Annotated in this window: 48 protein-coding genes (2 of these 48 only partly in view); 15 read left to right on the plus strand and 33 right to left on the minus strand. The window is 49.5% G+C overall.

The window, feature by feature from the left end; genetic code table 11:
* The 3 genes from MYF79_RS15400 to MYF79_RS15410 form a co-directional block, all read right to left on the minus strand.
* Nucleotides 1-1,091: the beginning of a hypothetical protein gene (locus MYF79_RS15400; RefSeq protein WP_247814857.1), read on the minus strand. The gene continues 6,859 nt to the left of window position 1, outside the view; 1,091 of the gene's 7,950 nt are visible here — the first part of the coding sequence; the start codon lies at nucleotides 1,089-1,091; the stop codon falls past the left edge of the window.
* A gap of 48 nt (nucleotides 1,092-1,139) precedes the next feature.
* Nucleotides 1,140-1,967, minus strand: a complete 828-nt coding sequence (locus MYF79_RS15405) for a molecular chaperone (protein WP_247814858.1) — start codon at nucleotides 1,965-1,967, stop codon at nucleotides 1,140-1,142.
* A gap of 87 nt (nucleotides 1,968-2,054) precedes the next feature.
* Entirely contained in the window at nucleotides 2,055-2,567 is a 513-nt protein-coding gene (locus MYF79_RS15410; RefSeq protein WP_247814859.1) for a DUF4402 domain-containing protein, read from the minus strand.
* A 635-nt stretch (nucleotides 2,568-3,202) separates the two neighbouring features.
* Between MYF79_RS15410 and MYF79_RS32415 the strand changes: the two genes are divergently transcribed.
* Complete coding sequence (locus tag MYF79_RS32415; protein ID WP_262922395.1) at nucleotides 3,203-3,328, plus strand: hypothetical protein; 126 nt, start codon at nucleotides 3,203-3,205, stop codon at nucleotides 3,326-3,328.
* 123 nt (nucleotides 3,329-3,451) lie between these two features.
* Here the strand turns inward: MYF79_RS32415 and MYF79_RS15415 are convergent, their stop codons facing one another.
* The 10 genes from MYF79_RS15415 to MYF79_RS32470 form a co-directional block, all read right to left on the minus strand.
* A complete protein-coding gene (locus MYF79_RS15415) occupies nucleotides 3,452-6,100 on the minus strand; it encodes a hypothetical protein (RefSeq protein WP_247814860.1) in 2,649 nt (882 codons plus the stop codon).
* 6 nt (nucleotides 6,101-6,106) lie between these two features.
* A complete protein-coding gene (locus tag MYF79_RS15420; protein WP_247814861.1) occupies nucleotides 6,107-6,622 on the minus strand; it encodes a DUF4402 domain-containing protein in 516 nt (171 codons plus the stop codon).
* Nucleotides 6,623-6,629: 7 nt separating this feature from the next.
* On the minus strand, nucleotides 6,630-14,585 hold the full coding sequence (locus MYF79_RS15425) for a T9SS type A sorting domain-containing protein (RefSeq protein ID WP_247814862.1): 7,956 nt from the start codon (nucleotides 14,583-14,585) through the stop codon (nucleotides 6,630-6,632).
* Between the two features lie 57 nt (nucleotides 14,586-14,642).
* Nucleotides 14,643-15,470 (minus strand): molecular chaperone, encoded by an 828-nt coding sequence (locus tag MYF79_RS15430; protein ID WP_247814863.1) that lies wholly within the window; start codon nucleotides 15,468-15,470, stop codon nucleotides 14,643-14,645.
* 86 nt (nucleotides 15,471-15,556) lie between these two features.
* A complete protein-coding gene (locus tag MYF79_RS15435) occupies nucleotides 15,557-16,072 on the minus strand; it encodes a DUF4402 domain-containing protein (RefSeq protein WP_247814864.1) in 516 nt (171 codons plus the stop codon).
* A gap of 528 nt (nucleotides 16,073-16,600) precedes the next feature.
* Nucleotides 16,601-17,083 (minus strand): dual specificity protein phosphatase family protein, encoded by a 483-nt coding sequence (locus MYF79_RS15440; RefSeq protein WP_247814865.1) that lies wholly within the window; start codon nucleotides 17,081-17,083, stop codon nucleotides 16,601-16,603.
* A 1,100-nt stretch (nucleotides 17,084-18,183) separates the two neighbouring features.
* Complete coding sequence (locus MYF79_RS15445; RefSeq protein WP_247814866.1) at nucleotides 18,184-19,053, minus strand: IS3 family transposase; 870 nt, start codon at nucleotides 19,051-19,053, stop codon at nucleotides 18,184-18,186.
* The gene (locus MYF79_RS15450; protein WP_247814867.1) at nucleotides 19,050-19,445 is read right to left on the minus strand and encodes a transposase; all 396 of its coding nucleotides are present in this window, start codon (nucleotides 19,443-19,445) and stop codon (nucleotides 19,050-19,052) included. Before MYF79_RS15450 ends, MYF79_RS15445 begins: the two co-directional genes overlap by 4 nt.
* A 469-nt stretch (nucleotides 19,446-19,914) precedes the next feature.
* On the minus strand, nucleotides 19,915-21,027 hold the full coding sequence (locus tag MYF79_RS15455) for a nucleotidyltransferase family protein (protein WP_247814868.1): 1,113 nt from the start codon (nucleotides 21,025-21,027) through the stop codon (nucleotides 19,915-19,917).
* Nucleotides 21,028-21,030: 3 nt separating this feature from the next.
* Entirely contained in the window at nucleotides 21,031-21,342 is a 312-nt protein-coding gene (locus MYF79_RS32470; protein WP_317233115.1) for a PqqD family peptide modification chaperone, read from the minus strand.
* Between the two features lie 61 nt (nucleotides 21,343-21,403).
* Here MYF79_RS32470 and MYF79_RS15465 point away from each other — a divergent pair, with 61 nt between their 5' ends.
* The 5 genes from MYF79_RS15465 (at nucleotide 21,404) to MYF79_RS32425 (ending at nucleotide 24,946) form a co-directional block, all read left to right on the plus strand.
* Nucleotides 21,404-22,300 (plus strand): hypothetical protein, encoded by an 897-nt coding sequence (locus MYF79_RS15465; protein WP_247814869.1) that lies wholly within the window; start codon nucleotides 21,404-21,406, stop codon nucleotides 22,298-22,300.
* Complete coding sequence (locus MYF79_RS15470) at nucleotides 22,300-22,710, plus strand: lasso peptide biosynthesis B2 protein (RefSeq protein ID WP_247814870.1); 411 nt, start codon at nucleotides 22,300-22,302, stop codon at nucleotides 22,708-22,710. Before MYF79_RS15465 ends, MYF79_RS15470 begins: the two co-directional genes overlap by 1 nt.
* Before the next feature lie 4 nt (nucleotides 22,711-22,714).
* The gene (locus MYF79_RS15475) at nucleotides 22,715-24,553 is read left to right on the plus strand and encodes an asparagine synthase-related protein (RefSeq protein ID WP_247814871.1); all 1,839 of its coding nucleotides are present in this window, start codon (nucleotides 22,715-22,717) and stop codon (nucleotides 24,551-24,553) included.
* 38 nt (nucleotides 24,554-24,591) lie between these two features.
* Nucleotides 24,592-24,720, plus strand: a complete 129-nt coding sequence (locus tag MYF79_RS32420; RefSeq protein WP_262922396.1) for a hypothetical protein — start codon at nucleotides 24,592-24,594, stop codon at nucleotides 24,718-24,720.
* Nucleotides 24,721-24,814: 94 nt separating this feature from the next.
* The gene (locus MYF79_RS32425; protein ID WP_262509988.1) at nucleotides 24,815-24,946 is read left to right on the plus strand and encodes a hypothetical protein; all 132 of its coding nucleotides are present in this window, start codon (nucleotides 24,815-24,817) and stop codon (nucleotides 24,944-24,946) included.
* 1 nt (nucleotide 24,947) lies between these two features.
* On the opposite strand, the gene MYF79_RS15480 is transcribed toward MYF79_RS32425, so the two are convergent.
* The 6 genes from MYF79_RS15480 to MYF79_RS15505 all read right to left on the minus strand — a co-directional run bounded on the left by MYF79_RS15480 (nucleotide 24,948) and on the right by MYF79_RS15505 (nucleotide 30,251).
* Complete coding sequence (locus MYF79_RS15480) at nucleotides 24,948-25,814, minus strand: methionyl-tRNA formyltransferase (RefSeq protein WP_247814872.1); 867 nt, start codon at nucleotides 25,812-25,814, stop codon at nucleotides 24,948-24,950.
* Between the two features lie 52 nt (nucleotides 25,815-25,866).
* Nucleotides 25,867-26,448, minus strand: coding sequence for a phage tail protein (locus MYF79_RS15485; protein WP_247814873.1), 582 nt, complete (start codon nucleotides 26,446-26,448; stop codon nucleotides 25,867-25,869).
* A gap of 33 nt (nucleotides 26,449-26,481) precedes the next feature.
* Complete coding sequence (locus tag MYF79_RS15490; protein WP_247814874.1) at nucleotides 26,482-27,033, minus strand: phage tail protein; 552 nt, start codon at nucleotides 27,031-27,033, stop codon at nucleotides 26,482-26,484.
* A gap of 42 nt (nucleotides 27,034-27,075) precedes the next feature.
* Nucleotides 27,076-27,630 carry a phage tail protein gene (locus MYF79_RS15495; RefSeq protein ID WP_247814875.1) on the minus strand — a complete coding sequence of 185 codons (555 nt, stop codon included), beginning with the start codon at nucleotides 27,628-27,630 and terminating at the stop codon, nucleotides 27,076-27,078.
* 289 nt (nucleotides 27,631-27,919) lie between these two features.
* The gene (locus MYF79_RS15500) at nucleotides 27,920-28,363 is read right to left on the minus strand and encodes a hypothetical protein (protein WP_247814876.1); all 444 of its coding nucleotides are present in this window, start codon (nucleotides 28,361-28,363) and stop codon (nucleotides 27,920-27,922) included.
* 109 nt (nucleotides 28,364-28,472) lie between these two features.
* The gene (locus MYF79_RS15505) at nucleotides 28,473-30,251 is read right to left on the minus strand and encodes a hypothetical protein (RefSeq protein ID WP_247814877.1); all 1,779 of its coding nucleotides are present in this window, start codon (nucleotides 30,249-30,251) and stop codon (nucleotides 28,473-28,475) included.
* 125 nt (nucleotides 30,252-30,376) lie between these two features.
* Between MYF79_RS15505 and MYF79_RS15510 the strand changes: the two genes are divergently transcribed.
* Nucleotides 30,377-31,510 carry a DUF1080 domain-containing protein gene (locus tag MYF79_RS15510; protein ID WP_247814878.1) on the plus strand — a complete coding sequence of 378 codons (1,134 nt, stop codon included), beginning with the start codon at nucleotides 30,377-30,379 and terminating at the stop codon, nucleotides 31,508-31,510.
* Between the two features lie 640 nt (nucleotides 31,511-32,150).
* Here MYF79_RS15510 and MYF79_RS15515 read toward each other — a convergent pair.
* Nucleotides 32,151-32,648, minus strand: coding sequence for a DinB family protein (locus MYF79_RS15515; RefSeq protein WP_247814879.1), 498 nt, complete (start codon nucleotides 32,646-32,648; stop codon nucleotides 32,151-32,153).
* 108 nt (nucleotides 32,649-32,756) lie between these two features.
* Here MYF79_RS15515 and MYF79_RS15520 point away from each other — a divergent pair, with 108 nt between their 5' ends.
* The 3 genes from MYF79_RS15520 (at nucleotide 32,757) to MYF79_RS15530 (ending at nucleotide 35,543) form a co-directional block, all read left to right on the plus strand.
* Nucleotides 32,757-33,164, plus strand: coding sequence for a hypothetical protein (locus MYF79_RS15520; protein WP_247814880.1), 408 nt, complete (start codon nucleotides 32,757-32,759; stop codon nucleotides 33,162-33,164).
* Between the two features lie 32 nt (nucleotides 33,165-33,196).
* The gene (locus MYF79_RS15525; protein WP_247814881.1) at nucleotides 33,197-34,993 is read left to right on the plus strand and encodes a hypothetical protein; all 1,797 of its coding nucleotides are present in this window, start codon (nucleotides 33,197-33,199) and stop codon (nucleotides 34,991-34,993) included.
* A 130-nt stretch (nucleotides 34,994-35,123) separates the two neighbouring features.
* On the plus strand, nucleotides 35,124-35,543 hold the full coding sequence (locus MYF79_RS15530) for a response regulator (protein ID WP_247814882.1): 420 nt from the start codon (nucleotides 35,124-35,126) through the stop codon (nucleotides 35,541-35,543).
* A gap of 10 nt (nucleotides 35,544-35,553) precedes the next feature.
* Here the strand turns inward: MYF79_RS15530 and MYF79_RS15535 are convergent, their stop codons facing one another.
* Entirely contained in the window at nucleotides 35,554-35,922 is a 369-nt protein-coding gene (locus MYF79_RS15535) for a hypothetical protein (protein WP_247814883.1), read from the minus strand.
* A 367-nt stretch (nucleotides 35,923-36,289) separates the two neighbouring features.
* Here MYF79_RS15535 and MYF79_RS15540 point away from each other — a divergent pair, with 367 nt between their 5' ends.
* Nucleotides 36,290-37,213, plus strand: a complete 924-nt coding sequence (locus tag MYF79_RS15540) for a lysophospholipid acyltransferase family protein (protein ID WP_247814884.1) — start codon at nucleotides 36,290-36,292, stop codon at nucleotides 37,211-37,213.
* Here MYF79_RS15540 and MYF79_RS15545 read toward each other — a convergent pair.
* The 5 genes from MYF79_RS15545 to MYF79_RS15565 all read right to left on the minus strand — a co-directional run bounded on the left by MYF79_RS15545 (nucleotide 37,210) and on the right by MYF79_RS15565 (nucleotide 46,493).
* Entirely contained in the window at nucleotides 37,210-40,944 is a 3,735-nt protein-coding gene (locus tag MYF79_RS15545; RefSeq protein ID WP_247814885.1) for an AAA family ATPase, read from the minus strand. The two genes, MYF79_RS15540 and MYF79_RS15545, sit on opposite strands and share 4 nt — an antisense overlap.
* A gap of 4 nt (nucleotides 40,945-40,948) precedes the next feature.
* A complete protein-coding gene (locus tag MYF79_RS15550; RefSeq protein WP_247814886.1) occupies nucleotides 40,949-42,193 on the minus strand; it encodes an exonuclease SbcCD subunit D in 1,245 nt (414 codons plus the stop codon).
* 131 nt (nucleotides 42,194-42,324) lie between these two features.
* Complete coding sequence (locus MYF79_RS15555; RefSeq protein WP_247814887.1) at nucleotides 42,325-44,724, minus strand: outer membrane beta-barrel protein; 2,400 nt, start codon at nucleotides 44,722-44,724, stop codon at nucleotides 42,325-42,327.
* 51 nt (nucleotides 44,725-44,775) lie between these two features.
* A complete protein-coding gene (locus MYF79_RS15560) occupies nucleotides 44,776-45,822 on the minus strand; it encodes a sensor histidine kinase (protein ID WP_247814888.1) in 1,047 nt (348 codons plus the stop codon).
* A complete protein-coding gene (locus MYF79_RS15565) occupies nucleotides 45,819-46,493 on the minus strand; it encodes a response regulator transcription factor (protein WP_247814889.1) in 675 nt (224 codons plus the stop codon). The genes MYF79_RS15560 and MYF79_RS15565 overlap by 4 nt, the downstream gene beginning before the upstream one ends.
* 127 nt (nucleotides 46,494-46,620) lie before the next feature.
* On the opposite strand from MYF79_RS15565, the gene MYF79_RS15570 reads away from it, so the two are divergent.
* Nucleotides 46,621-48,708: an LTA synthase family protein gene (locus MYF79_RS15570; RefSeq protein WP_247814890.1), complete on the plus strand. Its 2,088-nt coding sequence runs from the start codon at nucleotides 46,621-46,623 to the stop codon at nucleotides 48,706-48,708.
* Between the two features lie 11 nt (nucleotides 48,709-48,719).
* On the opposite strand, the gene MYF79_RS15575 is transcribed toward MYF79_RS15570, so the two are convergent.
* From MYF79_RS15575 to MYF79_RS15595, 5 genes are read right to left on the minus strand one after another with little or no spacing between them, the layout of a single operon-like run.
* Complete coding sequence (locus tag MYF79_RS15575) at nucleotides 48,720-51,215, minus strand: cation-translocating P-type ATPase (protein WP_247814891.1); 2,496 nt, start codon at nucleotides 51,213-51,215, stop codon at nucleotides 48,720-48,722.
* A 1-nt stretch (nucleotide 51,216) separates the two neighbouring features.
* Entirely contained in the window at nucleotides 51,217-51,990 is a 774-nt protein-coding gene (locus MYF79_RS15580) for a TIGR00730 family Rossman fold protein (RefSeq protein ID WP_247814892.1), read from the minus strand.
* Nucleotides 51,977-52,858, minus strand: coding sequence for a DUF6544 family protein (locus MYF79_RS15585; protein ID WP_247814893.1), 882 nt, complete (start codon nucleotides 52,856-52,858; stop codon nucleotides 51,977-51,979). Before MYF79_RS15585 ends, MYF79_RS15580 begins: the two co-directional genes overlap by 14 nt.
* Before the next feature lie 10 nt (nucleotides 52,859-52,868).
* Nucleotides 52,869-53,888: a zinc-dependent alcohol dehydrogenase family protein gene (locus MYF79_RS15590; RefSeq protein ID WP_247814894.1), complete on the minus strand. Its 1,020-nt coding sequence runs from the start codon at nucleotides 53,886-53,888 to the stop codon at nucleotides 52,869-52,871.
* Nucleotides 53,881-54,921 (minus strand): zinc-dependent alcohol dehydrogenase family protein, encoded by a 1,041-nt coding sequence (locus MYF79_RS15595; protein ID WP_247814895.1) that lies wholly within the window; start codon nucleotides 54,919-54,921, stop codon nucleotides 53,881-53,883. Before MYF79_RS15595 ends, MYF79_RS15590 begins: the two co-directional genes overlap by 8 nt.
* Before the next feature lie 148 nt (nucleotides 54,922-55,069).
* On the opposite strand from MYF79_RS15595, the gene MYF79_RS15600 reads away from it, so the two are divergent.
* Nucleotides 55,070-55,531, plus strand: a complete 462-nt coding sequence (locus MYF79_RS15600) for a pyridoxamine 5'-phosphate oxidase family protein (RefSeq protein WP_247814896.1) — start codon at nucleotides 55,070-55,072, stop codon at nucleotides 55,529-55,531.
* Between the two features lie 103 nt (nucleotides 55,532-55,634).
* Here the strand turns inward: MYF79_RS15600 and MYF79_RS15605 are convergent, their stop codons facing one another.
* Nucleotides 55,635-56,456, minus strand: coding sequence for a universal stress protein (locus tag MYF79_RS15605; RefSeq protein WP_247814897.1), 822 nt, complete (start codon nucleotides 56,454-56,456; stop codon nucleotides 55,635-55,637).
* Nucleotides 56,457-56,500: 44 nt separating this feature from the next.
* Complete coding sequence (locus tag MYF79_RS15610; RefSeq protein WP_247814898.1) at nucleotides 56,501-56,716, minus strand: DUF2892 domain-containing protein; 216 nt, start codon at nucleotides 56,714-56,716, stop codon at nucleotides 56,501-56,503.
* Nucleotides 56,717-56,899: 183 nt separating this feature from the next.
* Between MYF79_RS15610 and MYF79_RS15615 the strand changes: the two genes are divergently transcribed.
* Together MYF79_RS15615 and MYF79_RS15620 are read left to right on the plus strand one after the other, a co-directional pair.
* Nucleotides 56,900-57,427: a hypothetical protein gene (locus MYF79_RS15615; protein ID WP_247814899.1), complete on the plus strand. Its 528-nt coding sequence runs from the start codon at nucleotides 56,900-56,902 to the stop codon at nucleotides 57,425-57,427.
* Nucleotides 57,414-57,671, plus strand: partial view of a hypothetical protein gene (locus tag MYF79_RS15620; protein ID WP_247814900.1) — the start only. It continues 1,491 nt past the right edge of the window; 258 of the gene's 1,749 nt are visible here — the first part of the coding sequence; its start codon is at nucleotides 57,414-57,416; its stop codon lies off the right edge, out of view. The genes MYF79_RS15615 and MYF79_RS15620 overlap by 14 nt, the downstream gene beginning before the upstream one ends.

Here is a 57,671-nt window from a genome sequence, read left to right on the forward strand (position 1 = left end):
ACAACAGCCCCGCTGGAGCTGGAAAGTGTAAGATTACCGTAAGTTTCCGGCGTAACCGTTTGTGCCAGCCCGTAGTATTCCACGGTGCTGGTAAGTGAAAGCGAGTGGGTGCCATAATTGACAGGAAACGTATTCGTTCCGCCTATCCTCAGCGTGGCATTGTTGGCCACCGTGATGGCCCCGCCGGCTACAGTGGTGCCCCGGTTGGCGGTAAAAGTGGAAAGGTCCAGGGTTCCGGCCACAACGTCTATTCTGCCGGCTGTGCTTGTAGTTGAATTCAGCGCGTTCAGGTTGCCGCCCAGTGTTTTTACAAGCGCTCCGCTGATGCGGAGTGTCGAATAGGTCAGGTTATTGCGGACCGTCTGGTTGCTGAGCGTCGCACTATAGTTGACTGTACTGCCTGCACTAAGCGTAATGCTGCTCAGGCCATAATTGGCATTGAATGTGGACGCATTGACATATAGTACGCCGGTGGCGCTCACCGTTAATGCGCCTGCTCCCGACACCAGGTAGGGGGTAGTATTTTCTGCTGGTATGAAATTACCGTTCACGGTAAAGGTGCCGCTGACGGCGAAATTGACGTTTTGCGTCACCGTACTGCCCGCACCTATGGTCAGGCGCCTGAACGTGCTGGTGGCACTTCCCCCGATTGACTGGGTGGTGCCTGCCAGGTTTGTTCTGGACGATGTACTGGTAGTGGTATAGGTGCCATTGTTGACCCAATCGCCTTTTACAGTAAGAGTAACGCCCCTGTGCGTGATGGTGCACCCGCTGCCGATGGTCAGGGTGCCGGCTACTGTGAGGCTTTTGGTGATGGTCAGCACCGGGTTCCTGGCGCTTGTGACCAGCGTCAGCGACCGGCAGCTGGCAGTTGACCCGATTGTAGGCTGATACGGCCCGGTAAAGGCGGCATCGCCTATGATGGCATCAACGGATGCCGTAGGAATGCCGGCCGTCCAGTTGGCAGCATTCCTCCAGGAAGTGCTGTATGTGCCCTTCCAGCTCGTTTGTGCCCACACAGTGGCAGGCAGGGAAAACAATAAGATAAGTATCGTTAAGCGAACAGTTACAGGTTTTCCGGCGGTCCTCATTGTTTAAATATTATTTCCTGTGCACAGTGGGTTGCTGACAGCTGTCTGTCAGTGCAATTGCAGCTCGGCCTGTGCCAGCGGATCAGACATAGCATCTTTAGATGCAGTTGCATATGTAATCCTTAATTTGCCGTGGTGATAGTTAACCCCTGGTTTTTTCTCCAGGTCCATGTGGAATTGTCTCAGTTGATTCGGTGTGTAAACGGCAAGCCCTCTTACATTACCGATGGTAATTACCTTCCCTTTTTCAGAAACGTGGTCAATGGTGATATCGCCATATACAGAATGGTTGCCACTGCGGTGCAGCACCATGTTCAGGCGCGGATGTACGCTGTCCTGGTTTTCAAGTGAAATATCGGTCAGACTGATATTAACCGCAGGAGCGCCGGTACGGATGATGACAGGAATGCTGATGCCAAAAACCGGTGTCAGCTTGATGGAAATACCGGAAGTATCTTTCAGTTGAATTTGTTCTCCCTGTACCCTCGTGTCGGGCACTGCCCTGAAGTAAATATGTGAGCGGTATTCACCCGCCTGCAGTTGTCCCGTTCTCGTAAGCTGTACTTTCACCAGTTGTGCTTCTCCGGGTGCGAGGGTCACACTCCTCGGGAACAGGCGCAGGAATTTGCTTGCAAACAGCTGCCCTGAATCGGGCTCGCTCACCTTTTCAAAGGTACCGGTACTGGTCATACGCATCTCTATGAATGAAATGAGATAGCGGGCCGTGTCACGGCCGGTATTTGCAAGATTAAGCTCCTGTATCTTTTTTTGTCCTTCAAATACGACCCTCATAGGCGTGATCAACAGGTTGCCCTGTGCGAACGTGCAAAGCGGAGATATGATAGTAATGAATATCAGGCAGTAGAATAAACGCATAAGCAGGCATTGATAATGAAATGCCCGGTGGCTTCCTCCCGGCAAGGCTGAATACCGGGAGGAACCAGGGCTTGAATGAACTTACAATCAGTCGTAGTTTACAGTTACATCAAAAGGAGTGGCTGACACATAGGTCCCTGCCGGCTGTGCTGCGCTTACATTCAATGTTGCGCCCACATTCAATACTTCTGTACCGCCTGTCAGTGTACCCGTACCTGCGGGATCACTGGTAAAATTGGTAACGGTCATCGTGTTGGATCCGCTGGTGATTGTCAGGGCCGTAGTAGGCAGACTGATGGCATAGGTGTAACCTGAAGTACCATTTACCGTAAAGGATGCGGCCGTTACAGTTCCTGCAGTAGTGGGTAATGTAACTCCTCCGGTGGCAGTACGTGTGCCCGCTGGTGTTAGCACAACGGTTCCGCCTGCCGTAGATTGCACAGCAACGTTACCGAAATTCATGTCCACATCTTTGGTAATACTGATAGGTGTTACAATGGTTGCCGTCGCCGTTGCTGACGCCGTTTCCTGCGCCCGCGCACTGGTAGCCCAGGACGCCAATGCAAACGAGGCAACGAAAAGCAGTTTTGTTCTTTTCATTTTGTCTTCTTTAGATTGTTAATTGTAAAAAGTTCCTGCGGGCGGTGTAGGCCCCGCCCGGGCAAAAGGTTCGCAAGTCAATGTTATTAGCTATTTTCTCAAAAACTACATACTATGCATGCTCCGTAACAGAAAAGGTGTTGCGCGGCTAGGGTTATAACCAGCATCCTCTTTCTCCCGAAATAACAATTTATAATAAGGTTTAACTAAGCTCCGCACAAGCGAAATGTATTCTCCCGACGGCTTTTCATATGACTCTTAAACGAAAATAAAAAAAAAGTTAGCTTGAAATTCCATGACAGTGGAATTTTTTTAACCCCAGGCGGGGTCAGCAGGATGCGGCACAGTCCGATGTTTCGGCCTGTTTTTGGAATAATTTTCTATCGCTGTTTATATTTGCAGAGTGTTATACAGTAATCAGGGCAAACTCTTTCCGTATGTTATCTTTATCAAAATCGCTGTTACGCCCGCTATATTTTTCGTGTTATACGCCGTGAAATCTAAATAATAACTATAAACGAAAAAAAACATCGGTTTTACCCCTCCTCATTGTCCCGTTTGTACCCCCCGTATTCAGGCATACCTGTGTGATTTTGACATGAATTGCTGAGGCGCTGACCTTAAATCCTGCTCAGATGACGACAGCACCTATCATACAATTTCAAAATGAAGAGTATTACGTGGCCATCCGTTCGGAAGTGAAGATGCCCGATATTCCGACTATGCTCCCCCGCTTATCCCGGAAGTACTTCAGTGGATAGAAAAGAACAACCTTGTCCAAACCGGTCCCTGTTTCTTCTGGTACCTGGCGTACGACATACCTGGAAGAACCGGACCCTGCAAAGCGGCAGACGGATGTATCCATCCTGCTGGCGGATGAATAATTATTTCTTCTCGAGTATAAATTCTATATCGTCGATCACATCTCCCTCCCTCCGGTTACTGATATGCAGGTTATATGCCGGCTGCAATGTTTTTAATCCCAGTTTCTTCAGCTGGACCGGGTCGGGCTGTATAACGTAATCGCCCGCAGGGAGTCCCATATAGTTAAAATATCCATCACTTTCTGTGAGAAGGCATTTTACCAGTGTACTGTCCGGCCTGTAAATACAGATCTTGATACCGGCCTGTTCCTTCAGCAGGGTATCTTCTTTCAGGTATACAAGACCCGATACTTCTCCCTGTACGGTGACAGGGACGTCAATTCTACGCAGCTGGTTAGGTTCAATGATCACCCGGATAGCGGGTTTCCTGATCCGCCAGGAGATGCTTTCAAAACCTGTTGGTTCCAGTTCAAACAGGTAGTCGGCATACGGTTCCATGTCGAGGATAGCGATGCTCGTGTCCCGCAGGTTACGGATCAGCCTTCCTTCGCTATGTTTCAGTTGCAGCCCGTCTACACGGGGTTCTCCTTTATCATAACGTTCATTGTTGTTGATGTCGAGGAAGGGTACAAATACAACGCCGCCCGAGCCAACACTGCTATGGCTGTTTGCACCGGCATATCCTGCCTTGCCGTCATAGATCACACTGCCGCGGGCAGATTCCACCAGGGTGGTGAGATTGTTATTCTTCCATACAGAAAATCCGATCTGTGAAAATGAAAAATCATAACGCAGGCCGATACCATAATTGGTAATGCCTGTCCGGTAATTCTTCTCATAGGACACATTCAGATAACCATTTTTAAACAGGTACTTGCCTGCCTCACAACGTACAGCTATAAAGCGGCTGCTGTTATATTCAAATTGCGCCTGGGGCGTAAGCATGATCCTGCCCGGCATCGGGAAGGTCAGTGCCAGGTTACTGTACACAAAAGGGTTTTCGTCCTGTATGAAAATGGCATAAGTGGACAGGCTGGTGCCTACCTTGTAGAGGGCGCCGGAAAGCAGCCATTCTGTGTTGGTATAGTAAGAACCGGGTAATATGATCTGGTCAACCGTAAGCCTTGTGAACAGCGAAAAATTCTTCCTGTAGAATGGTTTCGAGATAGTCGCTTTGCGCTCTTCCAGCCAGTTATAAATGATGGCTTTCTGATCTTTGCTGTACCTGGTATAATTAACCTCTGCCTGAAAATTGTTGCGCGTACGGTAACTCAGGATGCCTCTTGCCCTCACACCATATGTATACTCTCCGGAGAATAATAAATTCGATACAAGGCGCATGGATGCCGTAACAAACGGCAATGTATTGGCCCCGCGGATGGAAGAAAGATATTCCAGACCGGCGCCCACCGTCAGCATGCCCGATACGCCATAGTTGAGCTGGACCTTCCCCAGTTTGCTGTGTATCGTATCTTCGGCTACTCCCGCACTGGCGGTATATTCAAACTCACGTGCGGGCAGGAAGTTAAAAGGGATACTGATGCTTTCTTCCTGGAACCGCTCCTCGCCCCAGGGACCATAGAACCGCAGCCTGATCTGGGAATTGCCGTACATCAGCGGCACCTGGAAGGTATAAAAGCCGGCGGCGTCTGCAACCGTATAATCTACCAGTGCATTATTGATATAAAGTTCCACCGTCCATCCGGGATCTGTAAAATTGCTCAGCGTATAAGAGCCATAAGCACGGCGATGTATAGTAGGCGTATTCGTTACCTGGACGCCTACGATAGGAGCGAACAGCGAAGCAATAGTAGGCGTGAATATTTTTCCTGCAATGATCTGCCGTAACCATGGCCTGTCGTTGTTCACGAAACGTAATCGGTAATATTGCTGCCTCTGGTCAAATGGGCGGACGATATTGCTATCCGGATGTGTGGCTGACAACTGCCGCTTTGCAAAATTATTATAGTTCAATGCGACCGTGGCTTCTCCTCCGGCAAATGTGCCGCCCATCGTCAGGTTAAGCCAGGTGTCGTTGACGTTCTGCAGGCGTTGGGTCGATACCACCGACCAGTTGGCCATGCCCATTTTAAACAGTTGCTTATTTCTTCCGATGGTAGTATCTGCTGTAATGTTTCCCTTCAGTTTGTTAAGGTTACGGTAAATGGCCTGCTGCCGCATTTCCCTGAGGGCAGGCAGTTCCGCTTTCGATATTACATTGACTGACAGGCTGCGGAAATTGAACTGGCAGCTCAGGTCAAATACCTTCTTGAAATAATCTGTGCGCAGGTACAGGCCTGTTTCCATTTTCACCAGGTCTTCCGGCCCCAGGTTGAATACCTTGTCGCGGAAACGTATCCTGCTGTTCTTTTTGTCGATCAGGAAAACAGCGTCCTGGCTGATATAGAAGCCGCTGAGGGTATCCATGCTTTCAGACAGGGTGTTCCGGATCTTGAGGAAGTTAAATACATCTGTAATGGACAGGTAGGCCACTTCATCTTTCACCACGGCGGGTATCTCCGTACCGCCCAGGCCCTGTAGTATCACGAGGATAGAGGTCTCGTCAAATTTCGGCTCTTCGTCATTGTCGCCATCCTTGTCGCCGTCTTTGGCAAAAACAGGACTGATGCAGCAGGCCAATAGCAACACACACAAAGCTTTACAGCAATGCCGGAGAAATGGAGCGATATGTCTGAGACTGCCTGTCATCAATTGTTATTCCTGGATAAATGTGACTGAAAATAAACCACTGTAGCTTCCCGGCGGGTTCGCCAATGGCGTCCCTACGGTAAGTGTGCCGCCGATGCGCACCAGCGTCCGGGCAGGAGAGGTGGCGGTAGCAACGAAAGGACTGCCGGTGCTGGATGAACCGATGTGCAATGACAAGGTGCCGCCGTTACTGCCGGTGAGTGTTGCGTCCGGTCCGTTCAATATCTGGATAAGTGTACCGGGATTTGCATCTACTTCGAAAATAGCCGGTGAGAAAGGGAAGCCAAGGTTTGCCTGTACAATACTGCCTGTAACAGAGCGCGAACCGTCGGGGAAAACGGTGACCGTTCCACCCGTTGCTCCCTGGAAGAAAGCACCGAATATAAGCCCCTGTGCAGGATTCACATACACGGATATAGGCCGGGGCGGAGGTTCCTGCGCTTTCACTGCTGTTGTAATATGGAGCAGCAGTACCGGCAGGCCTGTAAAAAGAAAATAATATTTTGAGATACACGATCGCATGTAATGATCATTGATTACTGATAAACACTTTTTTCGATACCCGCTCCTTATCCGATTGGAATGTGACGAGATACACGCCACTACTATAGTTCGAGCCTAACAGATAGCGTCCCCTCCCTTTGAAGTCTTTCCGGAAAACAACCTGTCCGGCCATATTGCTGACAGCGATCGTGCATTGTTCGCCAGGCACCTTGTCGAATTCTCCATACAGGTTATTGCCGGTATAAAATGCATGATAGAAAGCTGTATTACCGCTCACCACGTCATCGTCTGTCCTGAATACCAGGAAGAACCTGTTCTCATAAGTGCCTTTCCGCAGCAACAGGTGGTAAGGTGTGGTTTTATGCAGGTCATGGGTAATATTGGCTTCCTTATCATAGAGATAAAAATGCCATCCGGCCGGTATGCGTTCCATGAGCGGCATCGTGAAGCTGATATATCCCTCGCGCTCAGTGGTCAGTCCAAGGGGGATCATTTCAGTACTGTCTATATTGTCCGGCCAGGCGGCGATGGAAAGCCGCTGATTGCCGGCCAGCACATACAGGCAGGGAACAGTCGGATCTGTGTTCATGAGCTTCAGCGCATCCGTTTCAATCTCAAAATCCCGGGAGGTAGTGCTGCCAAAGTAGATGACTGCCATATCTGAAGGGAATCCTTCGTCGGTAAAGCCGGCGCCCAGCCTTAACAAAGGTTCTGTGAGCGGCCTTTCCCGGTGGAAATTGGGCGCCAGGTTATTCACCCTCGCTGTATTATTCACGGTGATGGAACCCGATACCGGGAAGCTGCCGTTTGTGACGTGTACAAAGAAACCCTGCATGGCGGGTATGATGTTGGTGGCAACACCATCGCTCGAAACACCATTGATATAAGAACTGTAAGTACCTGTATATTGATTAGTCGTACCCGCGTTGAAGTAATAAACCGCATTGTCCACATTAGTACGTGTCCATCCGCCGCTGGCATCCCAGTCTACCGGAGATGGATAGGGATTGCCCACCAGGTTGTAGCCAAGTGTATATGGCTGATTGTTGTTGCTGAGGGTAGGGGAGACAATGGTACCGTTGCTGACAACTCCCGTCATATCTATCGTCACAGGGGAAGTTGAAGTACCCAGGTTCCCTGCATACCCCACAAGTGGAGTGAGCGCTCCGGAGCTGGTGGTATACGATACCCATCCGGAAGATGTACGGTTCTCTACATAGCGGTAGAAAGCGGGGAAGCTGGCGCTCAGATTGATTTCATTGGCGAGCTCATTGACGGTTGCCGACTGGAAAGGAGAACTGAAATAGACATAGCCAAAACTTGTAGGCCGGTAACGCTGTATGGTCACGTTGCCCGTCACTGTGCCGCTGCCGCTGCCATCGATCAATGCAGTGCGTGTTGCAGTGGAAAGCAGTGTCAGGTTGTTGCCTGTCGCAAACGTTCCTGTGGTTGCTTTCAGTACGCCAGACACTTTTAATGTACCGCCCAGTGTAACACCGCTGGCATTATTGGTGGTCAGGTTCAATATTGTATTCGTGGCGAATGTACCGGCGGGGATGGTCTGCGCTGCGCCGCCGGCCAGTTCTATCGTGCCGCTGGTGGCGGTGAAGGTACCGCTGTTGCTGATGGCGCCATAGATCTGTAATGTGCCGCTATTGACAGTAACAGAAGCGCCCGTTTGTATGGTGATATTGGAAGCGGTGGCCGTGCCCGATCCGACGGTAGGGTAATTGGTCAGGCCTGTCGGTATGATCACATTCATGGTGTTGGTAGGTATCGAATTGGTAGACCAGTTGCCATTTGTGAACCAGTTGGTGCTTACCGTACCTGTCCAGGTGTTGTTAGACACGAGTTCTCCTACTGCTAAAGCAACGCTCATATTTGTGAGGCCGGTGGCCTGGATGGAGGTGGCCAGCGGATTGGCGATAGTGGGTGTTGTCCAGGTACTGCCATCATAACTGCCTACCTTGAAATTGGCGGTGTTCGATCCCGCATCCACATCGGCGGCATTCCAGTTGAGCGTTACAGATGAAGTAGTAAATACGGTTCCGGTGTTTGTAAATGACCAGTAACGGTTCACACTTTTCGCGGAGCTTATTGCTGAAGTGCTGATGTTCGGATGATCTCCCGCGGTTACGCCCGTCAGCAGATTGCCGCCGGTTGTGACACTCGCCATGGTAACGGTAGCGGGCGTATAGTACTGATCATCGCCTACTTCATAGGTCCTGCTGATATTAGTGCCGGTAGCCACTGCTTTTTGCAACCTGCCCGATACCCATCCTGTACTCTGGGACGCCCCGGTAAGTGAACCTGTTGATGGCAGGATAACGGCGAATGTAGCGCCGGTGCGTATCTTATTCAGCACGAAATTCAGTACGCCGCTCACCGTGATGTTACTGCCCAGGGTAACAATTCCCGCTGTCTTGTTCACCGTCAGGTTATTGAAGGCGCCGGTGGAAGAGATGGTTTGTGTACCGGTGCCATTGAAGTAAACCGTAGCGCCGGTGTTCGTATAGGTACCGCTGGACATGGTCCAGTTACCGCCGACAGTATCTGTGAAACTACCCTGTACATATGTGCCGTTGGTCAGCGTAAAGTCGTTCAGAATCTTCACTACCGCGGAAGCTGTTTTAGTACCCGTGGCAGATATGATGAGGTTACCATATGGCGTAGCGGAAGAAATAGCCTGTGTGCTGCCGGCATATTCAACCGTACTTAAAGTATCGAGTGCGTAAGTGGTGAATGCAGGTAATGTCTGTGTGCTTTTGAGAATGAGCTTTGCATTGTCTTCAATGGTCAGGCTGCTGCCCGTATTGGAGGTGATTGTGAAACCGGCTGCATCGAATATACCTGTGGTGATAGTAATATCATCCACCCCGGTGATTGCCTTGGCAAGAGAAGTAGTAACACCTGCGTCTTTCTGGTTGGTTACCTGGGAAAGTGCAAATGATGCAGCAGAACTTGTGATTGTTGATGGCTGGCTGCCGGTCATGATCAATGTGCCAATGGTACCGTCATAGGTGCCGTTATTGGTGAAATTATGGCTGACATGATAATCGGACAATGCGGCTATTGTACCCGTGAGGGTCAGGTCATAGAAAGTGGTGCTTGGCGTAGCTGCCAGTGTACCGTCTGCCGACGACATGGTAAAGGTGGATGTACCTCCGTTCAGCGTACCATTGCTTTCAAAATCGTCTCCAATTGCGTAGGTAAAGCTGCCCGCATTGAATATAGCATTATTGGCTATGAAAAAGTCGCCGTTGGTACTCCAGTTAGAGCTGGGCGTTACACCCGCAGTATTACTGATAATGACATCATTCAGTGCGGTAGGGGTACCAGTTACCGTGATAGCGCCGCTGCCGCCGAATGTGACCGTACCTGTGCTTGTAAAGCCGGTGCCAACCAGTTTGATGGTCTGCGCGCTTGTAGGCGTAAAGTTCATGGCGCCGCTGCTGGTTACCGTACCATTGTTTGTAAAAGATCCGAATATATTATGAGTGGAGACGCCGCCATTGAACGTGGCGCCGCTGCCGATATTGAATGCAATGAAGACCCTCCAGCCCACACTGGCGGTAACGCCTGCGGTATTGTTGACGTTCAGTGTCGCATAAGTAGGGGTGCTGGTTGAATTCAGAATGGGGGAAACTGTGCCGTTAAAATTAATAACACCGCTTGAATTAGATACCACCGCATTGACAAAGCGTATCGTTTGTACGGCGGTACCTGTAAAAGTAGTTACCCCATTGCTGATCAGGGAACCATTGTTGGTAAGATCTCCGTTCACGGTGGCATTACCGCTGCCACCATCGTAAGAGCCGCCGGTGGCAATGGTAAGCAGGCCATTGTAAGTGATATCGCTGCCGCTTACAGCATAGCTGCCGTAAATAGTGAGCCTGTTAAATGTGGTGGTACCACTAATGGTTTTACTGGCGCCGTTCAATGTTACGGTGCTGCTGGCAGGAGTGAAGGTGCCGCTGTTGTTCCAGTTGCCATACAGGTTGATCGTGAACGTGGAGCCATTCAATGTAGCGCCGCTGCCGATGGTCAGGTCTCCGTTTACCGTACAGGTGGCGGCGAGTGTCTTGGTGCTGCCGTTGCTGCAGGTAAGATGGCCGTATGTGATACCTGCCACAGCCTGTGCAACGGTGCCGTTATAGTTGACGGTACCGGTACTGCTGACAGTATAGGTCGTAAATCCGGAAGGAAAATTATTCGCTCCGCCAACCAGCAAAACAGCACTACCTGATAGTGTGAAGGTACCACCCGCTGATGAACGGCTGGCGCTGAAGGTGGAGAGATCGACCGTTCCGCTGCTGATGGTAAGATTGCTATTGATGGGGCAGTTGCCGCTAAGTGTGGCGGTACCTGCTGTTTTGTTGATGGTCAGGTTATTGAAGGTGGTGGCTGAAATGCTTTGTGCGCCGGAGCCATTGAGTGCAACAGTTCCGCCGGAGGCGTTGAATGTACCGCTATTGCTCCAGTTGCCACCTACAGTTATCGTGGAGGCGTCACTGTTTAAGATGGTACCGGAGGCTATGCTAAGGTCGCCGCTTACACTTACCGCAGCACTTACTGAAAGCGTACCTGTTATAACGCTGAGATTACCCGTTACAGTTGCTGCGTTGGCTATAAATGCTACTCCGGCTGACTTATTTACCTGCAGATGATTATAGGCCACTCCTGCTACGGCCTGTGTACCGGTACCATTGTAAACGACAGTACTGCTATTGGCTGTAAAGGTGCCACTGGTATACGCATAATTGCTGCCTATATTGAGTGTGCCCGCCCCGCTGAAAGTAAGGTTAGCGCCTCCTGATTCCGTTAGCGAACCAGCTATGGTAATAGTGCCGGCGCCTGCATTCAGATTGATGACGTGACCGCTGGTACCATCGCTCAGTACGAGATCACCGTTTACTGTCAGTGCCTGGCTGCCGGTGCTGATGGTATGTGTTGCATTGGCAGACCAGGTGCCGCTGATGTTACCCTGTGTGGTAAGACTGCCGCCTGTTGTAAGTGTGAGGGTGGCTGCCTGCGTGCTGCCGAATTGAATGGCCTTCACGTTGACACTGCTGCTGATCACGGGTTGGTTGGTAAATGCCGCCGTACCGATCTCCACGATGTCATTGACGCCGGGAGGGAGGGAAGGCGTGCCTGTAACAGATGTCCAGTTGGCTGCGGTAGACCAGTTGCTGCTCGCAGATCCGTTCCAGCGTACAACATTTGCATTGTCTGACATGCTCCATCGACCGTCGGCAGTAAGTTGCCCACCCAGTTCTACATAATTGGACGTGGTGCTGTTGGTTGTTTTTCCAACAGCGCCCCAGCTGCTGCCGCTATTGAACCACAATCCCATGGTAGACTCGTTGTTACCGTTCAGTTCTGCATCTTCATAATGCAAGCGTACCGTGATAAGCCCAAGGGTTGATACCCCGCTGATGGTATACACCCTGTTGATGGCGCCGCCCCGTGGGAAATCGCTGACAGGAGCCACAACAGTGGAAACAGTGATGGAGGTGGTAAGTGGCACTGCCACCGAAAAAGCGATTGAAGTATTGGGACTTTCAAATGCATAACTGACGCCTACGCCGAAGGCATGTGATCGGCGTACATTACCCAGTATAATGCCATTGCCCGTCCTGTCTACCGTCATTGTCAATGTGTTGCTGCCGGTATTCATAGTGCCACTGGTCATATTGATAGTGCCTGCCTGTATATTATTGTTAATGTCCACATGCGTGGAGGTGGCGGTCTTGTTCAGCGTAAGGATATTGAAAGTAGTAGCACCTGTTATAGTGGATGCATTGGCGCCTGTGAAAGACACTGTACTACTGCCAGCGGTGAAAGTGCCGTTGTTGACAAAGTCCTGCTGCACCTGGTGCGTGAAGGACCCTGCCGCAAAAGTAGTACCACCGGACAGTGTGAAATAATTCGTAGTAATAGCGCCTGCCGCCGTCTTCGTGCCGCCGCCCGATAATAATAACCTGTCATAGGTCAGGGCATTGATGGTCTGCGCACCCGTGCCATTGAAGTTGACGGTATTAGGAGGTGTGGATGTCACGTTCAATGTACCACTGACCACGGTAAAGGTGCCGGCTATACCCAGTACGGAGTTGGCAGACAACTGCAGGGATGTTCCATTCAGGGTGACGTTGAAAAGGTTAGCCGTTCCGTTCAATGTACTGGTACCGGTAAAGGTAACGGTGCCGGCGGTGGCGGTGAGCGATCCACTAACGTCGAGGGATGTATTGATGGCGGAGAAAGACACTGCGGTACTTACCGTGCCGGAGATGATCAGAGTTCCGAAGCTGATGGTTCCGGCGCCGGAGATGGTCTTGGAGCTTCCCTGCATGGTAACGGTACCTCCCAGGCCGTTGAAGGTACCGCTGACGGAAAGATTGCCTGTTACAACGATACCGGTGCTGACGCTGATACCGCCGGAAACGGTGAGATTGTCGAAGATGATGTTGGTACCGGTGATCGTTTTGGATGTTCCGGTCATTGTAAGGGTACCACCGGTAAGATGGGTGAAGGTACCCGGTCCGGAGGTAGACAGGTTGCCCGACACGGTAATAGCGCTGGTAGCAGCCGCTGTAACATTCGTAACCAGGAATCCGATATTATTGAAGTTGTGCGTACCGGTACCGCTGATAGCAGAACCGGGACCTCCGAAGTTGATCGTGCTGGTAGAGCCGGTGAATGTGCCGTTGTTCACCCAGTTACCATCTACTTCATGGGTAAAACTGCCGCCATTGAACGTAGTGGAGGCGCCGATATTTACACCGCCGCTGATCAGCATATTGGAAGCCGCTGTATAACTTACGCTGGTAGCTGCGCCCACTGTGCTGCTGAGCGTACCCGCCACTGTAAAGTCGGTGGCCGGCATGGTCTTCACTACCGCCCCGCTGGAGCCGGACAGGGTGAGGTTGCCATATGTCTCTGCAGATATTGTTTGGGCCAGACCATTATATTCCACTGTGCTTGTCAGCGAAAGCGAATGGGTGCCATAGTTGATGGGAAAGCTGTTCCCACCCCCGATCCTGAGGGTGGCGCCATTGGCCACTGTAATGGTGCCTCCTGCTACCGTTGTACCACGGTTGGCGGTAAAGGTAGACAGGTCCAGTATAGCGGCGGTGACATCGATCCTGCCTGCAGTACTGGTGGTGGAGTTCAGCGGGTTCAGGTTTCCGCCCAGCGTTTTGACCAGGGCTCCGCTGATCCTGAGCGTAGAATAGGTAAGATCGTTACGGATCGTCTGATTGGCAAGGGTAGCGCTGTAGTCAACCGTACTGCCAGCAACGAACGAATAGGTACCTGACAAGGTATAATTGCCCGCAAAAGTGCCCGCGTTTACACGTAGTATACCGGTGGCGTCGACGCTGGTATTGGCGGCGCCGGACAGTATTGGGGTGGTGCTTTCTGAAGGTATAAAAGTTCCGCTAACAGTGAAGGCGGTGGAAACAGCTGCATTAACGGTGAGGGTGACGGTGGCGCCGGCAGCAATGGTGAGCCGCCTGAAAGTAGTAGTGGCGCTGCCTCCGATAGTCTGGGTAGTACCTCCCATAGCAACCTTTGCGTTGTTCTGCGTAGTTGTATAGGTGCCGTTATTGACCCAATTGCCTTTTACTGTCAGGGAAACGCCTTTTTGAGAAATGGTACAACCGGAGCCGATCGTTAATATACCCGCTACCGTCAAACCTTTGGAAAGTGTCAATACGGGGTTTTTGGCGCTCGTTACAAGCGTCAGGGCATTACAGCTGGCGGTAGCGCTCACAGTGGGCTGAAAGGAGCCAGTGAAAGAAGCATCGCCGATCACCGCATCAATGGTAGCCGTAGGCACGCCTGCAGTCCAGTTGGTCGCATCGTTCCATGCAGTGCTGGTAGTACCTTTCCAGCTCGTCTGCGCCCAGAGGGACACAGGCATGCCTGCCAATAAGATAAGGAGCGTACAACAAACACGTATAAATTGTTTACCAGTATTCATGCGTTTGAATATTATCTGACGGCATATCTTTCATGCCGGATAAGCACCCGCGACTGATCAATGTAGTTCTAACTCAGCCTGCGCCAGCGGATCGCTGACAGTCCCTTTTGACTGTGCTGTATATGTGATCCTTAGTTTGCCATGGTGATAATTAATGCCTGGTTTCTTTTCGAGTTCCATGTTGAACTGCCTGAACAGGTTCGGGGTATAGACAGCGAGCCCTTTTACAGTACCTACAGTGGTAACTTTGCCCTTCTCGGAAACATGGTCAATGTTGATGTCCCCATATGCTGAATGATTGCCGCTACGGCGTAAGACCATGCTCAGATGAGGGGGAACATTTTCCTTCGTTTCCAGTGAAATGTCGGTCAGGCTTACATTCACCGCCGGTACGCCCGTCCTGATGATAACAGGGATGCTGATGCCGAAAACGGGGGTCAGCACGACCGATATTGTCGTGGAATCCCTGCTTTTGGGCGGGTCTCCCTGCGCCCTGATGTCGGCTACCGCCCTGAAATAAATATGCGAGCGGTATTCTCCTTCCTGCAATTGCGCTGTTCTTGAGAGCTGCACTTTCACGAGTTGCGCCTCGCCCGGAGCAAGCGTGACGCTTCTGGGGAAAATGCGGAGAAATTTGCTAGCGAACAATTGCCCCGAATCCGGTTCGCTGATCCTTTCGAATGAGCCATTGCTGTTCATGCGGATCTCAATAAGAGAGATCAGATAGCGGGCGGTATCGCGACCGGTATTAGCAAGATTAAGTTCCTGTACTTTCTTTGGTCCCTCGAAAACAACCCGCATAGGGGTGATCAGCAGATTGCCTTGTGCGGATAACAGGAGGGGCGAGAAAATAGTAATGAATATCAGATAATGGATATGGCGCATAAACAGCGTGCATAATTAAAGGCCAATAAGTCCCCACCCGGCTATGTAATGAATACCGGGAGGGCCTTTTTGGAAGTGAGCGTACCTTAGTTGTAGTTGACCGTTACACTGAATGGCGTGCCTGATACGTAAGTTCCTGCCGGCTGTGCGGCGCTTACGTTCAGCGTGGCGCCAACGTTCAATACTTCAGATCCGCCGGTCAGCGTACCATTGGCACCGGAAGGATCGCTGGTGAAATTGGTAACGGTCATGGTATTGGATCCGCTGGTGATGGTCAGCGCGGTGCTGGGCAGTGTAATGGTATACGTATAACCAGAGGTACCGCTTACTGTGAATGAAGCAGCGGTCACCGTTCCCGCGGTAGATGGCAATGTTACGCCACCTGTGGCAGAACGGGTGCCGGCGGGTGTCAATACTACCGTACCTGCGGTAGACGATTGTACCGCTACATTTCCGAAGTTCATGTCAACATCTTTGGTAATGCTGATAGGCGTCACAATAGTAGCCGTTGCGGTTGCTGTTGCGGTTTCCTGTGCATGTGCGGCGGTTGCCAGGCATGCCAGTGCGCATGATGCGAGAAGAAAGAGTGATGTTCTTTTCATGTTGTTTATTTTAGATTTAAGGATAAAGCAATTGCTTTCAGCCCGGGGAGACCGGCTGAGGTAAGTCAGGCCTTAAACATCATCTGTGCTGTTCAGCACAGGCACTTATTGCATTCTTTAAAGGGGGTGTAGTCCTTCGCAGGATATGTTTAGGTGCATGGCGTTGTAGCTTATTGAGTTCCGTTCGTCCGGCGTTTCCGGCTCGCCATTGTATTGCTATGCGGGCTATGCGCAGGTACTGTAATACCCGTTGCAGATCCTTCCAATGTTAAGTATAAGAGATAACCGTGCATGAAAGTTCACACATGGATATGGAAAAGGATGATCAATTGAGCATCACTTGAACAATAAGAGGCAGCTTTTAGTACATAACAACATTTTGGTTATTGAGCGATAACAAGGTGTATTCCAATCTAACGATGATTATTATAGCAAATTCTAAAAGGAATGTTATGGTTAATTGGGGATCGGAGATAGCTATCTGAAGGCGAAGATAACAAATTCTGACATTTTGAAGAAAATTTGCAGTCAGAAAGTCAACAGTTTTTTCCAGTTCCTGTCCAGGTAAGTTACAATGCCTTTCCCCGGGGCATAGGGCGCATAGATGGCTTTAAAATCGGTTTGGGCTATACTGTACGACTTATTTCCGATGAAGCCTTTACGGGCCATGTATAACAAAGCTATAGAAGGTGAGCGGGACCACCCCTGGTTGCAATGAACGAGCACCGGTCTGTCAGTTATATGCCTTTCGATAAAAGCCATCGCTTCCTGCATAATGGGATCCGTAAAATGCGGGGCCAGTTCATTTTCCATATCAACCATATTCAGGTAGAGGTGATGTTCATCCTCGTGTACCAGGTAACAGGGATGGCTGGATGGTAAATTCCCTTTATAGCCGACCGCTTTCCGGTGACAGGGCTCTTTGCAGGCATGGATCACCGCCAGGTCGGGTGTGCGTAGTTCGCAGTCCAGCGTATTGCCAACAAAGAGATGCGTATGGATCTGTAACATCGTTTATCAATTCCGGTTGCCTGCGTACTTCAGCTTCGGTACAGGGGCGGTAAGCGCCTGTCTCAATAACGAAATACCTGTTTATCTGAACGCGCCGGCTGGCGCAGGAAGTTCTTAATGCTTAGTTTACAAAATTAAGACGAAAACAGGAGAAAGGATATGCGGGAAATACGCATTTTATTTTTGAATTTGTTTGAGGTATAGTGGAGGTTCGCTCGAGATAGCCTCATCCTCCCTTAATCTTCCGTTCACGAAGGGAAGATTAAGGGAGGATGAGGCTATCTCGAGCGAACCTTCACCGGATCAATACCGGGGTTTTACTATTCACGCAAAGTAGCTCCGGTTTCAGTATGGGATCACTGGCTGTAATTCTTTGAAGCTGCCTGCTATCAGGCTTTGGGAATCGTATCAGCGTTCGGATAGGAATGAAACCCCTGTCAATCGTGCGGGCATGCTTCAAAGAATTAAGGCCAGTGCTTCCCATCTGAAACCGGGTGCTACTTTCGCTCTCCCTACGATAATATATTTGGCTGCTTTCAGAATGATAAACATGTAATGGTATTATGATGCAATGGTATTATGGTATTATGGTATTGTGGTATTGGTGTTATTGTATTGTGGTGTTATTGCGTTGATTTGGCAGTTTGAGACGGTATTTTCAGTAGATAGCTGCTTGTTTGGAGATTGGTGTTCTTTTGGAAGGAAATGGTCTGTATGAGCCTTAAAATACGATTTCTTGGGCATAATGGAAGTGTCTCAGCCGGGGTAGTTCGTGCAGGTAATTTATATTCGTTTGAGTTTCCGCTTTGCGGGATTTTTTGCCGCTTTTTTGCGCTTTTTTCCCGTCCTGATACCGCTTTAATACCGCTAATCTTACGTTAAAGTTACGTTCAGGAACGTAAGATTAAGGTAGGATTAGCGGTATTAAAGCGGTATCAAAGCGGTGTCAAAGCGGTATTTGTCTTAGTACAGAAAAACTTTACAGTTTTTGTGGGGAGCTTCAGGATTGACTTTACAGGTGTTATTGTAAATTCATTATTTGCTTTACAGATGCGCAAATTAAGCTTTACACTGCTATTTCTGTTGTTTTTACCTTCTTTTTAGCCTTCCATTTTCGCTTTAATACACCGCTTGTCAAATGCGCCCTGATTGGGTGTCAAATCATTACAGCTCATATGAGGCCGGACTCTATTGTAGTAATCTATGGCCTTATTCACTGCATCTACGGCCTGCGAGTAACTGGCAAACGTCTTCCTAAGGTGGAATTCCCGTTTTAAAATGCCATTAACCCTTTCAGCGATAGCATTGTCGTAAGGGCTACCAGACTGGGTCATAGAAATATTAATCCCATGGCTTTGTAATATCTCAACATAATCTGAACAACAATATTGAACACCGCGGTCTGAATGATGTATGAGATTGACAGGTCCTGCAGGAAGGGATTTTATCGCTTTTTTAAGCGCTATTATAGTGCCTTGCGCACGGAGTTTTTGGCTTAAATGGTAACCTATTATCTTTCTGGAATATGCATCGGTGACCAATGATAAATAATTGAAACCCCGTTCAGTATCGATGTAAGTAATATCACTAACCCACAGCTGTCCTGGACGGTTAACCTCAAGTTCTCCAGTCATATCTGGCCATTTTTTAAAGGGATGATCTGAGTCCGTAGTAATGGCATACTTTCTTTTACGCTTGGGTAATAGTAAACCATGCGCTGACAATAATTTCAGGAAGCCCGGGCGGCCCATTGAGATATGATGGGCTTGTAACTGAGGCTTCAATATCTTGTGCAGCTTTACAGCTCCGCCTTCCCATAAACTGCGATGTTGTTTGATTAGGTCTACTACAACTGCTTCCTCCAATTGCTGATCTGCCGTGTACCAGCTTATATCATAAAAGGCTTGCCTGGTTTTACCAAACAGCTTACAAATTCGGCCCAATCCAACTTCAGGATGGTTGTTCTTCATTTGTTTGGCTGCTTGGTGCCATACTTTTTTAGCAAGTCTATGCCCAACTCCTTCTTGGCATTGGCCAGCAATAGTTCTAATGCTTCAACTTTTAGTAAGGCATCTTCCAGTTGTCTATCTTTGGCTTTATCTTTAATTGAATCGGCTTTTGACCTGAGTTTATCTCCCTCCTGCTCTTTCTTAACAGGATCTATAGTAGTTGATTTAGGCGTTTCAGTCCCATAATTTCGCCTATACCAGACCACCATGCTGTTAACTGTGCCCTTATTAGGCAGGTTATACTTTCTCGCCAAGTCTGTCAGACTTAGTGCTCCTGACAGGAATTCCCTGGCTATACTGACCTTAAAACTCGCTTCATACACCGCTGGGCGGCCCATGGCTTTCTTTTTCATAATTAGTAATTTAATTTAGCTTACGCTTCTTACCAAATATGTAAAGCCAATCCTGAATTAATACAATTTGTCAGGTTCCTTTGGTCAGGTGTCCGTTGGTCAGTCCTCTTATCTTAGTCCTGAAAAACTTTACAGTTTTGCGGGGAGTTTCAGGATTGACTTTACAGGTTATGCTAAGTAATTCATGATTTGCTTTACAAATATCGGTTTGTTAACACATCGGTACCAGTATAGTACCAATGGCCTCAACTTACGTTAAACTTACGTTCAGGACGTAAGATGAACGTAAGTTAAAGCCATTGGTAAGCCGTTGGTACCGGATCTCAACCGGACATAAAGCCTGAAATGTCTCAGGGCAGAAGAATTTACACTAGCATTTCTCTTGTTTCACCTTTTTGATCCGGTTTTTCAGCCTGATGGGGGAGAAATTGTTCCTGGAATGCTGGAATTGTTTCCCGCCGTCCTGTGGTTATCTTGATCGCCTGAATAAGCCCAGGGTCAGGCGGAAAGGTTTGGTAAAGTAATAAAGAAAGAAAAATGGCAGCCTGAGTCGCATGATGTCTTCCCCGTTGGGCCGGAGAAGGAAGCGGATATATTGGACGAAAACAGCATATTTAGCTTTCAGGCTGGTCATGAAGCTTAACCTGATGAAGGCCAGTTGCAGGAACTTGTTTTCGGCAGGCGGAGGGTCTTCCAGTAAACGCTTCATCAGCAGCTCACAGGTCTTGCCGGGTACAGGGCCGCTTGCAATGGCCGGCACGCCCAGTAAGCCGGACGCCAGTTGCATCCAGAGGTCTTCAAAGCCCTGCAGCTCGGGAGGGATCTTGTAGGGCCCGTGATCGTACAGTAAAGCCATATCCAGCAAGGAGCGGAGATGCGGATAGAAATCACTGGCCCCATTGTTGACCAGCATCAGCCGGTAGTAATCTTCGTACGTGAACGGCCTGCCCGACAGGTAGTCGCTACCCAGCAGCTGGTCAAACCTGTATTGTACGGACGTCAGTGTTTCGGGTGGGCGATAATGGAACTCAAAGCTTAACCATTTACCCCTTGCACAGGGTTTACCGAACACCACTTCTTTGATGTGGTCTTTGAAATGGTCAGGATAAATACTGAAATATTTTTCCTGGTGCATCTCATACCCCTCCGACTGCATGACAGACACGACAGTTGAGACCTGGTCTTCCCGGATGATAATATCCATGTCAGTAAATTCCCGCATGGCAATGTCATTGTACACCAGCTGGGAAAAGTCCATCCCTTTATAGAACCGCGCCGTTGCGCCCTGTTGTCTTAAACGGGACACGATATGTTCCGTCACCATTTTCCTGTCAAACGCAAATACGGAGAATTCCCGGCAATACGCTTTGAAGAGTTGCAAAGCTTCCGGTGGTACAATATCTTTCAGCTTGTTCAATACATGGAAAGCCACCGGCCTTATCCGGTGCCGTGCACATAATCCGTATACCTTTTGCCAGTTGACGGGCCGGCCGGATATATAGGTGCAAAGCGTAGAGATAGAGCTGGTTTGCAGGTACACCCTGCAACATAATAATAGAATAGTAACCTCGGGTTGGCGCATAAATCAGTGAACAATAAGCATTTGATGCTGCAACATTTTTTCAAGAAAAAGAAGGGTTTCGTGTTCGCACAATTGCATGCTGACAGCATATTGTTCTGTCAGGGCATGTATAACTTCATGAACAGGTACCGGCTGCTCCAGCTTCTCCCAGATAGCGCTACCTATCGCATTAAGGCCGATATACTGGCCGTTGTGAATATCCATCAATACTACTTCCTCCCCGATGTGACTGACCAGGAAATTCCGTTCATTCCTGTGAACGACTGTTTCTCTGCATAGGGAAATCTGTACACTTTCTGACATATGTTTAAACATTAGTGATTACTTGAGTGTATAGTTATTGTAACATTATTCAACCTGAAATAGTTCGCTGTACATGTATAAATATTGGGGCTTCGGTCTGCATATTACTTCTGGAATAGAATTCCCTGAATTGTTGCCGTTCGATTTTAAACAGCCTGATGTCAGCATCAGCATTGGTGAAATACCCTCCATTGAAGCAGATACCGCCTTCGATATCGGTCGTCTTTCCTACCAGGTGAACAGTAGTGAGCTGGTCTTCTCCGTGCAGGATATTGCCACCTACTATGCTGCCGATGGCAACCGGATCCTCATTCGCCCCTTCCCCGGTAATGTGGAAGACAGGGTGATCCGTCTGTTCCTGCTCGGCGCTGCCATGGCAGGCATCCTGCAGCAAAGAAGGCAGGTGCCCCTGCACACCTCGGCTGTTGTTGTGAACAATAAACTGACGCTCATTGCAGGGCAATCGGGCGCCGGTAAATCCACTACGCTCGCCGGACTGAAAAAGCGGCAGTACCAGATCTTCAGCGATGATATTACCGTGCTGAAAGAGGCGCCCGACGACGATCGCATCAGCGGGGTGGCTTCTTACCCTATGATCAAATTATGGGAACATTCTTTGCAGACCTTATCGCTGGACGACCGTTCCTTCCCCGTTGTGCCGGGTTATGAAAAATATGGATTTTTCTTTCACGGTGCGTTCGATACCAGGCAGTATCCGGTGGAGAGAATCATACTGCTGGAGGCCAGGGAGACCGACAAGATCCATCATAAGCAGCTGCAGGGCAGCGAGGCCTTTGCCGGCGTGATACAACATATCTACAAAGCTTCATTGTTCCGTCAGCCCGCCATGCGTGCGCTTTGTTTCGACGTGGTCAGTAAAATGGTAAAATGCGCCTCCGTACACCAGGTAACACGCCCTTTATTGTGTGAACCCGATTCATTGTTGGATGTAGTAACGTCAATATTGTAATGAGAAAGAAAATTTCATCGCTGCTGCTCTTTGCTGAGGCATGGATCTGTATTGCCATTGCCCGTTGCATGCTCGTTTTTATGCCCTTCAGAAAAATAGCGCCCCTGCTGGGTAAAAGTGTGACCGCCGCCAGCACCTCCCATATAAGAACAACACGCCGTCCCAAGCGGATAAAGGCCGCCATCAGAAGGGCCGCGGCCTGCTCGCCATGGCGTGCAAAATGCTTTGAACAGGCACTGGCAGGCAAGATCATGCTTAGTTACAGGAGGATGCCGGGCATTGTTTTCTTCGGCATCAATAAGGTAGGCGATGACCTGCAGGCACACGCCTGGCTGGAAAGTGAAGGTGTGATCATCACCGGCGGAAAAGAGGCTGATCAATTTACTATCATCGCACGTTTCAAAAGCTGATCTGATGAGCGCTATATTCGGTATAATAAATAAGAAGGGGAGTCCCCTGAGCGATGCTGCAGCAGTATTGATCGGCCAGGCCATGCAGCACAGGGCGATAGACGGCCAGCACAGCTGGCGGGAAAATAACGTATTGATCGGCCAGTGTACACTGCGGATGTTCTCTGCACCCGATGCCTGCACGCTGCCATTTGTTACAGAAGATGTGGTGATGGCCGCGGATGTACTGCTTGATAACAGACCTTACCTGCTGGATCAGACCGGCGCCGCAAAGGAGATCTCCGACGAAGGCTTGTTATTATCTGCTTACCGTAAGTGGGGAAACGATTGTGTGCAACACCTGGAAGGAGAGTTTGTATTTTGCGTCTGGCACAGACAACAGCAGCAGCTGTTGATTGCAACCGATCAGCTGGGGTGCAGGGCCCTTTACTACTACGATTCGCCGGAGATGCTGGTCTTCAGTTCAGAGCAGAAAGGCGTTCTGGCGGTAAAGCCCGGACCGCATGTTTTTAATGAGGCCAGCCTCATCGAATACTATTTCCGCCAGTCAGATCCTGCCGGAACTTTTACCAAAGACGTACATGCGTTATGTGCAGGCAATATCCTCACGCTCGATAATGGTACTATACAGCTCAGCAAATACTGGAACCCCGTTCCCGGCAAATATCGTTTTAAGCAACCCGGCGAATGGGCGGACTGTTTAAGGGAATTGCTGAGAGCCGCCGTCAGGAACAGGATACGCACAGACAGGCCGGTAGGTATTACGCTGAGCGGAGGACTGGACTCCTCTTCCGTTGCCTGTATACTGGCGCCGCTGCTGGCTGAAATGAATAAGCCTCTCTATGCCTTCTCATCTGTATTGCAGGAAGGTGCGCAGGGGGAAGATGAACGCAGATATATTGATATCATCGGGCGGGCCTGTCCTAACATCATACAGACGTATATACATGCGGCAGACACCGGTCCTTTTCAGGATACCCTGCTTGCATTTGAGAAGGATGAAGTGTTTCCCAATGTCTTTTATTATATGGATCATGCCATTCTGGAAGCTGCGCGCAACAAAGGGATCGGGGTGCTCTTTACCGGTTACGGGGGCGATCACTGGGTATCGTGGAAGGGCAATCCTGTCATCTATAACCTGATCAGCAAAGGCGCTTTTGCCAGCGCCTGGCGATTGTTGAAGACTTTTTCCAAAACAGAAGGAAAACCGCTCTGGCCCATCCTGAAAAGGGAATACGTGCGGCATACGGCATGGTACAAAAAGAAAAACAAGTCTAAGTCAGATCATATCGGTCTTGGCCTGCAGGACGATTTTTACAACAGGTATCGTGATTCGCTGGTCTTTGGGGCTATACGGCATATTACCACATCTATGATTAAGAATATCAGCAGCGGGCGTACAGGACTGTTTCCCGCCATGCTGGCTAACCGTAATGAAGCATATGGTATGCGCTCTGCTGTTCCCCTGTTGAATAAGCAGGTGCTGGAACTGATGATGGACGTGCCCCCGGAACTGTTTATACATGGAGGTTATAAGCGGAGCCTGCTGCGGCATGCCATGCAGGGCGTATTGCCACCGGAGGTACAATGGAGAACGGATAAGGGTATGTATTCGCCTGATTTTTTCAACCGTATTGAGAACAACCGGGAAAAGATCACAGCGGTGCTGGCGTCAGGCCAGGAGGATGCCGGCTTCAGATATTATCTCTCCAGGGAAAGTTTAGCGGCCTGCGTTAGTAAAGATGAACTGGCAATGATCAGAATGACACAGGGAGTGATCAGCAGCATAGTGGTGACAGCGTTGCAAAAAAAGGGATATGTTTTTGAAAATAATTTTTCGTAACTTACACTAACTCAAATATCCAGGATCAATATCCAATTATGAAGAACGAAGAAATGCAATCCCAACCCCAATGGGAAACTCCAGATATGATAATTCTTGCAATGAGTGAAGTTACCTTAGGAGACGGGGCAGCAGGCACAGACTATGCTTCGGAAATAACTTCCTGACTTAGATTTACTCAGATATCCAACGGCTCCAAAAGCTTCAAAATAATCAACGCGCGAACTTTAATCATACATTTCCAAACTCAAACATGCAATTATGAAAAACGAGCAAATGCAATCCAAGCCCCAGTGGGAAACTCCGGGTATGACTATTCTTGCTGTAAATGAAGTTACTTTAGGCGGCGGCGCTGCAGGTACAGACTTCGGCTCTGAGATCAGCGCTCCCTGATTCAGGCACCCAGTCTGGCGCCATGGTTCAGTCCGTATATGCTTGTATGATAGGAGGGCAGGTAGCCGTCATGCATATATAGCATATTAGATTTGATACTTTTGCCGCCGGCACAGGCAATGTACAACCCATCTCCCCGGACCATCATGGTACCTGGTGGATGGGCTGTCTGCAATTCGGTCACCATGCCATCCATCAGCTTTACTTCCTGTCCCTGAAAGACGGTCAGGGCGCCTTTGTTCCAGGGATTGCAGGCCCTGATAAGGTTGCATATTTCTACCGCATCCATTTTATCCCAGTCTATGAGCACATCTTTCAGCTGCGGCCGTTTATGATAAGCCTCCGCAGCATCTGTTGGTGCTATTTCCGGAAATGGCGCCAGTTTTCGTACTGCATTTAAGATGATAGCCACCCCTTCCACACATAACTGGCTACAGAGCTGGTTTACCATGCCATAGTGGTATTGGGGCAGATTTGCGATGCTTCTTGTCCATACCACTTTCCCTGCATCGAAGCGGGACGAGAGCTCATGAATGGTAAATCCCAGTGTAGGCTGTCCTGTTTTCAATTGCCAGAAAGCCGGCGAGGGACCGCGGAAGGAGGGGAGCGGCCCGGGATGAATATTATAGGCCGGTATGCCATTGAAGCGGCTTACATCCAGCAGGTGCCGGTAGCCATACACAAAGACCGTTTCCGGTTTTACGTCTTCCAGCCATTGATATACGTCGTCTGCCTGGCTCAGTTCCTGTCTGAAGGGCAGGCCGGTGGCCTGTATAAAGCCTGTTACTTTCTGATGAGCGATCACATCTTCGGAAGGGGCATAAAAGATACACACCTGCAAACCCTGGTTTGCAAGTGTGTATGCCATTGGAATAAACTGATCGCAATTGGAAATAATACCTATACGCATGTTTGTTTACTCAAAATGAAGAAGGATAAATACCTTCTGTAGCGATGATATAATTGATGACCACATAGGGCATCGAGTTGTCGTGCGGTTGTGTGCCTCCGCTGGGATTTATTGTTCCCGGGTCCAGTAAGGCATTGGGCGTGGCAGTGCCTCCGGAAGGCAGCGGCAACGTAGTATATAAGTTCACGTCAGGGTACGCCGTAGGCCCTGTGTTGTTATTGCCATTGGAAACTGCCAGCAGGTTATTGGTCGGATCGCCGGTAGTGGCGGTCGTATTGGTGGCAACAAGATTGTGGGTGTGTGCTGGTATATTGGTTTGCAGCAGGGTCACATTGGGCGTACCGGCGGCCTGCCCCAGCAGGTAAGTTTGTGAGCCTCCGGAAGGGGAGATCTGCCCGGTACTTATGGCAATTCGCTGCCGCAGGTCGGGCAGGCCGAAAGTGGTTTGTCCATCGCCGCCATACTGCGTGCCCAGCAACGTAAAGAGTGCTTCATACTGGCTGATAGCCAACAGGGCGCCGTTGCACAGTGCCCAACCTACAGGCGCGAAGTTGCCGGCAAATACCCTGATCTCGCCTAAGTAATTATCCATATAAAAAATCAGTTAGAGGTGTACAAATAGTGTTTATGATCTTGATGGGTATATGCCCTGTGTTGCAATGCAGAAGTTCATTGCCAGGTAAGGCATCCTGTTGGTGTGCGGCTGGCCGCCGCCTGTGTTGGTGATGCAGGGGGCCATGTTCACCAGGGGGCCTCCGGCTGGCGCATACAGGTTGACCGTGCCTGTATTCTGTCCTGGTTGCGTAGGGCTGGTAGGTGTGTTCGGGTTAGCGAAGTAATTGGTGTTGGGACTACCGGTATCGTAAGAGACATTAGCGCTCACGAGGTGGGTATGTGCCGGCAGATTGCCGGTGGTCAGTGTAACCGTTTCAGTACCTGCTGCCTGGCCGATCTGGTAAGTGCTGCCGCTTTTGCTGGTGCCTGTACCAACGATCGTACGGCCGTTGAGGTTGGGAAGCATGAAGGTAGTGGTGCCATTGCCGCCGTAATTGACGCCGAGGAGGGAGAACAAAGCCTGGTTCTGCGCGATCGGCAATGTTTGTCCACTGCAGAGTACCCATCCCCTGGGGATCTGTGTATAAGGGAATAAGCGGATCTCTCCGAGGTAATTTTCCATAAGAATGTTAAATAAGATAAGGTGAAAAAATAAGGTGGATGATCAGGGCCTTTGCGGAAAGACGCCTTCTGAACAAACGCAATAGGTCATTGCCAGATAAGGGTCCATGTTCGCATGCGGGGTGGTGCTGCCGGTAACCCCTACTGTCTGCGGATTGAGCGTGATATTCCCCTTGTTGTTCGAATAGACCACAATACCCTTGGCTGCAGTAAGCGAATAGCCATTGGTGAGGTACGCGTTGCTGCCGGGCTGTGAAATGGCGGCGGCTGTTTGCGGCTGACTGGTACGCACCACCGCTTCCACATTGTGCATGTGCGCGGGCATCGTGGCCGTTGTTAATGTCACCGTTTCCGAGCCGCCGGTAGTACCGGGCGTATTGAAACCGGGCTGCATGAGATTAATACCCAATGCAGCTACGCCCCTGAGGTCGGGTACTGCAAAAGTGGTCGTGCCATTACCACCATACTGGATGCCCAGTATGGCAAATAAGGCGGAATTGCTTTGAATAGGATAGACGGCTCCGTTGCAGGGTAGCCATCCACGTGGGGTAAAATTGAAAGCAAAGGCTCTGATTTCGCCGATATAACCATCTGCCATAAGTGTGAATTTTGGGTGATATAATAAACATTATGAAATGAGAATATGGAAAGGGAAAGAGGAGTGGTATAAAACGTTTTTCATGAATCTGGCGTTATTCAGGGGAACATTCTTTTATTCAGTAAGTGGATATGTATTGCATGACTCGTGCTTCCTAAATTAGGAAGCGTTGGGGTAAAATAAAAATGTGGGGGAAAATAAAAGTCTTTTTATTGTCCCCGGAATTCGGTATATATGAATATGCGAAATTCGTTCTCCACCTGAGCGCTTAGGTGTCAGGACGGAAAATTCATTCCTCACCTGGGTGGTCCTGGAAATCTACAAAGTCCTCGATAGCCCCCTTGGTTTCTTCATCCAGCAAAGGATGTTTTAGCAATGCATGCATCTTTTCGGTCAATGCCTTGTGCTCAAGATAACGCTGATCGGCGTTGGTGAGGCGGTTCAGCATCCATACTGTCAGTGGCGTAGGTTTCCTGTCCAGTGATGCAAACAGGTGATCATGGTAGATATCATGGAAAGATTCCAGTGTATGCGCCAGGGGACCTGGTGAGCCGTAATCCAGGTGCGGGTATTTTTCAATGAGCCGCAAAATAGGCTCTATGGCTCTTTCCTTGTCAGGATGATGTTTGAGGTCCTCCATCAGGTCGTAGAAATAAGAGATGTTATCATCATCTGAATGTCCATTTGGCACAAAGGAGGAAAGCGCGTGGATAATTTCATCAGTTGTCATCATGGAATGAAGGGTTTAACTGTCTAAAAATAACACAATTCGCTGAAGGCACCCCTCAGCGGTGATATTAAAGGGTGCTTCCGCTGACAGACAGCATAAAGCGTTCCGGAAATTATAATGCGATCACTTTGTTCCCATTTATAAAGCGGGTATCTTTCACCGCTCCCGGGCCTTCGAAACGATATTGTACGCCCACGATGTCTGTTGGCTGATAGTCGCCCGTAAAAGCAGCCGCTTCGTCTCCATCCACCAGTATCCGGATATGTTTGTCTTTCGCCTCTACTTTCAACTGTACCCACCGGCTCATATCTCTGCCAAACTTCGACAGGTCAGTATTTTTGCTTTGCATGGCTTTTCCGCCCGCAACGAGCAACAGATCTCCCACGCAACCTTTCGTACAGAGAGGAATAAAAAATACGTCATTCTTGCAAAGGATCAGGATCTGTACCCGCTGGCAGGCGGCTGAGCCCTGGTTAAAATTGCTCTTTACACTTGTTTCAAAGCTGAAATTGTCGGTCCGCAGGCTTCCCATGTCCTTTACATAGTAGAACCGCAGCATGGGAATGGCAGGTTGTAAGGAGATGTTGTACGCCTGCATGGTAGCGGCATCCACTTCGACTGTATGCCCTTTCAGGAATTCCTGCTGACGGAAATATACAGGTACCTTTTCCTGCTCTACTGCAGCCAGCCAGCCGTCAGAGCTGATCATGAGGTCGTGCTCTTTCACGATCTGTTTCCCTGCTATCAGCTTGGCCCTGAAATAGCCCGGCAGGTAGTAGATGGATGAATATTCCGTCCTGTCTTTCGGTACGGCAAATTTCCGGCTCACATCCCATGACTGGGAGATGAATACGGAATCATCTCCGGCAGCGCTGGCATCGTATTTAAAGATCACGGAGTTGGGCACCCCTGTTGTGACGGTCTTGTTACTACTGAATTGATAAGCACCTGGATCTGTGGATGCCTGTTTGGAACGTCCGTTGGATAGCAAGGTCACATACAGGATGATCGCTAAGGAGAGTAATCCCAATGCCCAGTAGGGCCATCTGCCGGACGGGTGTGTCTTTCCTCTCCGCGCCTCCGTGTTGTTCTGTGGCGCAGATGCCGAAACGCTGTGCCCTGGGTTTTCCGCTGCGCTCATGTTGCCATTTGCGCTGCTTGCCGGGGCGCCGGCTGATTGTAAGCCGGCCGCTGACTGTTCGCGTGCAGCGTCGCCGTCTATCGTGTTCATTGCGGGGTTATCTGCCGGGCCGGATAGCTGACTGGCAGTTGCAATGCCATTGGAGGTGTTCGCGAATTGGTCAGTTAGGGAAGGCAGCTTGCCGGCAGTAGTGGTCGCACCCGTGGTATTCCTTGCAACATCATCTGTTGAATCGGCTGGCTGTCTGTTAGCAGTGGTCGCACCTGTGGTATTCCTTGCAACATCATCTGTTGAATCGGCTGGCTGTCTGTTAGCAGTGGTCGCACTGGTGTTATTCCTTGCAAAATAATCCGTTGGGTCGGCGGGCTGTTTGATAGCAGCAGTAGCGTCGATGGCATTCGCCGCAAATTGATCCGTTGGGTCGGTCGCCTGGCCGGCAGCGGCAACCCGGGTAACAGGAGTAGCTCTTTCAGCCGGTAGCTTCCGCCTGAAAGTACCCCAGTCCTCGTAACCGGCATAGCGGGCCAATGTATTCAGGGTAGTGACAGCAGGGGTATTGGTGTAAGACAATTTTCCCCAAAGCCTTTTTAATGTTGTAATACTTAACACCACACCGGTGGCTTCCTGGATAGCATCACTCAGTTTTTCAAAGTCATAGCTGCTCCATTCGCTGTTGGGCCCCCGGTCAAACCGTCGTTCCACCAGTTGCAGGCATCGCTGTATGTAATCTGTTTCTAAATTGTTTTCCATTTGATAATTAGTTTGTTAGCTTCCTGAACAGACTTGCACCAACTTGAACTCCCGCTGAATTGTCATCAAGTTACTTATTATTCAGTTTTGCCCCATTATCATTTGAAAACTTAAAACAACAGACCATGTACAAGACATTCAGCCTCCTTTTCCTGCTCCTGTTCACGATGCAGTTGATGGCACAGCAGAAAGACGGAAAACGCCCGGGTAGATCCATGTCATCCCCGGCTATTATTAATGTGGCTATGAAAGCAGATAACTGGGACATCGCCCCCAATGTAGCGGAACTCATCACCTGGCACTCCGTTCCGGCATTGAAGGGCCTGGGTGGAAAAGGCTCGGCGGTGCTGAAGGACGTCGACTTTTCAGACGGGACGATTGAATACGATATGGAGCCCGTTGAGAACGGCTTCGCTACCATTTTTTTCAGACAGGCTTCGGCGGAGGAAAGGGAATGCTTTTACTTCCGTACTTATGTTGCCGGCAATAGTGCTGCAATAGACGCTATCCAGTATGCCCCTTACCTGGGTAGCGTTAACATGTGGGATATGATGCCTTATTACCAGGGCAATGCCGGTTTCCAGCGTGAAAAATGGAACCATGTCAAACTGGTGATCGCTGGGAAACAGATGTGGGTGTATGTCAATGATATGTCCCGCCCTGCATTGAAAGTGCCCCGCCTCGAGGGCAGTACGGAACATGGCAGCATCGCTTTTGAGGGGAAAGGAGCTATCTTTTCCAACCTGGTGATTAAACCCGGACAGACGGAAGGGCTTTCTCCGCTGGAAGGCCCTGACCCTACCGACAATGATCCGCGTTACCTCCGGGAATGGAAGATCAGTCAGCCGCTTGCAACAAAAGACGTCGACTTCAGTAATACATTCATGCCGGGTAAGGATGCCGCCTGGGAAGACATCTGGGCGGAAAGAAGGGGACTGGTGAACCTGACAAGGAAATTCGGACCGAGCCGTGAGCGCCGTATCGTATGGCTGAAGACCAACATCCATGTGGACAAAGATCAGTCCCGTAAAATGAATCTCGGCTTCAGTGATGAGGTATGGGTGTTCATCAACGGCAAATATCTTTACGTGGATAAGAACCTCTATGGTCAGCCGCTGTCTAAATTCCCCGATGGCCGCTGTTCTATTGAAAATACTTCCTTTAATGTTCCGCTGAAGGAAGGTGATAATGAATTGCTGATAGGCCTCGCGAACAGCTTTTTTGGTTGGGGGCTTGTGGCGAGGTTAGATGAATATTGATTCGGGGGCACGACCCGGGGATCGTGGTGGTTGTCACCCGCCCCGGGGTTATCACCCAACCCGGGGTTGTCGCCCAACCCGGGGTTATCACCCCGGGCTACAAACACGTAGCTCCTGACGGAGCTGATCGTAGCGGATGATTGCGTTATGTCGTCGCGTGGTTATTCCCACCTGGGTTATTCCGAACGGGGTTGTTATCGCAACCGGGTTGTTATGCTGCCTCGGGGTTGTCACCCAACCCGGGGTTATCCCCCCGGGCTACAAACACGTAGCTCCTGACGGAGCTGATTATAGCGGATGATTGCGTTGTGTCGTCGCGTGGTTATTCCCACCTGGGTTATTCCGAACGGGGTTGTTATCGCAACCGGGTTGTTATGCTGCCCCGGGGTTATCACCCAACCCGGGGTTGTCACCCCGGGCTACAAACACGTAGCTCCTGACGGAGCTGATCGTAGCGGATGATTGCGTTATGTCGTCGCGTGGTTGTGAACATGCAGGTAGCTCCTGACGGAGCTGATTGTAGCGGATGATTGCGTTGTGTCGTCGCGTGGTTGTGAACATACACGTAGCTCCTGACGGAACTGATCGTAGCAGATGATTGCGTTATACCGTCGCGTGGTTATAAATATGCAGGTAGCTCCTAGTGAAGCTGTGTGTTGCGAATGATATCTTTATACTTCTCAATCTGCCGCCTGTGGCGCAGGATGTGTACAATGGCATGCTCCATCATCTGCTCTATGTCATACACCTGTCCCCAACGGGCGGCAATTTTCTTTTCCTGGCTGAATTCTTCCAGTTCACTATCCTTTATATCCCGGAATACTGTTTCTGTAAACTGAAAAGCTTCTCTCAGATCACTGGTGTATGCCTGCACGGTAGTACGAAAGGTCTTCTCCGGCCGCACCGTCTGGTAGCCATAATAATGCAGAATGTAGATGGCATAACTGTAAGCGGAACTAACCACATGCGAGAGTATCGTCTGCACTGAACGGCAATTCTCATCGGTGGTGACTGTATCCACAACAGTGACCAGGTCATTGTCTGAAATATCTGCAATGACCTGTTGTAATTCAGTGATCGCCTTTTCATATTCGTCCAGTAGCGCACCTTTTGCTCCTTGTCTGTATGCTTTAGCCATATGGGTAATTATATATTAATAAAATTAAGTTATAATGGCGAAATTCAGTTATAATTAAGTACTTTCATACTTTTTCTGCCTACTTCTGACACACTTAACTGACAGCAAATGCAAAACTTCGTAGCACTTCCAACAGAAGAATCCGGGGCACAGAAAGCGCTTCAGGAACTGCTGGATCAACCGGATCAGCTGCTCTTACTGATACTCGGGGATGATGATGTAGCAGATGAAGCCACCGACACCGCCAATTTTATACGCTCCCGCATAGGAAAGAACGGTGTAAGCATGTACGATGTGGTTGTATTTGTAAAGGTGCCTGCCCCGATGACGATCCTGCCACTGCTGAAAACACTGAAGATCCATGACCGGGTAGACCTGGCAGACTATCACAACTTCGTATTGCTTTCTATTTCCCCCTTCAGGAATATTATATCGGAAGGCGTTACCAAAGCCCGTTTTATGAAGGGCATGGGCAGCATGAACACTGCTGTGATGACCGCCTACGCCAACGGATGATCCTCCCTGTTTTACCTTAATGAGAATATAATATGCGACTTTTTATATTGCCATGTGCTGTCCTGTTCCTGTTATGTACTGTGCATCGTGTCTGTTCCCAATCCATTATCACGGTCAGGGAAATTGATCAGAACAATAAATCATACGAGAATAAGAATAATGCCGACATCAACAGCCGGCTGATGATACGCTTTGACCGGGGCGCCTTCATCAGGCAGGTGAATACCAGTGGTATCGGCAACCCTTTGCCAGCGGAAGCTGTGAGCCTGCTCAATACCCTTTATGACGCCACGCAGAAAGTAGAAGGATGGTCGAAAGGGATGGAAGAAGCAGTGAGAAATTATGTCAGGGGTGATAAGGCCAGCCTGACCACTTTCCTGCAACGTACTTCTTCCATTACCGGTGAAATAGTAGCGGTCTTCGACCGCGACCCGCTGACGCGCGATTACTATGAAGGCTATTTTAAAAGCCCGGAAGATTTTACGGAAGAAAATATATGGGGAGGCATTTTATATGCGCTCAATAAGCGGATCGCTGATCTTGAGCAGCAACTATCCCAAAGCCCTGCCTACGATGATGTGCGTATCCAGATCGGTGGATGGCTGATGCACAATAACCAGCCATCTCCCCTGCATTTCAATGGGCTTGATGATAATCCGCTGGGAGATTACTATGAAGTGGAACGCTGGAAGTTCACGCTTACAGATGCACAGGCTGCGCAGCTGGAAGACATTCAGAAATGGGTGAAAAGTGCACAGCAACGGGAACTGAATGTTAATGAAATACTACGTGGTGAATACCTAAGGCAGTTCACCGGCATACTGCAGCAAAGGCTGAAGACAGATTTTGAAGACTTTAAAAAAGAAGGGGAGAAGGTACTGGCCACCCTGCAGGACCAGCAGATCCTTACTGACCTGAGGCAGATACTCACACAGGGCGACAAGATAAAGACGCTGCTCTCAGAGAAAGTAAATTATTATCAGTCGGCCCTGAATAATACGTCGGCTGCCGGCGGCGTGGCATTTATAGCCAGGTTACAGAACGACGTGAATACGATCAATAGTGAGTTCAATAAGATGAAAGGACTGCTCAATACCTTTCAGTCTGATATTCCGGCAGCCAGCGCCGAAGTGCGTACGCAATGTGCCAACCTGGTAACGATGGCAGGCGCTAAGGTGACGGAACTGGCCAACCTGCTGATCCCTGATGACCTGCTGCGTTTTGGCCGGGATGAAAGACGTCTTGCCAGCCTGGCGCTGAGCTTCTCCGATAAGGTATATTCACTGGCATTAGGCAGCATACCCGAAGAAGCAACAACAGACCTGTTATATTCCGGATTCCGCCAGGAGGGCGACAGGGTAGTGATCAAGATGCTGATCGCTAAAATCAGCACTAAAAAAAGCCTGCTGGAAGAAACGCATAGTGTGACATTATACCGCATTCTGCCCCACCTTGAGGCTACTGTAGGGGTTATTTTTGCACATCCGCTCACAACAACCAAAATAGAGAAAGATGTGCAGATGGTGCCCTATTACAATGTACTGTTCAAAGGCATACTGGGTATGAGCCAGAAATGGAAAAGGAATTCCTCATTGCCCAATAACCTCCTCGATCTGAACTTTGGATTGCATGTCTCTTCGCCCGATTTCGATAAAGACGATGTGCCGGAGCTGGGACTTGGCGTGGTGGCATCTACGCTGAAAGATTATCTGCAGGTGGGATGGGCATATAATCTGTTCCAGGGCGCTAATTACATATTCATTGGCTTCCGGCTGCCCATACCAACTATGAACCTTGGCGGCGGCAGCGGTGGTACCGGGGTGAAATAGCCATCAGCATATGATGCAGGGAAACCGCCAGATTAGTCCATATTAGTAAGATGCGATGAGCAGGTCAATCAGGCCTGAAACTGGCATGACTAATGTGGTTGTTTACCCTTCACCATCAAACTGCAATTTTATGGCTAAAACAGGTCCCATTCTTATACTGGAAGATGATCAGGATGAGCGGGAGATTTACGAAAAGGTCATACTTTCACTAGGCGTTAAAAATGAGATCAAATTCTTTGAAGGAGGAGATGATCTCCTGCGCTATCTGCAGGTAACAACCGACAGGCCGTTTATCATCTTTTCTGATATCAACCTGCCCCGTATGAGCGGCATGGAACTGAGGCGGCAGATACAGGCAGATGAATTCCTGCGAAAAAAGAGCATTCCTTTTGTTTTTCTGAGCACCATCGAATCTGCGGAAATTGTTGAAGAAGCATATGAGCTGACCATACAGGGTTACTTCGTTAAAAAGTATGTTTTAAGTGACGTTCAAAAACAGATGGGACAAATACTGGATTACTGGCGGGACTGCAAGCATCCAAATGCGTAATGTACAGGTCTTAATAGTATTCACTATCAAGTTGCTGCAATTGCTTTTCTGTGAGCCGCAATTGCAGTAATCCTCTTATCTGCTGATACCTGGAGCGGTTTACCCATTGCGGCATCGCTGCAAGCGTTTCAGGAAAATCCGCCAGGTGCTCATAAAAAGATACTCCTGCAGCATTCCATAGATCCTGTGCATTTTGCAGGGAACACCATTCGGCAAAAGCATAATACTTCCTGAGGCGTTTATCGTCACCTGTTCTATGTGCTGCCACTGTTGCCGGTAATAACGCAGAGAATACGGTGTAAACAGACGTATCAGGGTCCTGAAATTCAGCCCTGTTTTCCGGTAAACATTCAATCGCTTTGCGTCTCCATACGCTCATATAGTATTGGTTTTGGTTAAAAAAATAACAGTTGGTCAGGTATATACTCCGGGAGCGATCAACATGCTGCAATCAGCTGCCGGCGTACGATGGGTAATTCCCGGGGCAGGCAGTACTCATTTTTTTTGTAGTGAGGTCCTGCCTTTTTTTCCCTTGTTCCTGATGTTCAATGTGATAACGATACCGGATAAACATACACTGTGCAAAGAAAAGTTAAGATTTAAAATTTCATATAAATCGGTTCTAAATTTGCGTTAAAGGACTATCAGGATTCAGATATAGTCCGGATAATTGCTAAATGGGGAGGAAGCCGGTATAGTGCCCTCAAAGGTCAAAGAAACTGCCTATGTATGATGCTGCTAATTCTATGAAAAGACCCGCAGGAATTGCCCGCCACGACATGAAAGAAACCGCTGAGGTCAGGCGCCGCAAGCTGCATTATGAGTTGTTATTTGTTCTTGTGTATCTGGTAAGCCTGCTGCCTGCAGGCATGTTGAAAATTCTACAACGACTACTTTACTGGTCACTGTATAAAGTGGTCAGGTACCGCTATGATGTAGTGGTGCAAAATCTTTCCCGCTCCTTTCCCAAACGGAGTTACAGGCAGATACAGGCCATTACCAGGCTCTTTTACAGGCATTTGGGAGCGCTGTTGGTGGAGACCTTGCAATTGTTATCCATGTCGGAAGAGGAACATCGCAGAAATATACACATACATAATCCCGAAGTGCTGGAACGCTGTCATGGGGAGGGCAGGAACATCATTATTGTGCTGGGGCATTATGGCAACTGGGAATGCCTGAATATTTTACCCAGGTATCTTTCTTTCGACGTGTATGCGGTGTACAAGCCCGAATCCAGCCGCTTCATCAACAGGTTGTTGTACCGCATCCGTTCCAGGTTTGGTATTAAATTACTGGCTATCAATGAGACGGCGCGTTTCATGCTATCGCACCGCGACAAGCAGAATGCTTATATCTTTATCGCAGATCAATCGCCTTCCGTCAGGGCGAAATATGAAACAGATTTCCTGCATCAGCCGACAGGGTTATTCACCGGCGCTGAACAACTGGCGAAGTCGCTCGATGCGGTGGTGATCTATGCTTCTGTAAGAAAACGTACGGCAGGGAAAGGCTGGAATGTTTATTTCTCCCTCATCACACAAGACCCTGTGGATGTGGAGTCTTACGAGATCACCAGGACCTTTGCCTGGTACCTTGAACATGATATTATGCATGCACCCGAATATTGGCTGTGGTCACATAAGCAGTGGGAGCGGAGAGTGCATTAAGCGCCCACCACTTCCACTTTGCTCTTTCCGTTCGCGAGCCTGATCACTTTGATCTGCGTGGGTATACGTTCTGTCATTTCCTGCACGTGAGAGATCACACCTACTTTACGTCCCTGGTTGTGCAGGCGTTCCAGTGCATCTACCGCTACATTCAGCGTATCGGGGTCGAGTGCGCCAAAACCTTCATCAATAAAGAGTGATTCTACCTTCATCTTGCTGGAGGACAATGAGGCCAATCCCAGCGCCAGTGCGAGCGATACCAGGAATGACTCTCCACCGGAGAGGGAGAATACTGTTCTCAGCTCATCACCCATATCTTTATCCAGTACCTGTAAGCCCAGGTTGCCCGGTATCCTGAGCAGTTTATAGCGGCTGGTCAGCATCTGGAGATGCATATTCGCATATCCCAGCAGTATATCCAGCGTATATTCCTGTGCGATCTGCCTGAACTTTTTACCATCTGCTGATCCGATCAGTTCATTCAGTTTGCTCCAGTTTTCATGCAGGGCAGTTTTAGCTGTGATGGCTGCCTGCAGGTCGCCGATCCTTGATTTATTCTCTGCATCCTGCCGCAGCTGGTATTCAATGTTATTTTTGTCGTTCGTAAGATCTCTCAACAGTTTACGTGTATCGGCTGAAAGTGCCATGACTTCTTCCAGTGACCGGTCGGCAATGCGTTTGCCGGTATGATTGCTTACCTGCAGGGTCCTTTCATCGAGCGTGGCCCTGCTGGTGGTCACACCCTGCTGGATGGCCCGGATCTCTCTTCTTTCGTTATCTATCCAGGCGGTGGTATAGCTAAGGAGCTGTGTAAGATCAGTTTCAGAAAGCTCCATATGATGTTCCACCACATATGCTGCGATCCATGCGGTGATCTCCTCCTGTTGTTTGCCGATAGCGTCCCTGAGCAGGGTGATGTCTTTCTCCGTTTGTGCTTTACCGCTGGTATAGGTAAGTAGTTCTTCCTTCAGGGCCGTCACTGCTTCATGCGCTGTTTGCTGTATGGTTGCGGCGGCCTCGCTGGCCTGTTTCAGCCTGCTTTCGAAGGTATTGGCATCTTCTCCGTTGAGCAGTGCTTTCCTTTCAGCGGCCAGTGCCTGTAACTGGCCTTTGAGGTTGTTCAGTGCATTGATCTTATTCGTGACATCATCCGCAACAGCGGGCGCCAGCCTGCGCATTTCAGCTAAGGCGGAATGGAGCACCTGCAATTGCCGGGTACTGTCGGCCATGGCCTGCACGTTTTCATTCCAGCGTTTGGCAAAGGAGCGGATGCTGTCGTCAAAGGCCTGCGGATCTTTCTTCCAGTTATCGATCCAGGCCGGATTATTGAAATAAGGCGCCAGCTGTTCTGTCATGACCTGCAGGTCCTGCGTGATGTTGTCCAGCTGCTGCTGTAGTTGTGCCAGTGTTTCCTGCTTGCTGGCCTTCTCGCGTTGTTTATCTTTCAGCTGTTCATTGGCGGCCGACAGCTTAGTGCCCAGCGTATCCAGTTGTAGTTTCAGCTGATCGCTTTCCCGTTTTTTCTCTTCATACGCTGCAAGCTGCAAATTGTTCTCCCGCTGTGCTGACAGCAATTGCTGTACATGCACTTCCAGCCAGGCGCTCCTTTCTGCGGAAGCAACGGTGGCGGTGCTTGCTGCAAGCTGGAAAGATTGCCATTGCTGTTCCAGGATGTTTATGTGCTGGTCCCTGTCTGCCAATGCCTTTTCGTGCGTGGTGGTTTCCTGCTGCAACCTGCTGATGAGTTGCGTCAGGCTGCTGATCTCACCTGAGAGTGTATTGTATGCCTGGTTGGCCGCCAGGCTTTCCTCTTCCAGCTTTTTGAGTAATGCGTGTGCCAGCGGATTCTCTTCGGAGAAGGGATGCTCCCTGCTGCCGCATACGGGGCAGGGATCGCCCGGCGTCAGTTGTGCGCGGAGGGATTCCACATTCTCTGCCACCTGCAGCCTGGCCTGGTGAAAGAGCTTGTCGGCCAGTTCCTTTTTCGTTTGCGCTTCTTTCAGTTGTTCCTGTTTCTCCTGCAGTGCCGTTGTCCTGGTGCCCAGTTCATGGCGACAGGTATCGTACTGGCGGGTAGCGTGCTCCTTTTCCCGAAGGTTCGTAAACAGGAGCGCCCAATGTGCCTTAGCTGCATCTGCTTCGCGGATACTGGCTGTCAGGCTGCTTTCTTTCGCTTTTATCTCCTCAAGCGGTATTGCCGCCAGCGCATGGTGCAGTTGTTCATGGGCGGTATGTACCGTAGTTCTTTGCTGCTGATATTGGGATACCTGTTCCTGCAGGGAAGTGATGGCCTTGTCTGTTTCTGCCAGGAATGCGAGGGTAGCCTGCCGGTTCTCTGTCAGCCTTTGCTGCAAAGGCAGCCATTTGGACGCATGCCCCAGCTGTGTAGTGATCTCGATGATGTTCTCTGCAATATCCTGCCTGCTCATATGCTCCCGCTGCCAGTCTTCCAGCCTGGCGATGCCGGTACTGACTGTATTGATCTCCTGTTCTTTCTTTAGCAGGTCCTCCAGGTGTGCATCATGTTTCTGTTGTGCCGTAGCAGCTTCTGCTTCGGCTGTTTTCACCTGTTTGCCCTTTTCTGCCATCAGGGTATCCAGTTCCTTGGCCCTGTTAATATCAGGCTGATAACGCGCTGTTTCCTGCTGCCTGGACAAGAGTGCCCCGCGGGCCATATCCAGCTGTTTAAGGGCTGCCTGATGGCTTTCTGTGGTATGTTGTATCCGGGAAGACAGCTCCTGTAATGCGGCAGATTTATCCGCCAGCTGCGTTTCGGATGTTTTTTTAGCAGCTATCAGTCCCCGGGCGGGTTGTACATGCTCTACCAGGGTGAAGGTGCGGATCCTCTCGCCCGCATTTTCCATGGCTGTCAGCGCCTGGCGGTAATGCTGCTCCGCCTGGTCCCTGCTGTTGGTGAGCGCGGCGAGGGACTGGTGCCAGTTGATCTCGTTGGTGAGCCCGGCCAGGATCTTTTCCTGTTCATCCGTCTTTTTCAGCAGTTCCTCCCGCAGGGCACTCAGTTCCTGCTGTTGTTCTTCCGTGAGGCTGACAATGCCCGCTATCTGCATTTTCAGGTTTTTAAGGTCCTGGTCAGCCTGTTTATGTTTATCGAACACCGTCCTCGATATCTCAGAATAAATATCGGTACCGGTCAGTTTTTCCAGCAGGGAAGCTTTGGCATCCTTGTCGGCCTTCAGGAAGGCGGTAAAGTCCCCCTGGGCCAGCAGTACCGAGCGGGTGAACTGTTCGAAGTTCAGTCCTACGAGCCGTTCTATCTCTTTCAGGGTTTCTGTTTTCTTCCCGGGAACGGCCGTATTGGTGCTGAGGTTGAACAGTTCCATGGTGTCTGTCTGCAGGTTCCCGTCAATCTTGTTGCGGGCCCTTTTGACAGACCAGGTAGCCCTGTAGTTGTTCCCATCAGTACCGGCAAATTCCACTTCCGCAAATCCGTCGGCAGTGCCATCGCGCAGGATGCCCCTGATATCGCCCTGGTTCAGTTTATTGCCTGCCAGGTCCTGTATCTCGATGCCTGTCTCTTTGGCCTGCTGATAACGCGGGGTTTTGGCATAGAGCGCCAGGCAGAGTGCATCCAGTAAAGTGGATTTGCCTGCGCCTGTAGGCCCGGTGATGGCGAAGATGCCGGCCTTGCTAAGTGGTTCTTTCGTGAAATCTATCTCGTTGGTATCTTCCAGTGAAGCCAGGTTCTTGAAACGAATGGCTAATATCTTCATGCGCTTACTGCTCTTTTGTGGTGATTTCCTGTAATACCTGGTTGAACAGGTCAACCAGTTCTTCCGGGGTATCGCTGTTATAACCTGCCCGGTAGATCTGTTTAAAAACGTCCAGTGGTTTCAGTTCCTGTAACTGATCGGCGCTGACGGTCGTTTCTGCACCCCCTTCCGCATCTCCCGAAGGGTACCTGACGTCTATCTTGGCCAGCCTTACATGCCTGCCTGCCAGGGCTGTCTCTACCTTGTGGCGCAGGGCAGGCTCGGGCCCTTCCAGCAGTACACGCACTTCCAGGTAGGGGGCGGTATTGATATCTTCGCCCGCTTCCGGCAATTGCGAGAGCTGTTCCAGCACTTCCGGCAGTGGCAGCGGTTTGGAAGGTACGCGCAGCAGCTCGGTAGTGAGGGGTATTTCACAGCGTTCGATGTTGCTGATCTTACCTTCCGTAATTTCGAAGGTCACCACCTGGTGCCTGTAATTCATTTCGGAAAATGACATAGGCAGGGGACTGCCGCTGTACCGTATATTTTCTTTTCCGCCGATCTTCTGGGCTTTGTGTATGTGGCCCAGGGCCGTGTAGAGGATGTCTTCGTGAAATGCCTTTGCCGGTACGAACTCTATTCCACCCATGATGACTCTTTCTGTCTTGTCGTGGTCAGACAGTTCGGCGTCCAGTGTATGCAGGTGCGCCATGGCAATAATGCCCTGGCCGTCCTGTTTTTTGGTCAGTGCATATTCATAGGCTTCCCGGTACAATGCCGATACACCGTCTGCATAGAGTGCGGCGCTTTCAGCAACAGCAGGGTAGTCGCCCATGCGCAGGAACGGTATAGCCAGGCACCAGAGCACGACATTACCCTGTTTGTCCTTTACAGGGATGATCATCTTTTCGTAATCGATGCTGCCGTCTTCCCTGCGTTCTATCATGCCGATGATATGTATATTGGATGATTCGAGCAGGGGCTTGGGAGCTTCCAGCCGGGCGGCAGAGTCGTGATTGCCTGCAGTAACGATGATCTGGAGCTCAGGTTGTGCTTTTACAGCTTTATTCAGGAAAGAGTAAAATAGTTTAATGGAGCCTGCAGCCGGATTGGCTACATCGAATACGTCGCCACTGATGATCAACAGCTCAATGTCTTTTTCCTTAATGGTATCTACCAGCCAGTTCAGAAATTGCTGGTGCTCATACGTTCTGTCATACTGATAAAAGGTTTGCCCGATATGCCAGTCCGCAGTATGCAATATTTTCATCAGATATTTTTTGCAAAGATAAAATATGCGCAGGTTACGCAGCCAGAAGCTGTGTAACCTGCACATCACTGCAAAAATAAGTAATCGCGGCACTTTATTGCGGGGGCGATGCAAAACAGTATACCGGCACCTTAGAATTTATAGCTGTATCCCACGCGTATCACCTGTGTTTCATTGTAGTCAACACTGGTGTACCTGAAGCCGGCGCCGTTGATCTGTTTTTTGATGCGTAATGTATTGGCAATATCTGTAGCGTTGGCAAACAATTCGCCTTTGCCTTGCTGAATGGCCTTTTTAATGCCTGCATCCACACCAAAGCGGGAGAAGGTCTTACCCTGTGGCACCAGGTCCGGCGCCTGGTAGATAGCGGTCAGCTGCGCATCAATGTGCCGGGGAAAATGAAACTGTCCACTCAGTTTGATATTACCTGAATAGAGATCTTCCCTGGCCGCGCTGAATACATTTTCAAGCGGGTATTTATTCACCACAGAGAAAGAATCAATGATATTCCTGTAGCCGCTCATGTTCAGGTTGAAAGTGGCCCATTGGGACACTTTCTGGGAGATCACCAGTTCAATGCCTGTATTATAACTCTTGCCGGCATTCTGGAAGATGTTATAGATCAGCGTGCTGCCTGGAACAGTACTGGCGATCCTGGTGATGGTGGCATCCATACGTTTGTGATACACGGATGAGAGGAGGTAACCATTATTCCAGCTGGTTTTGTCGCCCAGTTCAAAGGTATTGGTGAATTGCGGGCGCAGGGCCGGGTTGCCCACTTTAATGATCTCAGCATCATCATATTTCGGGAAGATGCGGATATCGCCTTCATTAGGCCTGTCTACCCGGCGGTTGTAGAAGAAAGACAACTTGTTATTGCCAGACAGCTTGTAAGCCACTCGCAGGTTTGGGAATGGTTGAGTATAGTTATAGCCATCGCTTTTGTAGGTAGGATGATCAGGATTGACATCGTATGCCAGGTTCACATATTCCACCCGCAGCCCGGCCTCTATTTCCACCCGGTTGCTTTCGTATACGTAATTGCCGTACAGTGCGGGAATAGTTTCCCTGTATTTTGCCCAGCCACCTGCGCTGGCGTCCAGCACGGAATGGATACCGGGTTTGAAGTTCATATCCACCGGGATATAGCGGTACCGGAATTTCATTCCGCCTTCAAAGCGACCATGTTTCAAGGGATGTACATAGTCAATGTTCAGGTCCGTCACATGCTCGTCAGACAGTACCCTGAATGAATCCAGACCTGTATATTCGGGCATGATGTTCGTAAAGAAGTACTTCTCATTCTCCCTGTGAAAAGTGGCGTTTACACCTACATTCAGCGTTCTGCCGGGTTGCCTGTAGCTATGCTGCCAGCTGGCAGAGAACATGGCGGTTGTTTTCAGCTCATCTTCCAGGAACTGCCATAAGCGTTGCCGCTGGGAAAGACTGCCATTGAAGAAAGGTTCATCACCCCTGTCCAGGATCTTTTCAGTGCCAAACATGCCTGATACCGTAATGATGTTGCTGCTGTTCAGGGCCCAGTCCAATCCTGTTTTTACGGTAGAAAAATTGGTGGTCCTGTTTCGCTTGGTTTGCTGCCTTACCGTATCGCCATTATCATAAAACCTGTCTACAAATTCGTTCTTGTTGAGTGTCCTGGTGTACAGATCATCTGCCTGCAGGAACCAGTTGATCCGGTTCTTTCGGTAGTTCAGTGACAGGGATGGATTGATCTTGGGCGTACGCTGGTATTGCGGCCGGATGGTCGGGTAGTTCTCTTTTTTGATCCAGAGCGCACCAAGGCCACCACTAAGCCCTATTTTACCGTTGAAGCCTTCTTTGGTTTCTTTTTTATAGATGATATTGATAATGCCGGCGTTGCCGTTGGCATCATATTTTGAAGAAGGATTGTTGATGATCTCTATCTTTTCAATGGCGGAAGCAGGGATGTTGTCCAGACTTGTCTGGCTACCGAAGCCCGTCAGGGCTGTCTGCCTGCCGTCTATCAGTATCATTACCTTATCGCTGCCCCTCAGCTGCACCTTTCCATCCTGCGTGGTGATGCCGGGAAGGTTCTTCATGGCTTCCAGCACAGAGCCGCCGGCCTGGCTGATATTGGCCGCTACATTGAAAGTTTTTTTATCCATTCTCACCTCTTCCTGCCTGCCGGTAACCGTCACTTCATTTAATGCCTTTGCGTCCTGTGTCAGTGTGATATTGCCCATGTCCTGGATGGCATTTAACTGGCCTACATTGAACTGTTCTATCCTCGGCTGATAACCGATATAAGAAAACAGCAGGAGATAATTTCCACTGCTGATATCGGGTAACTTAAACCTGCCGTCCTCGCCGGTGATGGTGCCTGCTATAAAGGCGCTGTCGCGGGTTTTGAGTGTAACGCTGACAAAAGAAAGCGGGGTTTTCCCGGTGGCGTCTTTTATGACACCTGTTACGGTTACTTTGGGTGATTGTGCTTTAGCTACAGTTACTATAAACAATAAAAAAAGATGGATGAATAGTCTTCCTTTCATGCAGTCGTTTGTTTCTGCATAGTTACTACCCGATTCGAAAGAAAATCTGAATTAGAAGAGCACGGAGAAAACATGCCGCATGTCTTTAAACTTATAATCCACTTTCCATCCATAGCGGTTGCAGATCTGTTTTACCAGTGAGAGACCGAGCCCTGTACCGCGGGTCATGGAAGATGTAGTAGTGCCGAAGCGTTTGAACAGCTGATCGTATTGGAGTTCGGTTGTGGCTGAATTGGCGATCTTCAGGCAGGTGCCTGAAAGCGTAACAGATATAGCGCCTTCATTAGCGGTGTACCTGATAGCGTTTGTGATCAGGTTATTGAGTAGTATCTCGATAAGTATCCTGTTGCCGTCTATCACTACGCCGGGTGGAATATCCGTTTCCAGTACCAGCGCTTTATCTTCAGAGAAATTAGAAAAGAGGTTCAATGTGCTTTTCAATAATGCAGAAAGGTCAATGGGTTCCTGTTCCATGAACTGGCTGTTCTCTATTTTAGTAAGGAGCAGCAGGTTCTTATTGATACGCGCTACTCTCGACAGGGCCTTATTGGCATCTTCGATCAGTTCATATTGTTCGTCTGTGAGCAGTTTACTCTGCAACAGCAGGTCCAGTTTGGACTGTATGATAGCGAGTGGCGTCTGCAATTCATGCGAGGCATTGTCGGCAAATTCTTTCTGCTGATTATAGACCGCAATATTTCCTGCTATCAGTTTGTTGAGGCTCTGGTTCAGTTCTGCAAATTCATCGATATCAGTCTCTTCAAAGATCACTGTTTGCTGCTGATCGAGGTTAAAGCTCTTTATTTTTGCCAGGCTGTTGTAAAATGGCTGCCATAGCCGCCTGGAGATCCTTCTGTTGATCAGCACAAAGCCCGCTATCAGCAACAGGAAGAATAACATGGTCAGTGTGGTCACTATCAGGATGATCAGGTACCGGTCTTCCCTTCCTGCTGCCGGTGTAAGCACAATATGATGCTCATCCAGTTCGTGATGCCATAGCTTATTGATGATGAAATAATATACCGGTATACTGCATACGAGTACCAGTCCGGCGTAGATCATGAATCTTTTTAGCGAGAGGTTCAGCAGTTTGCTCATATTTCCCATTTATAACCGGTGCCGTACAGGGTTTTCAGGTAGTTGTCGCAACCTGCCTCTGTGAGCTTTTTCTTCAGGTTCTTGATGTGTACGTAAATGAAGTCGTAATTATCGAACATGTCTGCCACATCTCCTGAAAGATGTTCTGCCAGTGCGCTTTTTGAGATCACTTTATTTTTGTTGCTGATGAAGTAAAGCAGGAGGTCAAATTCTTTCCTGGTCAGTGATACGTTTTTATCGTTCACGGTTACTGTTTTGGCCAGCAGGTTGATCCGGAGCTCGTTCTGCTCTATAATATTGACATTACCGAATTGTTTGCGGCGGATGATGGAGTAAATGCGTGCGGCCAGTTCAGGCAGGTGGAAGGGTTTCGTCAGGTAATCGTCCGCACCGATCTGCAGTCCTTTTATTTTATCTTCCAGGGAGTTCTTGGCAGAGATGATGATCACGCCGTCCTGTTTATTCTGTTCCTTGATCTCTTCCAGGATCTTCAATCCATCACCGCCGGGTAACATGAGGTCCAGCAGGATGCAGTCATAATCATGAATATTGATCTTGTCTGCCGCCTGCTCAAAAGTGGTAGCATATTCACACAGATAGTTCTCATCTGAGAGGTAAGCGCCGATGCTTTTTGCGAGTGCCGTTTCGTCCTCTATTATTAAAATTTTCATCCGTGAAAGTATTGATGCATTCTGAACAGATTCTGAAGCATGCGGGCGCTTTAGAATTCCTTCAGGATTCTTTCAAATTTACGACAGATTTGCTTACTAAGTTTGCAGGCGGATTAAAACAGCACCTATGGCCAGGGATGAACGCACAGGGAGGTTTTCGGTTATTGTCTTGATTGTAGCATTACTTTTATTGTTGTCTGCTCTTACCCGCGTCGCACTTCTTATCGGGACGCATGCTTCCGGAATATCTGTCACACAATTTACCAGCTCGCTCTTTATTGGTATTTTATATGATCTGTCGGTAGCCGCTTTTGTTATCATACCTTTTGTACTGCAGCTCTGGCTGCAGAATGATTTTATTTACCGTAAACGCATCATGCCTTTTGTATGCCTGCTCTTTGCAGGCGCACTTGCCTTGTTGCTGTTTACCAATGTGATACCGAAGGACTATAATACTGATATATACCAGGGCCTGATATACTACCTGGCGATCCGTTTCGTCATCTATCTTTTCCTGTTCTTTATGCCTTATTCCTTCCGCCTGCGCTGGCGTACCGGTGTATTGTATGTGAGCACTGCGCTGGTGATCTTCGTGTTGCTGTTCAACGCGGTGAGCGAGTGGTTCTTCTGGCAGGAGTTCTTTAGCCGGTATAATTTTATTGCGGTGGATTACCTGGTATATACTACCGAAGTACTGGGCAATATCACGGAGTCCTACCCGTTGACGCCTATACTGACCGGCGTAGGCGTGTTGGCCATCGGCATTGTAATACTGCTGCGTAAACAGATCAGGGCCAGTGTTGTTACTCCTTATCCTTTTTTGAAGCGTTCTGTCGTAGCCATGGGGCTCTTGCTGACACCATTGCTGGCATATTATGGGGTACAGGAGAAATGGCGGCATTTCAGCAGTAATGAATACGCCAATTCACTGGCGGGTAACGGGCTGTATGAATTTGCCGTTGCCTTTACACAGAATGAGCTGGACTACTATAAATTTTATCAGACCATACCCGATGCTACGGCATTCGGCCTGTTGAGAAAACAACTGGAAACACCCAATAGTCATTTTGTAAGCAAGGACCTTTACAATATTGAGAGAGAGATCACCTATACAGAACCGGAGCGGAAGCTGAACGTTGTGCTGATCAGCGTGGAAAGCCTGAGCGCCAGCTTTATGCAGGCTTTTGGCGGCAATGAGCATATTACGCCCTATCTTGATTCTCTGGCGCATCATAGCCTCTTGTTCACCAATCTTTATTCCTCGGGCACCAGGACGGTGCGGGGACTGGAGGCGCTATCCCTTTCCATACCACCTACACCGGGGCAGAGCATCGTAAAGCGGCCCGACAATGGCCATATGTTCTCTTTAGGCAGCGTGTTGCGCTCACACGGTTATACCACCCAGTACATTTATGGCGGCTACAGTTATTTTGACAACATGAAGGAGTTCTTTGGTCATAATGGCTACAGCGTGATCGACCGGTCGGCCATACCGGCCAGCCAGGTGCATTACCAGAATATCTGGGGAGTGGCAGATGAAGACCTGTTTGATCTGTCACTGCGCGTGCTGGACCGGGACGTGAAGAGCGGGAAGCCTTTCTTTGCGCATATTATGACCGTCAGCAACCACCGGCCATTCACGTATCCGGACGGCAGGATCGATATTCCGGCGGCCAGGCAGATAAGGCAGGGTGCAGTGAAATATACAGACTATGCCATCAATAAGTTCCTGCTCGATGCCCGGAACAAGCCCTGGTTTGACAGTACCATCTTTGTGATCGTAGCCGACCATTGCGCCGGCAGCGCCGGTAGTGTGGAACTGCCGGTAACAGGGTATCATATTCCCATGCTGATCTATGCACCGAAGATCCTGGCGCCGGAGAAGGTCAATACGCTGACAGCACAGATCGATGTCGCGCCTACCATCCTCGGGCTAATGCACCTGCATTACCGTTCGAAGTTCTTCGGGCAGGATGTGCTGCATATGCCGGCCGACAGGCAGCGGGCTTTTATCAGTACTTACCAGGGACTGGGATACCTGCGCAATGGCAAACTGCTGGTACAATCGCCGGTGAAGACTATACACGAATACCTGCCTGATTTTAACAGTGGCAATGAAACGGCCGTACAGGTAGAAAGCGAACTGGCCAGCGAAGCGATCGCATATTACCAAAGCATTAGCTGGTTGCTGCGGCATAAGCGGCAATTGGAATAGAGCATCGCGGCTCAGCGCGGTGATGGAAGGAGCCATTTATATATTTCGAACCAGGCAACGCTGACAAACCCGGTAGCCAGGCAGATACCATATTCCCCGATACTTAAGGGCGTGAGCCCGAAAGCGTGCCTGATGCCAGGTACCAGCTGTATCAGGACAAGTAACAGTACAGAAAGCCCTATGATCAATGGTGTCAGGGGATTGTGATAACGTATTGTTTTGAAAAAGGTTTCGGTAAAGGAGCGGTTCGCAAAGGTCAGGCAGATGTTGCTGATGATCAGCGTCGTAAAAACGAAGGTGCGGGTTTCTTCCAGGCTGTGCGCCCGCATAAAGAAAGCAAATAATGACAATACGCCGGCAGTGATAAGCAGGCCCTGTATCATGCTCACAAACAGTTCATTCCTGCTGAAAAGACTGCTTGTCTTTTGCCTGGGAGGCATCTGCATGATATTGTCTTCCACGGGTTCTTTCTCGTAGAATAATGAGCAGGTAGGGCCCATGATCAGTTCCAGGAAGATTACATGAATAGGTGTAAAGATGTTGGGATAGCGCCAGCCTAACAACAGTGGGATAGTAGCCACCAGTATAATAGGAATGTGAATGGATATGATATAACGTATCGCTTTCTTCAGGTTGCTGTATATCCTGCGTCCCTGTTCAATAGCCACGGGGATCATGGCCAGATTGTCGTCGGTGATAACAAGGTCTGCCGCCTGCCTGGCTATTTCAGTGCCTTTTTTGCCCATTGCAATACCCACATGCGCCGCTTTTATAGCCGGGCCGTCGTTCACGCCATCGCCTGTCATGGCAACGATACAACCGTCTGCCTTCAATGCTGCTATCACTTTCTGCTTCGCTTCGGGAAACATCCGTACGTACAATGCTTCTTCTTTTACCATGCGCCGGAGTGTTGTATCATTCATCTGCATCACTTCGTCGCCGGTGAGGCCCTGGCCGCAACCATACATGCCCACTCTCGCCGCTATATAGGCGGCGGTGCTGTGATGGTCGCCCGTCAGCAGCATAACCCTGATGCCGGCATCATATAGTTTGGCAATGACCCCGGCGGCGGACGCTCTTGGGGGATCGTATAGTGCGATGAGGCCTTCCAGCTGCCAGTCTGCCTCATCCTGGGTAGCAGGCATCACATTATTTTTAATGACAGCGCTGGCCACGCCCAGTACGCGGAATCCCTTTCTGCCCATATTATTGGCCTGCGCCATGATCTTTTCCCTGGCAGGGCCCTCAGTATGGCATACCCTCAGGATGCGTTCCACGGCGCCTTTTGCGGCAGCAAGCGCTGCATCGCCCCGGGGATACACGTGTGTCATCATAGGAGGCTTGCCTTCAAGAGGGTATTCGTGTATCATATCGGGGAGGACTATTTCCTGTTGCCTGTCCTTGTGGAATGCCTCCATGATTGCGCATTCCATGTTGTCGAAGGGATGCCGTTCACTGGCCAGGGCGGCAATATACAGCAGGCGACTGTTGCCGGGTGTGTCTTTATCGTCCAGGTCGTGCAATTGTCCGTTGATGTGGTCGTACAGCATGACCACTTTCATTTTATTCTCCGTGAGCGTACCTGTTTTGTCGAGGCACAACACATTGGCTGCGCCCAGGTTTTCCACGATCTGTGCCTGCCTGGGTATAATGCCCATGCGGCTCATGTAGAAGGAGCCCAGGGCCATGAAAGAGGAGAAAGACACGGGTATCTCTTCCGGGATGGCCGCCATGGCCAGGGTAAGGCCCAGCAACAGGCTGGCGGTCCAGTCGCCGCTGCGAATGAAATTGACCGTGAATACAATGGCAAATCCTGCAACGCCGAAGAATGCCAGTTGTTTCACGAAGGCCTGCGTTTGCCGTTGAAGGGCCGTTTTTTCATCGGGTGTGGACGCGATGGCTTTGCCCAGTTTTCCCAGCGTGGTGTTATTGCCTGTATGGGTAATGATGGCCGTACAGGCACCGGAATTGATGGTGCTGCCCTGGTAGAGGGGATGATTGTTGCCCGCCTGTTTTTCGACAGGGAAAGATTCGCCTGTAATAACAGATTCATTGACTGAAAGATCATTGGCGCTCAGGATGACGGCATCTGCGGGAACCATATCGCCTTCATGCAGCAGCAACACATCGCCGGGCACCAGCTCTGTTGTAGCAATGGTTGTCTCCTTCCCATCCCTGATAACGAGGGCCAGGGGGGCGGTATACTGCTTCAGCGCTTCCAGGGCATGTTCACTTTTTATCTCTTCATAAAAAGAGATAGCAGAGACGAGCAATATGGCCGTCAGCATCATCATGCCTTCCGTAACGCTGTTTAACACGAAGTACAGTCCTGCAGCAAATAACAGCATCAGGAACATAGGTTCTGTTACAATATTTTTCAGGATCACCAGCAGGCGCCATTTCCGCTGCCGGGTGAAAACATTTTTCCCGAACTTTTGCTGAATGGCAGGAACGTCCGCAGTACGGAGTCCCCGCGTCGTCGTTGTATGTGTGATGGGGGCATTCATGTTATTCGCCTAAGAGCAGGAATTTTTTATACAATATATTCCTTTTGGAGCGGTATTTCTCTACCGCGTATTTCTCTATGTGCTCCAGCGCTTCTTCGTGAGAGTCGGTGAACAGCATGTATTTCAGGTCCCGGCTATCGATCATTCTTTCCTCCAGCATTTTATGGAAGAGGGGCATCAGGGGCTCCCAGTAACTTTTACCCATCAGTATAACGGGGAAGTCAAGAATGGTTCGCGTCTGTATGAGGGTGAGCGCTTCGAAGAACTCATCCATGGTACCGATCCCTCCCGGCATGATGACGAATGCATAAGAGTATTTAAACATCAGTACTTTCCGTACGAAGAAGTAGTGGCAGTTAAGATACTTCTGCATATAGGGATTAGGTTGCTGTTCTTTCGGCAGGAGGATGTTGCAGCCTACAGAATATCCTTTGGCTTCGTAAGCGCCTTTATTGGCCGCTTCCATAATGCCCGGGCCTCCGCCCGTCATGACAGTAAAACCAAGGCTGGCAATTCCCGCGCCCATCTTATAAGCAGCGTCGTAATAGGGCGTGCCTGGTTTTGTTCTGGCCGAGCCAAATACGCTCACACAGGGGCCCACAAAGTGAAGCGTCCTGAAGCCCCGGATAAATTCCCTGAATATTTTCAGTACAAAACTGAACTCCCGGAACCTGGACCTTGGCCCTTCGAGGAAATACTTCTCTTCATTTGCGGGAAAGCCTGGCCTGGATACAGTATCCTGCTGTTGTTGCTGGTTCGTCTCAGAGATATTCATGCCGTGGAGATTTAGTAAGTTGATATGCCCGGTTTTCGTGATAACTGATGTCGGTTACTGTTAACAGGAACCAGGTAAACCTGCCGTTGTTGAGCAGCCAGCTGACCTGCAGGCGATCGGGGATGCGTATACCATCAAATATACGATAAGCGCCCGGTATAACGTCTACCAGCCAGTCTTCCAGTGTTGAGCGGCCTTTTGCAGCGTAATATCTTTTTGCGGCGATGCTGACAAAATCCCCCTCTTCGCTGAACCGGAAGAGGGCGGATGCAGTAATGCCGCCATAGGTGATGGTAGCCCTGGCTGTCAGCGCATCCTCTTCCTCCCATCTGATATAGTCACTTACTGCTGCATAGGGGAACCACACTATTTCGGCGAGGTACCTTATCATACTGGCCTGGTCAATTTCCGGTCCCTTTGCATTCACAATGGGTATCGCTGAAAGAAGGCTGATCAACATATGCCCTTTACCGTTGACATAGCTGTCTTTGCCGGCGAGGTGCAGTGGCGGGAACATATTCACATCTGCAGACCAGAGGAAAGCGGGAACCGTAGCGCTGAACCATTGTTCCGCGGCTACCGGCATCCATTTACCATTGATGGAGGTTCTCATTTTTCCCTGCTGACGAAGATGTACGCCTCCGTTAAAAGCCTTGTTCAATACACCGCTGCGGGTAAGCCATAACTTAACAATGGGAGGGAGGTGCCGTATAGATGCTTCGGTCAGTATATCAGGGCATCTGGAACAATGCCGGATCAGCAGCATTTCGCGTTCAGCCTCCAGTATTTTATAGAAACGCACATAACAATAGCGGAGTATAAAGGCAATAATAACAGCTATTGAAAGCCATATCCATCCTGGTAGCATAACATTCGTTTTAAATGTGATCAGGTATAAGTACAGCAGCTCCCTTTACCAATCCTTTACGCAGGTCTTCCAGTGCATCGTTGGCTTCAGAAAGCCTGTACTGCTGTATGGTTGTGGTGACCTTTGCCTCTGCGGCTGCTTTAAACAATAGTTCGCCATCTTTCCTGGTAAGGTTCGCAACCGATCTTATGGAGCGTTCTTCCCAGAGAAGATGATAAGGGAAGGAGGGAATATCACTCATGTGTATGCCTCCGCAGATGATCTGCCCGCCTTTATCGAGATGGGGCAATGCTGTCGGTATCAATTCGCCTGCAGGTGCAAAAATGATGGCCGCATCGAGCTTCACAGGTGGCGCCTCGCCGGAACTGCCGGTCCACACGGCCCCCAGTTCTATGGCAAACATCTGTGCGAGTGTGTCATGTTGCCGGGTAAAGGCATAAATGGATTTATGCTGATGTTTTGCGATCTGTGTCAGGATATGCGCGGCGGCGCCAAAGCCGTATATGCCTATGTGTTGTGCATGCTGGCTGACCATCTGCCAGGAACGGTAGCCGATCAGTCCTGCGCATAAAAGCGGCGCTCCCGCAGCACCGGCATAAACAGGTGGCAGCAGGAAGCAATACCGTGCGCAGGCTGTTGTATATTCTGCATATCCTCCGTTGATAGTGTAACCTGTAAAGAGGGCCTGTTCGCAGAGGTTTTCCTGCCCGCGCAGGCAGTATTTGCATTTACCGCAGGTATATCCCAGCCAGGGAACACCCACAATATCGCCGGGCCGGAAATGGTCTGTACCGTGGCCGTTCCGCACGACCATCCCCACTATTTCATGTCCCGGTACCAGGGGTAGTTTTGGAGATGGCAGTTCGCCATCTATAATATGAAGGTCAGTCCTGCACACACCGCATGCAATCACCCTGATCAATACCTGCCCGGGTGCGGGCACTGGTAAAGGCAGTTGCTGCAATTGCAGCGGTGAACGGGGAGTTTCCAGCACCATGGCCTGCATGGTGCCGGGTAGTCCGTTAGTCATTCGACAAAATTACTTTAAGTGATTTCTCTTTTTCGGCCTGTCCGAATGTTTCATACGCCTGCATGATATCTGCGAGCCGGAAGCGGTGTGTAATGAGCTTCAGCGGATCCAGTTTTTCAGCTACCACTGTTTTCAGTAACAAAGGCGTCGTAACCGTATCTACCAGTCTTGTGGTGATAGTGATATTCTTTGCCCACAGGCTTTCCAGGTGCAGGGCAGCCGGTTTCCCATGCACACCTACATTGGCCACGCAACCGCCGGGACCGATGATGGACGTACACAGCTCGAAGGTAGCGGGAACGCCTACTGCTTCAATAGCTGTATCCACGCCGTGGTTGTCTGTGATAGCCATGATCCGTTCTATCGTGTTCTCTTTTGAACTGTTGATGGTATGCGTAGCGCCAAAATTCTTTGATACTGCCAGCCGGTTATCGTCCAGGTCTATCATGATGATAGCCGAAGGCGAATAGAATTGTGCCGTCAGTAAGGCTGCCAGTCCGATGGGACCGGAACCAACGATGGCCACCTTGCTACCAGGTTGTACACGGCCATTCAACACGCCGCATTCATAGCCGGTAGGCAATATATCGCTGAGCATTACCAGGGCTTCCTCATTGGCGCCCGCCGGTATATGGTAAAGGCTGGTGTCTGCATAAGGTATTCTTACATATTCCGCCTGGGTGCCATCTATCAGGTGACCCAATATCCATCCGCCATTTTCGCAATGGGAATACATGCCCATCCGGCAATATTCGCATTTGCCACAGGGAGTGATGCAGGAGATCAGCACATGATCGCCTTTTTTGAAGTTGCTGACACTGCTGCCTGTTTCTTCTATGACGCCAACGCCTTCATGACCCAATATACGGCCATCGGTGACTTCGGGCACATCACCTTTCAGAATGTGAAGGTCTGTACCGCAGATGGTTGTTTTGAGGATCTTTACGATAGCGTCTGTGGGGGCTGTTATAACGGGTTTGGGTTTTTCTTCAAACGATTTCCGGCCGGGGCCATGATATACGAGTGCTTTCATAACTTCTTTTTCAGGCAAATTAGCAGAGATGTCCCGGCAGAGGAATGATGAAAGATAAGGTAAGCGATGATTGTCATCATTGTCCTGCGCGCTTAAATGGGTTCTCTTTGTATTGTTTACCTATTGTTCACATTTAAACCAGGTATATATGTTAGGCACGCTCTCACAAAAACAGATAGATGAATTACTGACCAGGAACGTAACCGGCCGCATTGGTTGCCATGACGGAGACCACATCTATATCGTTCCTGTGAGTTATGCTTACAATGAAAAATATATCATTGCCCATTCCAGGGAAGGGCTGAAAATAGAGATGATGCGAAAAAATCCCAAAGTGTGCTTTGAGGTAGACGAGATCCATGACCTTGGCAACTGGCAATCTGCCATTGCACAGGGTACTTATGAAGAGATCACTGACGAAAGGGAACGCTATTATGCCATGAAATTCCTTGTAAGCCGCCTGAAGCACCTGAAAATAGGCGAGACCGCCAGGCTGCCCCATATGGCCATCGAGGGCGGAGCGGAGGAGGATGTTCCGGTTGAGCTGCGCCCTGTTGTATACAGGATAAGGCTGGACCATTTAACAGGACGTTTTGAATCTTCTATATGAGCATATAATCATTGCATTACACACGATACCCCTATTTAAACACCAAGGTCTGCTGGAAAGCAGACCTTATCATTTTGGTGTTAACGACTATGTACTGTTACTGTTACCTATGCGCGATGAAAACCGGAAATTGTTTTTCCGCTATTACATCGGAAGCAAAACTACGTTTGAATATCTGTGAGAAGCCGGAACGTCCGAATGCACCGCTTACAAGTATTGGCCGGTCCAGATCGGAGATCCAGGTAGAGAAATAATCGCGTGGGTTCGCCTCTAGTTCGTAAAAGGTCAGATCGCTGAAATGACGCGCTACCAGTTCCCGGATATAATCTTCATCAGGAATGCCTTTACCTTCTTTCTTCCCGGCATACACGAGTATGCACTGGTTCCTGCACAGCTCAGGGAAGAGATAGGCAAACTGCTTAATGGCGTAGACAGATGCACTGCTGCCATCGTAGGCGAGTACTACGGTTTCAGGATAATCAAATTCTTCGGGTGCGATGAGTACCGGGCATTCTGCATCGTGTAAGGCGTCCCGCAGGTACTCATTCGGGTTTTCCAGTCCCAGGTTTTCGTAAAACCGCTGGCTGCCTAGTATCATAAGATCTGCATAACGGCTTTCCTTTTGTAATTCCGGTAATGCAAATGAGCTGAAGTCGCGGTGTACACGGTGCTCAATATTATGCCTTACGCAGTCTTCCTGGAACTTCCTGATGTTGGCAGCTACAATATCTGCATCATAACTTTCCAGGAGAGGTATATATACTGTACCGCCGCCACCTGCATAACTCCAGGAGCTGGCAAAATCTACCTGTGGTAAAAAGGCGCCGGTGAGCAGGATAGGCTCTTCGTCATTCATGCTGCTGGCGAAGTTGAATGCACCCCTTGAATAATGGGTGCCGTCAAACGACAATAATATCTTTCTCATTGTGATTTAGTTTTTAATGATAACAGGGATGTATATAAAAGAGATCATGTGTGAGAATGACGGGACCTGCAGGTACTGATGCCAAACAGGCTATAAAGGGGGCAGCTTGCCACGAGGCTTGTCAGGAGGAATACGGCTGCAATGATGGTGATGGCAATGGCGACGCCTCCGGTCACTATTTTGTTATAAACAAAGAAGAGGGCTGCTAATGCCAGTGCAACCCTGACGATCCGGTCAAACTGGCCCATATTTTTTTTCATAGCATAAGTTTTAAGTACAGTACCAAAATTAAGTGTTGTAAGCTCTGCAGGTGGTGACCTGCATCATCACAACAGATGATTATAATATGCCAAAGCAGTAACGGGCGTTATTGAACAGCCAGGAGATTAGCGATAGCTTTGAAACGGATCATTTTATTTCCCCAACTATATAAACACCCGGTTATGAGAGGCAATATTTTTTCGCAGGCCTATATGCTATCAAATTTTATTGCGGTGCTGATCCTGTATATCAGCATCATTAAACCCGTTTTTGGCAGAATGTGCATGTCTCTGTTGTTCCTCGGGGGCGCTGTTGTTAATACCGTTATTTCCATCTCCCATCCACAGATCTACATGACCTACGCAGATGTTGCGGCCCTGCCTGCATATGAAGCGTTCATCAACGGGTACTTTAGTAGTCATATTACCGGTTTTGTGCTGTCGATAGCTGTGGGGCAAGCGCTGATCGGGCTTGCGTTGTTATGGAAAGGCCCATTGGAAAAGATTGCGCTGGGAGGAGCTGTTGTTTTCCTGCTGGCCATTGCCCCGCTGGGCGCGGGTGCTTCTTTTCCCTGCACTGTCATACTGGCCATTGCCTGTTTGTTCCTGATGCGGGAGAAAAAGATCAGTCCCTGGCCACTGGCCATCCTGTACATGACAACACTGCATATTAAGTCATCCAAAAAACTATCATCATATGACCGTTATTAGTCCTGCAACCTCATCACGCTGCAAAGAGCATTTAGCTGAGATCTATCATAACATGTCTGCCTGTTACAGGTATCAGGGTCGTGTAACGGTAGCCAGGGCCTATGAAAAAATGGCCATTGAAATAAGTAAGCTGAAAAATGATATCGGCAACTATCTGCATGCTGCACAAAACGGGGAGCTGTCTGACCTGCCGGACACCCTGATAAGGGACCTCCGCGAGTTTGCAAGTACCGGTACACTGAGA

The organism is Chitinophaga filiformis, assembly GCF_023100805.1.
Lineage (GTDB): Bacteria > Bacteroidota > Bacteroidia > Chitinophagales > Chitinophagaceae > Chitinophaga > Chitinophaga filiformis_B.

Bases quoted from the DNA above. Each gene is read 5' to 3' on its own strand.
- MYF79_RS32470 (WP_317233115.1), bottom strand. From the start codon at position 21,342: ATGTTTAAACATATGTCAGAAAGTGTACAGATTTCCCTATGCAGAGAA.
- MYF79_RS15475 (WP_247814871.1), top strand. From the start codon at position 22,715: ATGAGCGCTATATTCGGTATAATAAATAAGAAGGGGAGTCCCCTGAGC.
- MYF79_RS15405 (WP_247814858.1), bottom strand. From the start codon at position 1,967: ATGCGTTTATTCTACTGCCTGATATTCATTACTATCATATCTCCGCTT.
- MYF79_RS15485 (WP_247814873.1), bottom strand. From the start codon at position 26,448: ATGGATAATTACTTAGGCGAGATCAGGGTATTTGCCGGCAACTTCGCG.
- MYF79_RS15530 (WP_247814882.1), top strand. From the start codon at position 35,124: ATGGCTAAAACAGGTCCCATTCTTATACTGGAAGATGATCAGGATGAG.
- MYF79_RS15480 (WP_247814872.1), bottom strand. From the start codon at position 25,814: ATGGCATACACACTTGCAAACCAGGGTTTGCAGGTGTGTATCTTTTAT.
- MYF79_RS15560 (WP_247814888.1), bottom strand. From the start codon at position 45,822: ATGAGCAAACTGCTGAACCTCTCGCTAAAAAGATTCATGATCTACGCC.
- MYF79_RS15535 (WP_247814883.1), bottom strand. From the start codon at position 35,922: ATGAGCGTATGGAGACGCAAAGCGATTGAATGTTTACCGGAAAACAGG.
- MYF79_RS15520 (WP_247814880.1), top strand. From the start codon at position 32,757: ATGCAAAACTTCGTAGCACTTCCAACAGAAGAATCCGGGGCACAGAAA.
- MYF79_RS15495 (WP_247814875.1), bottom strand. From the start codon at position 27,630: ATGGCAGATGGTTATATCGGCGAAATCAGAGCCTTTGCTTTCAATTTT.
- MYF79_RS15525 (WP_247814881.1), top strand. From the start codon at position 33,197: ATGCGACTTTTTATATTGCCATGTGCTGTCCTGTTCCTGTTATGTACT.
- MYF79_RS15455 (WP_247814868.1), bottom strand. From the start codon at position 21,027: ATGCGCCAACCCGAGGTTACTATTCTATTATTATGTTGCAGGGTGTAC.
- MYF79_RS15500 (WP_247814876.1), bottom strand. From the start codon at position 28,363: ATGATGACAACTGATGAAATTATCCACGCGCTTTCCTCCTTTGTGCCA.
- MYF79_RS15570 (WP_247814890.1), top strand. From the start codon at position 46,621: ATGGCCAGGGATGAACGCACAGGGAGGTTTTCGGTTATTGTCTTGATT.
- MYF79_RS15440 (WP_247814865.1), bottom strand. From the start codon at position 17,083: ATGTTACAGATCCATACGCATCTCTTTGTTGGCAATACGCTGGACTGC.
- MYF79_RS15565 (WP_247814889.1), bottom strand. From the start codon at position 46,493: ATGAAAATTTTAATAATAGAGGACGAAACGGCACTCGCAAAAAGCATC.
- MYF79_RS32415 (WP_262922395.1), top strand. From the start codon at position 3,203: ATGACGACAGCACCTATCATACAATTTCAAAATGAAGAGTATTACGTG.
- MYF79_RS15590 (WP_247814894.1), bottom strand. From the start codon at position 53,888: ATGACTAACGGACTACCCGGCACCATGCAGGCCATGGTGCTGGAAACT.
- MYF79_RS15540 (WP_247814884.1), top strand. From the start codon at position 36,290: ATGAAAAGACCCGCAGGAATTGCCCGCCACGACATGAAAGAAACCGCT.
- MYF79_RS15430 (WP_247814863.1), bottom strand. From the start codon at position 15,470: ATGCGCCATATCCATTATCTGATATTCATTACTATTTTCTCGCCCCTC.
- MYF79_RS15505 (WP_247814877.1), bottom strand. From the start codon at position 30,251: ATGGAAAACAATTTAGAAACAGATTACATACAGCGATGCCTGCAACTG.
- MYF79_RS15575 (WP_247814891.1), bottom strand. From the start codon at position 51,215: ATGAATGCCCCCATCACACATACAACGACGACGCGGGGACTCCGTACT.
- MYF79_RS15555 (WP_247814887.1), bottom strand. From the start codon at position 44,724: ATGAAAGGAAGACTATTCATCCATCTTTTTTTATTGTTTATAGTAACT.
- MYF79_RS15550 (WP_247814886.1), bottom strand. From the start codon at position 42,193: ATGAAAATATTGCATACTGCGGACTGGCATATCGGGCAAACCTTTTAT.
- MYF79_RS15420 (WP_247814861.1), bottom strand. From the start codon at position 6,622: ATGCGATCGTGTATCTCAAAATATTATTTTCTTTTTACAGGCCTGCCG.
- MYF79_RS15410 (WP_247814859.1), bottom strand. From the start codon at position 2,567: ATGAAAAGAACAAAACTGCTTTTCGTTGCCTCGTTTGCATTGGCGTCC.
- MYF79_RS15600 (WP_247814896.1), top strand. From the start codon at position 55,070: ATGTTAGGCACGCTCTCACAAAAACAGATAGATGAATTACTGACCAGG.
- MYF79_RS15490 (WP_247814874.1), bottom strand. From the start codon at position 27,033: ATGGAAAATTACCTCGGAGAGATCCGCTTATTCCCTTATACACAGATC.
- MYF79_RS15435 (WP_247814864.1), bottom strand. From the start codon at position 16,072: ATGAAAAGAACATCACTCTTTCTTCTCGCATCATGCGCACTGGCATGC.
- MYF79_RS15605 (WP_247814897.1), bottom strand. From the start codon at position 56,456: ATGAGAAAGATATTATTGTCGTTTGACGGCACCCATTATTCAAGGGGT.
- MYF79_RS15415 (WP_247814860.1), bottom strand. From the start codon at position 6,100: ATGACAGGCAGTCTCAGACATATCGCTCCATTTCTCCGGCATTGCTGT.
- MYF79_RS15465 (WP_247814869.1), top strand. From the start codon at position 21,404: ATGTATAAATATTGGGGCTTCGGTCTGCATATTACTTCTGGAATAGAA.
- MYF79_RS15515 (WP_247814879.1), bottom strand. From the start codon at position 32,648: ATGGCTAAAGCATACAGACAAGGAGCAAAAGGTGCGCTACTGGACGAA.
- MYF79_RS15425 (WP_247814862.1), bottom strand. From the start codon at position 14,585: ATGAATACTGGTAAACAATTTATACGTGTTTGTTGTACGCTCCTTATC.
- MYF79_RS15595 (WP_247814895.1), bottom strand. From the start codon at position 54,921: ATGAAAGCACTCGTATATCATGGCCCCGGCCGGAAATCGTTTGAAGAA.
- MYF79_RS32425 (WP_262509988.1), top strand. From the start codon at position 24,815: ATGAAAAACGAGCAAATGCAATCCAAGCCCCAGTGGGAAACTCCGGGT.
- MYF79_RS15450 (WP_247814867.1), bottom strand. From the start codon at position 19,445: ATGAAAAAGAAAGCCATGGGCCGCCCAGCGGTGTATGAAGCGAGTTTT.
- MYF79_RS15445 (WP_247814866.1), bottom strand. From the start codon at position 19,053: ATGAAGAACAACCATCCTGAAGTTGGATTGGGCCGAATTTGTAAGCTG.
- MYF79_RS15470 (WP_247814870.1), top strand. From the start codon at position 22,300: ATGAGAAAGAAAATTTCATCGCTGCTGCTCTTTGCTGAGGCATGGATC.
- MYF79_RS15610 (WP_247814898.1), bottom strand. From the start codon at position 56,716: ATGAAAAAAAATATGGGCCAGTTTGACCGGATCGTCAGGGTTGCACTG.
- MYF79_RS15510 (WP_247814878.1), top strand. From the start codon at position 30,377: ATGTACAAGACATTCAGCCTCCTTTTCCTGCTCCTGTTCACGATGCAG.
- MYF79_RS32420 (WP_262922396.1), top strand. From the start codon at position 24,592: ATGAAGAACGAAGAAATGCAATCCCAACCCCAATGGGAAACTCCAGAT.
- MYF79_RS15545 (WP_247814885.1), bottom strand. From the start codon at position 40,944: ATGAAGATATTAGCCATTCGTTTCAAGAACCTGGCTTCACTGGAAGAT.
- MYF79_RS15580 (WP_247814892.1), bottom strand. From the start codon at position 51,990: ATGAATATCTCTGAGACGAACCAGCAACAACAGCAGGATACTGTATCC.
- MYF79_RS15585 (WP_247814893.1), bottom strand. From the start codon at position 52,858: ATGCTACCAGGATGGATATGGCTTTCAATAGCTGTTATTATTGCCTTT.
- MYF79_RS15615 (WP_247814899.1), top strand. From the start codon at position 56,900: ATGAGAGGCAATATTTTTTCGCAGGCCTATATGCTATCAAATTTTATT.